This is a genomic window from Citrobacter sp. RHBSTW-00671 (assembly GCF_014103415.1).
Lineage (GTDB): Bacteria > Pseudomonadota > Gammaproteobacteria > Enterobacterales > Enterobacteriaceae > Citrobacter.
Map to the genome: position 1 here is coordinate 3,337,348 of NZ_JABXPR010000001.1, position 56,957 is coordinate 3,394,304.

The window sequence follows — 56,957 nt, forward strand, 5'->3', positions numbered from 1 at the left end:
TGAATTAAACGTTAACGGCTTATGCGTACGGCAGGCACGCGATAACCAGACCCAGATCGCCTTTAGACACGAGGCCTTTTGGACGCAGGTGACGTTTACGCTTAGTAGATTTTTTGGTCAGAATATGACGCAGGTTTGCGTGCTTACGCTTAAATCCACCACCACCGGTTTTTTTGAAACGCTTAGCAGCACCGCGTACGGTCTTAATTTTTGGCATTTTAATAACTTCCACTTCGCATTGTTAATAAACGAAACGTAGGCGAACAACGGCTGTGGAACCCGCAGGCTCCACAGACATTGCTACTTGAAGGCCTTACTGTTTCTTCTTAGGAGCGAGCACCATGATCATCTGACGGCCTTCGATCTTCGTAGGGAAGGATTCGACGACTGCCAGTTCACTCAGATCGTCACGGACGCGGTTAAGCACTTCCATGCCGATCTGTTGGTGCGCCATCTCACGACCGCGGAAACGCAGCGTGATCTTAGCTTTATCACCCTCTTCCAGAAAGCGTACCAGGCTGCGGAGTTTTACCTGGTAATCGCCATCGTCGGTGCCAGGACGGAATTTAATTTCCTTAACCTGGATAACTTTTTGCTTTTTCTTCTGTTCCTTAGAAGATTTACTCTTTTCATAAAGGAACTTGCCGTAGTCCATAATACGACAAACTGGCGGTTCGGCGTTAGGGCTGATTTCAACTAAATCTACTCCAGCTTCTTCAGCCTTTTCGATCGCTTCTCTCAGACTCACAATACCCAAAGCTTCGCCTTCCAGACCTGTTAAGCGAACTTCCAGGGCGCGAATCTCGCCATTGATACGATTCGGACGTGCCGTTTGAACTCGTTTTCCGCCTTTAATACCTTATTCCTCCAGTTGTTGAAGACTGCGGCTGCGAATCTCTTGTTGCAGCTTCTCAATCACTTCATTTACGTCCAGGCTGCCCAAGTCTTTGCCACGACGGGTGCGCACGGCAACTTTGCCTGCTTCTACCTCTTTGTCGCCACAGACCAACATGTAAGGGACACGACGTAAAGTGTGCTCGCGGATTTTAAAGCCAATCTTCTCATTTCTCAAGTCTGCTTTTACACGAATACCCGCATTTTGTAGTTTCTGCGTTAATTCGTTAACGTATTCAGACTGAGAATCGGTGATGTTCATGACCACAACCTGAACCGGCGCAAGCCAGGTCGGGAAGAAGCCAGCGAACTCTTCGGTCAGGATACCGATAAAACGTTCCATCGACCCAAGAATTGCACGGTGAATCATAACCGGCACCTGACGCTCGTTGTTTTCGCCAACATAAGAGGCGCTTAAACGGGACGGCAGGGAGAAGTCCAGCTGTACAGTACCGCACTGCCATGCACGATCGAGGCAGTCATACAGGGTAAATTCAATTTTCGGACCGTAGAACGCGCCCTCACCCAGTTGGAACTCAAACGGGATGTTATTTTCTTCCAGCGCAACGGCCAGGTCAGCTTCAGCACGGTCCCACATTTCATCGCTGCCGATGCGTTTTTCGGGGCGAGTGGACAATTTGACGACGATTTTCTCGAAGCCAAAAGTGCTGTACATATCGTAGACCATACGAATGCAAGCGTTAACTTCATCACGAATCTGCTCTTCAGTACAGAAGATATGTGCATCATCCTGAGTAAAGCCACGTACACGCATCAGACCGTGCAGCGCACCTGACGGCTCGTTACGGTGACAGCTACCAAATTCAGCCATACGCAACGGCAGATCACGATAGGATTTCAGACCCTGGTTAAAGATCTGAACGTGGCCCGGACAGTTCATGGGTTTAATGCAGTATTCACGGTTCTCAGACGAGGTAGTGAACATTGCATCTTTGTAGTTGTCCCAGTGACCTGTTTTTTCCCACAACACACGGTCCATCATGAACGGACCTTTAACTTCCTGATACTGATATTCTTTCAGTTTCGAGCGAACAAAAACTTCCAGCTCGCGGAAGATAGTCCAGCCATCGTTATGCCAGAACACCATACCCGGTGCTTCTTCCTGCATATGATACAGGTCAAGCTGCTTACCGATTTTGCGGTGGTCACGCTTGGCCGCTTCTTCCAGACGTTGCAGGTAGGCATTCAGGGCTTTTTTATCGGCCCATGCAGTACCATAAATCCGCTGCAGCATCTTGTTGTTACTGTCGCCCCGCCAGTATGCCCCTGCGGTCTTCATCAGTTTGAAGTGATGACAGAAACGCATGTTCGGCACGTGCGGGCCACGGCACATATCGACGTATTCTTCATGATGGTACAAGCCAGGCTTGTCATCATGGGCGATGTTTTCATCAAGAATAGAGACTTTATAGGTCTCACCACGCTTCACGAAGGTTTCGCGCGCTTCGTACCAGCTGACTTTCTTCTTAATGACATCGTAGTTTTTCTCAGCGAGCTCGTGCATCCGCTTCTCGAGCGCGTCGACATCTTCCTGGGTTAACGTACGGTCAAGATCGATATCGTAGTAAAAACCGTTGTCAACAACCGGTCCGATCGCCATTTTGGTGTTCGGCCAAAGTTGTTTGATCGCATGCCCTAACAGGTGCGCACAAGAGTGACGAATGATCTCCAGACCTTCTTCATCCTTCGCGGTGATGATGGAGAGTTTCGCATCATGCTCAATCAGATCGGAAGCATCTACCAGCTCACCGTTAACACGGCCAGCAATAGTCGCTTTCGCCAGACCTGGACCGATGTCCAGCGCAACATCCATGGGGCTTACAGCGTGGTCGTAATGGCGTTGGCTGCCATCAGGAAGAGTAATAACAGGCATGTTATATCCTTATTTGCAGTGGTGACCCACACGTAAGATCACATACAAAGATTCAATATTTAAAATTATCAAAAAGGCGTGGGCTGATTCCCGCTTCACTCTGCGAAATATGTCACAGGTCACCTGACTGGCAACACTGGACCTACACCCGCTTTTTGATAACACCGTTTGACAGTGTACACGGCATTACGGGCCGATCAAAGCAACAATCAACGCGTACTCTATGATGTAAATCAATTCACTGACACCCTGACGTCTTTGTTACACTTGCAGAAAGTCATCTAATCTGAGCAGGAAAAGAACAATGCCAACAAATCGCTTTGCAAAGAAACACTGGAAGATGGTGGTGATCCTGCTGGTTATTTGTGCGGCAATGCTAATGCTACGTTGGGCAGCGATGATCTGGGGTTAAATGTCAGAACCACAATGCTCACCGGAGCAGGTATATTTCACAGACCGTTAATGGTGTTTAATTATGATGGTAGTGATGGCATCCCATTTTCGGGGCAGATTATTTATGCACTAAATTGAAAGCGTCTAAAAATGCGGAATGCCAGAAAAGCATCAAAAATAAAGCGCAGTCAGGATAATAAAAATACTAAACGTTAATTTATCAAAGCCGGGCCATTTAACTGGCCCGGCTAACTATTACATACGATAGCCGAGCGAAAGCGTCGTGCGGCGATCGGTATGCTCCGGCGCAGTTGCAGGCGGTTCGGAGTTCCAGGTCACGTTGTACGCGACCTTCAATCCAAAGTGTTCGTTGATAGCAACATTCAAGGCCGTTTCAGAATTCAGCGTTGTATCATCGGCACCAAATACCGACACACCCTGCGTAAACTTGGTGTTGTCCGTCATCTGCCACGCATACGCCCCGGACGCATAACCTAACGGCTGCGTCTCAGTGGTGCCATCAGTGTGCTCGTCATAACGTACACCAGGACCGAATTCAAAGCGGAAACTGTGCACCGGTCCATTGAGAAACTGGCGACCATAACCGGCCGTTAGCACGTCACGCTCACGGTATCCGTTATAACGGTCTGTTAGCCAACTGGCCTGACCAAAGAGATAGTCATAGTCAGTCATGTTGTAACGACTACGACCACCTACAGCATATTTCTCAGATGAACGCTCATCATTTGAGGAGGTGTTGCTGGCATTTCCCCACAGAGACCACGCCGTAGATTGACCATACCAGGTCATGGTGGTGTCGGCGGTTAAAGAAGAACTTTTTGTGTTGCCTGACTGGGCAAGATATCCCGCGTTCAGGTTACCTTCAAAGGGTTTTTTCGCGCTGGAAGGGTCATCCATGACAGTAAAAACGGAATCATCGGCGGCGGCATGCATTGACGCAAACACGCACCCCGTCAGCAATACTGCTGCGGGCACTGTCTTCAAAAGCTTCATTTATAAAGAGTCCGTACAACAAAAAAAGAGACCATAACGGTCTCGGAAACTTTCATGTGGATCAATGACAAAAGACCCTTGAAAGGTAACAAATTATAAAAAGACTCGAATAACATAGCAATAAATTCTTATTTCATTTTTTGAATAAGAGCGTTCTTAATCCTTTATTTTATTTATATATCTTTGGCAGGAGAATTTTAAATAAAGCTGCGAGAAATCATGTTGTTAATTACTTCACTTTCGTGACGTTAAGTGCCAGACTGGGGTCAGCCTAACAGGAGGTAAAGATGATACGTATCTATACGTTAACACTTGCGCCCTCTCTCGATAGCGCAACAATCACGCCACAAATCTACCCTGAAGGTAAACTTCGCTGTACCTCACCGGTTTTTGAACCTGGCGGCGGAGGCATCAACGTTGCCCGCGCCATTGCACATCTTGGCGGAACCGCAACGGCTATCTTCCCGGTCGGTGGTGCGACCGGCGAGCACTTAGTTTCTTTACTTGCCGACGAAAATGTTCCCGTCTCGACTATCGAGGCCAAAGACTGGACCCGACAAAATCTCCATGTCCACGTCGAATCCAGCGGCGAGCAGTATCGTTTTGTCATGCCCGGTGCCGCGCTGACTGATGACGAATTCTACCAACTGCAGGATCAGGTACTGGAAATTGAATCGGGTGCAATACTGGTCATTAGCGGCAGTTTGCCGCCCGGTGTACAAATAGAAAAACTGACCCGACTCATCACCACCGCACAAAAACAGGGCATTCGCTGCATTGTCGATAGCTCCGGCGAGGCGCTGACGGCGGCATTAGCCATCGGCGGTATCGAACTGGTAAAACCCAACCTCAAAGAATTGAGTGCGCTGGTAAAGCGCGAACTCACACAACCCGATGATGTCCGCAAAGCGGCACAGGAGATTGTACAAAGCGGCAAAGCGCTTCGCGTTGTGGTCTCTCTTGGGCCACAAGGGGCATTGGGCGTCAATCAAGAAACGTGCGTCCAGGTCGTTCCTCCGCCGGTGAAAAGCCAAAGTACCGTTGGCGCAGGCGACAGTATGGTCGGCGCGATGACGTTGAAACTGGCAGAAAATGCCCCGTTTGAAGAGATTGTGCGTTTTGGCGTCGCTGCGGGTAGCGCAGCAACGCTGAATCAGGGCACACGGCTGTGCGCGTTGGACGATACGCAAAAAATATATTCGTATCTTACCCGATGATGACACCATCCCCCTTATCAGGCATTAAGGGGGATTTACCGCCAAAACTGTCGGCATGCGTATTATGCGTCTATGATAAAAAATCACGTGATTACAAAGAAGTGAATCATGTTAAACCGAACGTCGCAATTTCTCAGGGAGGTATGGAAGAACGACATACAATAAGTGCCTTTCCAGCGATGACGCGTCTACGGTGTGCGTCAGTTCGTGTTTTTTTACCGCATTCTTGCGCTAACCTTATGATCTGGCAGACAACATGGGGAGAGACATCATGTGGCAGGCTATCAGTCGTCTTTTAAGCGAGCAATTAGGTGAAGGCGAAATCGAACTGCGTAATGAACTGCCCGGCGGAGAGATCCACGCCGCATGGCATTTACGCTATGCGGGGCGCGATTTTTTCGTCAAATGTGATGAAAGAGAGCTGTTGTCTGGCTTTACGGCGGAGGCCGACCAGTTAGAACTGCTTTCCCGAAGTCAAACCGTCTCTGTTCCCAAAGTCTGGGCAGTGGGTGCCGACAGAGATTACAGTTTTCTGGTAATGGACTTTCTCCCTCCCCGCCCGCTTGATGCCCACAACGCGTTTATTCTCGGACAACAACTTGCACATTTGCATGAATGGAGCGATCAGCCACAGTTCGGCCTCGACTTCGATAATGCGCTCTCCACTACGCCGCAACCCAATGCCTGGCAGCGTCGCTGGTCAACCTTCTTCGCCGAACAACGCATCGGCTGGCAACTGGAACTTGCGGCGGAAAAAGGTATCGCGTTTGGCAATATTGACGCCATTGTCGATCATGTTCAGCAACGACTCTCCTCCCATCAGCCACAGCCTTCTCTCCTGCACGGCGATTTGTGGTCGGCAAACTGTGCACTCGGACCGAATGGCCCTTACATCTTTGACCCTGCCTGTTACTGGGGCGACAGAGAGTGCGATCTGGCAATGTTGCCGTTACATACCGATCAGCCACCGCAGATTTATGACGGTTATCAGTCTGTCTCGCCGCTACCGTTAGATTTTCTCGACAGGCAGCCTATCTATCAGCTGTATACGTTGCTTAATCGGGCAATTCTGTTTGGCGGGCAGCACCTGGTGGTGGCGCAAAAAGCAATGGAAAGGTTACTGGCGGCTTAACGTACAGATAGCCCGAAGGCGGCTTTGTTTATCAGGCCTGATGCTTCACGCAGTCCAGGCCTGATAATATCGGACTTACAAAAAGCCCAGTAATGAAAAGAAGAAATAGCCGATCACGATAACGATCACCGGCAAAATATAGAGCGGGAAGATTTGTAAAAAGATCGTATGGTGTGGCACGACAATACGCGACTCAATTTGCTCACGCGATAACCCTTCACTGCCTTTTGCCTGTTCCAGAATCAACTGATCTTCAACGCCCTCGCGTAAAAAACGCGCCTGACGGCTCATTCTGGCGCCAGAGTCCTGCAATGCCAGACCGATGAATATCAGAATAAAAATCAACCAAAAAACAAGATTCAGTCCGGTCTGAAAATCCGGTGTCGGCGAGTTATACCAAAACAGGTTAAGAAACGGCGTATTTACCCGCATCATGTCGATCATCACATGGGCAAAATCGAGCATTACTGCATTAATCCCTTCCTGCTTTTCGCTGTGCGCGTACATAAACTTCAGTACTGAAACCAGTGTTGAAATCAGCGCCGGAATGAAAATCACCCATCCCAGCAACCTTTTCAAGACAGCAATGCGTCCAGCTTGTTGATACGTCATGAGTTCCCCTTGATAAAGACGTGTCATTTTGGCCTAAGTTTACCCGTTGATAACCGTTTTCGCCTGATCTTTAAAGGCGGTATACTGCCAAATTAGCCATAATGAACGCTTAGAGCTCGTTCTGGTGGGCTCTTAATCCCTGTTATCACCCTAAAGGAGAGGTTGTGATGTCAACCCCGCGTCAAATTCTTGCTGCAATTTTCGATATGGATGGATTACTGGTCGATTCAGAACCGCTCTGGGATCAGGCCGAACTGGATGTGATTGCAAGTTTAGGCGTAGATATCACCCGCCGCCATGAACTTCCCGACACGCTTGGTTTACGTATCGATATGGTTGTTGATCTTTGGTTCGCACAGCAACCTTGGAAAGGCCCCTCTCGTCAGGAGGTGACGGAGCGCATCATTACACGGGCCATTGCGCTGGTAGAAGAAACGCGCCCCCTGTTGCCGGGCGTACGTCAAGCTGTGGCACTGTGCAAATCTCAGGGAATCAAAGTTGGACTGGCCTCCGCATCACCGCTGCATATGCTGGAAAAAGTGCTGACCATGTTTGATCTGCGCGATAGCTTTGACGCGCTGGCCTCGGCAGAAAAATTACCTTACAGCAAACCGCACCCGCAGGTTTACCTCGATTGTGCCCAGAAGCTGGGGGTATCCCCGTTATCTTGTGTCGCGCTGGAAGATTCTGTGAACGGGATGATTGCGTCGAAAGCAGCGCGAATGCGCTCAATTGTTGTCCCCGCTCATGAAAATCAGGATGATCCCCGTTTTGTGCTTGCCGACGTTAAACTGGCCTCGTTGACGGAGCTCACTGCCGGGCATCTTCACGGTTAATCTCCCGCCGGGCAATGACCATATTGCCCATTTTTTTGCCCTCTCAATATTTTTAAAACACGGTTTCATTTTAATTGTATTTTTGTTCAACCTCTTCTATTCTTCTCCTATTGCAAGGCATTAACAGTAAAAATAGCTGAGGTGAACATGGTTCTGGACGCGTTTCGTCTTGAGGGTAAAGTCGCAATCGTCACCGGTTGTGATACCGGACTTGGACAAGGTATGGCCCTGGCGCTGGCTGAAGCCGGATGTGACGTGGTTGGCGTAAACCGCAAAATCCCGCATGACACCGAGGAAAAAATCACCGCAGTTGGTCGGCGTTTTATGGCTATCCAGGCCGACCTCAGCCAACAGGAGGCACTGTCCGGTATAGTGACGCAAACTGTGGCGGCATTCGGTCGGGTCGATATTCTGGTCAACAATGCAGGTACGATTCGTCGCCAGGACGCGCTGGATTTTAGTGAAAAAGACTGGGATGACGTAATGAATCTGAATCTTAAGTCTGTTTTCTTTCTGTCGCAGGCGGTGGCGCGTCAGTTCCTGGCGCAGGGTAACGGCGGTAAAATTATCAATATTGCCTCAATGCTCTCTTTTCAGGGAGGAATCCGCGTGCCGTCCTACACCGCATCGAAAAGCGGCGTGCTGGGGATCACCCGCCTGCTGGCCAATGAATGGGCGCCTCAGGGGATCAATGTTAATGCTATCGCTCCCGGCTATATGGCGACCAATAACACACAGCAACTGCGCGAAGACAGTGAGCGTAATCAGCAAATCGTCGATCGCATTCCCGCGGGGCGCTGGGGAACACCGGATGACGTGCAAGGCCCGGTCGTTTTTCTCGCCAGCCCGGCTTCTGACTATATTAATGGTTACACGCTTGCCGTGGACGGCGGTTGGTTGGCGCGTTAATCGTGCATTTGTGACAAAGGGTTACAACGTCACCTCTTCCGCCTACTGTATAAAACCCCTATACTGTATGAATTGACAGTTTATTGGGTTTTATCATGACGGCGGAAGGCCACCTTCTTTTTTCTATTGCCTGTGCGGTATTTGCCAAAAATGCCGAGCTGACCCCCGTTCTCGCTCAGGGTGACTGGTGGCATATTGTGCCTTCGGCCATTCTAACGTGTCTGCTGCCCGATATCGATCACCCGAAATCCCTGCTTGGGCAGCGGCTGAAGTGGATATCAAAGCCTATTGCCCGGGCATTTGGCCATCGCGGGTTTACACACAGCCTGCTGGCGGTCTTTGCCCTGCTGGCCACGTTTTATCTGAAAGTTCCGGATGGCTGGATAATCCCGGCCGATGCGTTACAAGGGATGGTGTTGGGCTATCTCAGTCACATACTGGCCGATATGCTGACCCCGGCAGGCGTTCCCCTGCTTTGGCCCTGTCGCTGGCGCTTCCGTCTGCCCATCCTCGTCCCGCAGAAGGGAAATCAGCTGGAGCGCTTTTTATGTATGGCGCTGTTTGCCTGGGCCATCTGGATGCCTCAGACGATGCCGGAAAACAGCGCAGTGCGCTGGTCATCACAGATGATTAACACGCTGCAGATGCAGTTTAATCGGTTTATAAAGCACCAGGCTGATTAATAAAACAGCCAAAATGTCATTTTAGGTATAAACAATTCCATTTGAATATAAGAGGCAAGTCACAGTTCTGCTAATCTTGCGCCAACAGAATCACCATTGCATGGTGATACGCATAATAAGATCAGGAGAACGGGGATGAACTTTCCATTAATCGCGAACATTATCGTGTTCGTTGTACTGCTGTTCGTGCTGGCGCAAGCCCGCCACAAACAGTGGAGTCTGGCCAAAAAAGTACTGGTCGGTCTGGTCATGGGCGTGGTGTTTGGTCTCGCCCTGCACACCATTTACGGGTCCGACAGCCAGGTACTGAAAGATTCCGTTCAGTGGTTTAACATTGTCGGCAACGGATACGTACAACTGCTGCAAATGATTGTCATGCCGCTGGTTTTTGCCTCTATTCTCAGTGCCGTTGCGCGTCTGCACAACGCCTCTCAGTTGGGCAAAATTAGTTTCCTCACTATCGGAACGCTGCTGTTTACCACGCTGATCGCCGCGCTGGTGGGTGTTCTGGTGACGAACCTGTTTGGTCTGACTGCTGAAGGGCTGGTGCAAGGCGGCGCTGAAACCGCACGCCTGACCGCCATTGAAACCAATTATGTGGGTAAAGTTGCCGACCTCAGCGTGCCGCAGTTGGTGCTGTCGTTTATCCCGAAAAACCCATTTGCCGATCTTACGGGTGCAAACCCGACGTCGATTATCAGCGTCGTTATTTTCGCGGCCTTCCTGGGCGTTGCGGCACTTAAACTGCTGAAAGATGATGCGCCAAAAGGCGAGCGCGTATTAACGGCTATCGATACCCTGCAGAGCTGGGTGATGAAGCTGGTTCGTCTGGTGATGCAACTGACTCCGTACGGTGTTCTGGCGCTGATGACCAAAGTGGTTGCCGGTTCCAATCTGCAGGACATCATCAAGCTGGGTAGCTTCGTCGTTGCTTCGTATCTCGGTCTGGGCATTATGTTCGTCGTACACGGCATCCTGCTGGGTATTAACGGCGTTAGCCCACTGAAATACTTCCGCAAAGTCTGGCCGGTACTGACTTTCGCCTTCACCAGCCGCTCCAGCGCCGCGTCTATTCCACTGAACGTCGAAGCGCAAACCCGTCGTCTGGGCGTCCCTGAGTCCATCGCCAGCTTTGCCGCCTCTTTTGGCGCAACGATTGGTCAAAACGGTTGTGCGGGTCTGTACCCAGCGATGCTCGCCGTGATGGTGGCACCCACTGTCGGTATTAACCCGCTGGACCCAATGTGGATTGCCACGCTGGTGGGTATCGTGACCGTCAGTTCCGCAGGGGTTGCGGGTGTGGGCGGTGGCGCGACCTTCGCGGCACTGATCGTACTGCCTGCCATGGGTCTGCCGGTCACACTGGTTGCTCTGTTGATCTCTGTTGAACCGCTGATCGATATGGGCCGTACTGCATTGAACGTTAGCGGTTCCATGACCGCGGGTACGCTTACCAGCCAATGGCTGAAACAGACCGATAAAACCATTCTGGACAGCGACGATCACGCCGAACTGGCGCATCGCTAACAGCCTGTCTGCGCAAAACAAAAAACCGCCGGTGAGTTATGCCCCGGCGGTTTTTTTATATCCGACTAATCGCTCAGTTCATTTTCCTGGCGAATTTGGTTAGCCCAGCGCTGTGCTGACTCCGGAACCGTAAATGCAGGCGAACGCTGAAACGCCTCCCCCATTAAGACAAAAGCGACATATTTTCCGCGCAGTATCCATACGTCACGAAACGCATCCATTTTCACCGCATGCTCTGGTGGAGCGGGCTCCACGCGAGGAACATAGCTGATAACCGGACGATTTTGTTGGCGAAGAGGTTTCATAATCAGTTGCTTCACTAAAGACAAATTCTAAAAATCTGAAAAACGCTATCTTAGCTGATTTTACCCCCGGACGGTGCAAAAACAGTGAATTCGTGAAGTGGGTGGCGATAACGGGGGGAATGACAGGTTGCAGCAAATATCAATGACGCAGACAAAAAAATGCGGCCCACCAACGCGCCGCCAACTCAGGAATTAAACGTTCAGAAAACTGCCAAGACGATAACCGCGCTCCGCAATAGCGTATTTCAATGACGAAGACGTCAGTACGTCAAGCTCAGTTAAGCGGGGGTAACAGTAGGCACTTTGTCGAATGATGCCATCGATAAACGCCGGATGACACATCACTTCCAGCGAGGACTCTCCCCGGTCTGCGGACGCGTCCAGCGTCTGCAAAAACAGGGCCTCAGAAATCGCGTCGCCATAAAACTCACTGCTAAATCCCTGAGAGGTTCGCAACGTTTCCGGTAAATCAGACGCCTGGAACACCGTCTGCCGATCGATCCGCAACGCAACCCCCCTCTCCGCAGCAAAACTGGCGACAATCGGGAAAATCTGCGGGAACATATGCACGTGGTGATGACTATCCAGATGCGTCGGTTCCCGCCCGAACAGGTCAATAAAACGCTGATACTGTGCTGCCAGCTCCCGAGAAATCTCTTCCAGCGGCAACGTCTCTTCCTCTGCCATCTGCCAGATCCATTTCCCTAACACACCGTCACGCGTCAGACCCGGCATCGCCGTTAACGGTTTGCCGAGCGTCAGGACAAAGTGCATCCCAACGGCAAGCTCCGGTATATCGCGACTAAGCTGTACCGCATGCTCTATCGCCTCGCCATTCACCAGGGCCGTAGTTGAGGTGACAATGCCATTGCGACAGGCTTCAACAATGCCGTAGTTTTGTCCTTTGCTCAGGCCAAAATCATCCGCATTCACAATCAGTACGCGTTCCATAGCCAACCTCAGTTAGTGTTGTTCGCTTTTAAGCTTCTCGATGCATCCGGCGAAATTTGGCAGCCATTTTTCATGCGCCAGGATCAGCTCGCGGGCAAGAATTTCAGCATCAGTGTCTGAATGCACCAGTGGACTCAGGTTTAACGCCAGCAGTACATCATTCAACTCGCCGCTCAGTGCTGCGTTGCTCGCCGCCACTTCAAAACCTTTAATGGTATAGATAAGGCCCAGGACCTTTTCATCGAAATGGGTGATACGTGGGTGCGGCGTTGCACCATTGCGTCCCAGCGTGCAGGTCATCTCAACGGCCCAGTCCGCAGGAATATTATCAACATGGCCATGATGAGGAATGTTGACGTAATGTTCGGTCTGTTTGTCGTTATAGATAGCATTGATGACTTCACACGCGGCATCAGAGTAATAAGCCCCGCCACGCTGTTCCAGCTCTTTCGGCTTAACATTCAGCTCAGGATTTTTATACAGATCAAACAGTTGCTTCTCAACTTTCTGTACTACCTGTGCGCGTGCGCCACCTTTGTAATATTCGCCCATTTCAATCGCCAGCATCTCTTTTGGCTTGAAGTAGTACAGCAAATACGAGCACGGCAGCAGTTTCAGTGAACGAATCAGCCCTTCACTGAACGGCAGATCAAAGATGTTCTTCACGCCAGAGGCTTTCAACTGACCCGACGCTACACCGTCCAGCAATTCATCAAAACGTGACACACCGTTGACCAGAACATCCTTAATGAAGACCATATGGTTCAGACCAAACAGATCGATGGATAAATCATCACTCTGTTTCAGCTCCAGGACGTCGCTGATAAACATCTTCATACCGATTGGAATATTGCACACGCCGATAAACTTCTTGAAGTTAGTATGGCGATAGACCGCTTCAGTTACCATGCCAGCCGGGTTAGTGAAGTTAATCACCCACGCATTCGGGCACAGTTCTTCCACATCCTTCACAATGTCAAAGATCACCGGAATGGTACGTAGTCCTTTAAACAGGCCTCCAGCACCGTTAGTTTCCTGCCCCAGATAGCCATGGCTCAAAGGGATACGTTCATCCTGTTCACGGGCCTTAAGTTGTCCTACGCGCAACTGCGTGGTGACAAAATCAGCATCTTTCAGCGCTTCTCGGCGATCCAGCGTTTTGTACACTTTCATCGGGACGCCAGCTTTATCAATCATGCGCTGGCAGAGGTCAAAAATAATGTCCAGCTTCTCTTTACCACCGTCGACATCCACCAGCCACAATTCAGAGACCGGTAATTCATGATAACGCTTAATAAAGCCTTCAAGTAATTCAGGGGTGTAGCTGCTCCCGCCACCGATAGTGACGACTTTTAATTTCTGGCTCATAATTTCTCCCTTCAGTGTAAAAACACTGACACGTATTATGCTCAACCCATTCGTCAGGTATAGCGTGGTAGTCCCAGCGCTATTTTGGGCAAGCTATAAAAATTGGTTATTGGTAAATAAAATTTACTGATTAAATTCCGTTAATTTCTTACGGTAGCTATTTGGTGTAAACGACGTCAGCTTTTTAAACGTTTTAATAAACAGGCTCGGACTACTGTAACCAGACTCATAGGCAATATCAGTTACAGAATAGTTAGTCATTTCCAGCTGTTTTTTAGCAAAATTAATGCGGATTTCATTAATAATCTGCATTGGCGTTTTACTGTAATAACGCTGGGTTGCACGGGTCAGATACTCCTGGGATTTTGCGGACAGGTGTACCATATTTTCCAGCGCATTTTCGCTGAACTTCCTTTTGTCATGCATGCTTTCCACGGTAGTTTTAAGCCATTGTGGAATATCATCCAGCACCTGTTCTTCCCGATGATGGCGTAACCGATTAATAATATAGAAGGTGACCACTTCTACAAATTCATCCAGTCCGCTTTCACGAAAGTTCAGTGATGCTATAACCGTTTCGATGTAGGTAAGAAACGAGCTGTTCGCCCGATACACCTGCGATGCAACAAAACAAAATGGTAGCAACGGGTGGTAGTGCTGTTCAAAAAAACGTTTACTGATACCAACGTTAAGAATTCGCGTCGCGCCGAAATCATAGAAACTTTGATGATGCGATCCCAACGGGATAAAGACAAAGTCTCCGCGCTCAAGCAGTACACGCTTACCGTTGATCTCCTGATAGTAACGTCCCGTTAAGACCAGGGTAAATTCGTAGTAATCATGCTGATGCAGCCCACTGATGCTCTCAGTTTTGTTATAGATGAACACATGAAAATTTTTGCCATTAAAAAGCTGCTGCTCATAGACGGTTTTGATTTCCGGTGCGTTAATCTGTAGCTGCATTCTGCACTCCTCGCTATTTCAGCTTCTCGTGAAGCTCAATCAGTTCTGTCACCAGTTCACGTGCCAGCATCGACGTCATCAGGTGGTCCTGTGCATGGACCAGCACCAGGCTGACTTTCATTTTACCTTCACCCTGATCGCCTTCAATCAGTTTGGTCTGGACAAGGTGTGCTTCGTTCAGCGCCATGCGAGACTGTTCCATCATGCTCTTCGCTGACTCAAAATCACCCTGTTTGGCCAGTTTGAGCGCGCCGTACGCCAGACTACGTGCCTGACCCGAGTTGATGATGAGCCCCATCACCACTTCTTCAAGCTCTTCAGCCTCTGACTGCGTATCGACGATATTTTCGATATCTAACATACTCTTTTCCTCTGGTTCAGTCCGGCATGGCCGCATAGCCATGCCGGATTAAATTTAGAATTTCAATGCGTTAGCGATATCTTCTTCGCTTTCTTCTTTATCAATGACGTTCTGAGCTTTGTTGGCGACGACCACGAATGGCAGGTACACCAGCGTTGCGATACCAAGGTTAAACAGTGCGACCAGCAGAGCAGCGACGCTACCATTGGTGTTAAAGAATGCGCCCAACCCGGTTGGCATCGTCCACGGTGCAATGTTGGTAATCGGTGGAATAATGCCTGTGTAATAAGCGGCCAGTGTAATCGCTGCCAGAATCGGCTGAACCAGGATGAACGGAATAAACATAACCGGGTTCATGATAATCGGCAGACCGAACAGAATGGGTTCGTTAATCTGGAACAGACCTGATGGCAGTGCCAGTTTCGCTACCTGACGATAATCAGCGCGACGAGAAGCCAGGAAGATAGCAATAATCAGACCCAACGTTGCCCCACTCCCTCCCAGGAAAATATAGGAGTCCAGCATCGGCTTCGCCCAGACGTGGAACGTCTTACCCGCTTCCAGTGCCGCGTCTACGGAACCAAACTGTTGGTAGATAGCGATGTTTTCCAGCGCCCAGGGGGTCATGATACCGCTGTCCAGTGCAGTCAGTGCCAAAGAACCGTGAATACCGAAGAACCACAATAGCGGAACAAAAATCACGTACGCCCAACCCACCACGCTACCCAGTGACGCCAGCGGAGTTGAAATGGAATCCATGATGATCTGGTGGAAGTTCGTTCCCCAGGTGTTCAACGCCCAGGCGATGATCCCCATAATAGAGAGGATAATGAAGCCGGGAATCAGTGCAGAAAACGAGCGAGAAACAGAAGCCGGAACGCTATCAGGTAATTTAATAACCCAATTACGATGCACGACGAAGGTGAACATTTCCGCGACCACCAGGCCGATAATAATACCGGAAATAATGTTCGCACCGCCCAGCCAGTTAGCACCCACGGCATAGGCCTCGCCCACGCTGTAAGGTGTGACTGTCATAAATGCGGCGACAGATAATAATCCAGCAGCCAGTGCATCGACTTTGCGTTCCTCCGCCAGCGCCATACCGATAAAGAATGGCGCCATCAATGACATAATACCCAGCGTACCGTTATAGACGTTCCCACCGATGCCTTTTAAACTATTTAGCGTTTCAATAGTTGAAGCATCAAGTCGAATGCCCATGGAATAAAAAAACGACCCCTCCCCAAAGCTCAGGAAAACGTTATTGATTAATACAAACATTGCCCCTGCGAGGGTTAACGGCATTAAACGAATAAAACCGTTTTTGATTGCATTAACGTGTGGCTGCTTTCCAATTTTTACAGCAAAAGGAAGGAGTACCTTTTCAAGTGAAGCAATAGCGTTACTCATAGAAAAATACCCTTAAATACCGCAATTAACAATTGCGGTGAATGTTAATGAAATAACTCTTTGACGGGAAAATTTAAAATAAAATAATTAATTTGCTGCGGCTTTTTTAATTGCTGCAACTGCAGCCTTAAGCACGCCTAAACCATCGACTTTGCCATACAACAGCGAGTCAATCACTTCTACAGGTTTGTTGGGTAACAAACGCTGAATTTCGGGCAACATATAAGCAATCTGTGGACCTAATAACACAACATCGGCTACCGGGCCTTTTTCTCCGGCCAGCGTTTCGGGAAACGCTTCAATGATAACCGGCACTTCGTATTTTTCAGCCTGAGCACGCATCTTCGAGACTAACAAAGAAGTCGACATGCCCGCAGAACAAAACAGATAAATGTGTTTCTTTTCCATTAAAACGATCCTCATGTGCGATTATCTGTGTACCAGACACTCCGCAAGCCATAACCTGCATCCATGCTCTGGGTAACTTGCGTCAGCTAAATTACTTTTTTAGGTGGCTGAAATGAGTATACGGGATTGCACCCGCGGATGGTATTTCATTGACCAACTAAATTGTCTCTCCTTGACCTGTGGTTATGACACCCCTCACACTTCGGGCAAATAATTCGCGACAATAAATAAGATCGTGTGGCACAAAAAAACCGGCACAGCGGCCGGTTCGTCAGAGTGCTCAGGCAATAAACAGATACAACTACTTCGCAGACTGCGGGTCGGTGTCGTACTCCGCACAGGTCTGATAGCCGGAATTAATCACGTGCCCAGTATCATCTAATGCAACAAAATAGGTCTCTGCTTTACCATCTCGTTGACCCAGGATGTAGGTCTGACATGTACCACGCGCATGGATCATGCTGACTTCAGATGACGGTTTGCCGGCAATCTGCGCCACTTGCGCCCGGCTCATCCCTTTCTTCACATCTTTCACCACGGGCTGCACAAATTGGTCTTTGGTACGATCGTAAGCCGTACACCCTGCCAGCATAGTCAATACCGCCGCTGCGCTCAGAATTCCTGTTAGATTCTTGTTCATATTCCGTCCTCTTGTTTTTCAGCGTGTTATATAAGCCTGGAGCACAACAACGCATTTTTCAAGCTGTCAGTGGATACTCGGGTCATTTCAGAAAATTCTATCAAAACAAAATGATGTTATATCCGGCTGCATCCCTTGTCGTTTGGGCGTCAACGCGTTAGCTTTAACACATCGTTATTTTTGATCATTTCATTTTTTGGAGGGGGTTAAATGACTCTGCAGCAAGAGATAATCCGGGCACTTGGCGCCAAACCACACATTAATGCAGAAGAGGAAATTCGCCGCAGCGTGGATTTTCTGAAATCGTACCTCAAAACCTACCCTTTCCTTAAATCACTGGTGTTAGGGATTAGCGGTGGGCAGGACTCCACCCTGGCCGGAAAGTTATGCCAAATGGCGATTTCCGAGTTACGTGAAGAAACAGGTAACGATGCTTTGCAGTTTATTGCCGTGCGCCTGCCTTATGGTGTGCAGGCCGATGAACAGGACTGTCAGGACGCGATCGCGTTCATACAACCTGACCGTGTACTCACCGTCAACATCAAAGGCGCGGTATTGGCCAGCGAGCAGGCATTGCGGGAAGCAGGTATTGAACTGAGCGATTTTGTGCGCGGGAACGAAAAAGCCCGCGAGCGTATGAAGGCACAATACAGTATCGCCGGAATGACCAGCGGTGTTGTCGTAGGTACCGATCACGCCGCAGAAGCCATTACCGGATTCTTTACTAAGTATGGCGATGGCGGTACGGACATTAACCCAATATTCCGCCTCAACAAGCGCCAGGGTAAGCAGCTTCTTGCGGCATTAGGTTGCCCTGAGCATTTATACAAGAAAGCGCCAACCGCTGACCTCGAAGACGATCGTCCCTCTCTGCCCGATGAAGCCGCATTAGGCGTTACCTACGACAACATTGACGATTATCTGGAAGGAAAAACGTTGGATGCCGACGTTGCGAAGAAAATTGAAGGCTGGTACGTGAAGACAGAACACAAACGCCGCCCACCGATTACGGTGTTTGACGACTTCTGGAAAAAAGCGTAATTCGCTGATTTACCCGGCCGGATAACCACAAAAGGGTTTATCCGGCCCAAACGACGTCATTGCACCGAATCAGGCGAAAAACCAGGCTTCCAGTTAATCTCACTAAACAGCAACTTCCCCTCGCGCTCCAACAGTCGCAACGTATGCTTACCGTCATGCCAGCACGCCCCCTGGTCAGCCGTCAGCAACTTATCCCCCAGTTGCCAGGCTCCGCTAATCACAAATACCACGCCGCCACGCGAACCAAAGGTCGTAAACGTCCGGTCAGCCACACGAACTTTCGCCTGGCAAACATCCCGACGAGTCATGATATTAAAATCCATCGACATCTGCCCTTCCGTCAGCTTCGCTTTTACCACGCGGTCGCCGGCGAAAGTAAAAGGCTGATGCTGTTTTAGCGTATGCGGTAGCGTGTTAGCGCCTTCCAGCGTGACTTCTCCCCCTTCGAGCAGCGTAATAACGCGCTCAACGCCGGGGAAGAGTGAAAACTCGCCGTTCGCAGCAATGGAGGCAATACTCGCCCGCCAGTGAAAGTCGCGCGTTGCTGGCGGAAAACAACATATTTCACGCGTTTCTCCCGCACCATTACGCCAGAGATTAACCGGCATTTTGCGGATATCAAAGTACTCCATCATCCCTCCAGAAAGGCACTGTGCGCCGACATGCCGTCATCAGGCAGCCAAATCATCATTGTTATCATTCACCCTGCTCGTTGTTATCGGCAGCAGAGTTGATTTGCCTTAGCGATGACCATGGCGTTTTGCAAGAAAGTTTAACGCGCTGATCCAGGTAGCATTTTCGCGGGCTTCAGGAGCATAACGTGTCCGAAGCGCTGTGCAAGAGGTCGGAAAGAAAAAACCGCCGATCCTGCCCACATCGTTAAACGTGTTGTGGACAAGGCCGGCGGTCTTAAGTTTTTTTTCACGCTGTCCGGGGCAATCTGCTCCGACACAGCGTGAATGATTGAGTATAGACGCCTACCGATTATTCGGCAGCCTGTGGCATTTTACCTTTCTGCGCTGCACGTTCTGTCAGACGCTTCTCAAAATTGGCATTAAACTGTTTTTTCTGTTCCGGGGTCAGAATGTTATAAATTTTGTTCTGCGTTTCCATATGCGCCAGCATGTTAGCTTTGCGCTGCTCTTCCATCTTCGCAATCTGCGCTTCAGCTTTCGCTTTATCGAAGCTATCGCTGGCGATGATATCGTGCATTGCACGGCGTTCTTCCAGCGGAGGACGTTTCATCTGATCGCGCTGACCTTTCATGATGTCGCGGATCTGCTGTTTCTGTGCATCGGTCAGGTTCAGGTCTTTAAACATCATGTCATGATGCGGGGCAAACTTACCGTTGTGGTGCATCATCGGTTTGGCATCTGCCGGAGCGGCTGTGGTAGCGTCAGCGGCATGAGCCAGGTTTGCAGCGCCCAGCGCCAGGGTAGAGGCAACAAACAGAGCAGTCAATTTACGCATAATTTCTATCCTTCCTTTCAGTTATTCTTACGACATTCATGCGATGCTTATGCAATGTGATGTCGTGTTGACGGGATTAACTTTACCGGCTTAAGCGTCAATTAATCAGAGCAACGGTAAAACAATGAAAGTGTAAAAAACAAACTTTCATCAATTATGAAGAAAAAAAGAATAAATTGCGGAGAGTTGAAATAAAAAATTACAACAGGATGATTTTGAAAGGATTATGAAGAACTATACCTGAACTCTGGTTATTAAGAAAGCAACTTACCAGGAATAATCCGTAATAAATATAAACAGCACGCAAAAATAAGCCCTCAGAGATTAACCCAAGGGCGGATATATCTTTTACACCCTTTCCAGCATCAGTCCCGCGCGTAAACCACAGGCCACATTTGGATTAGGAAAGAGAACATATTCAACGCTATGGGTGACGATAAAACGTTCATCACCATCCTGAGCCAGCACGGTTCCCTCTTTAAACGCGGTAAAGTTCAGCGTCTGGTTGTCCATGTAGAGAATGAAATCGTCGCTGCGCCGTGTAATTTGCGCCACCACGCGATAGCGTAGCGGCGGCGTCTCAGCTGCCGCTACGGGGCTGCCTGCCAACAACATTGCCAGCGCCTGCGCAGTGTGAGCAAACTGTGACAGGTTGTTTTGCCCAAACGGCAGCGCCTTGCCCAGCTCCAGCGTGCAGGCCAGCGCGCCAAAATGCTCCCCACTAAAATGGGTAAACGTTCCGCCTGGCGCCTGGTGGAAAACCAGAGCCTCAAGCCCCGCATCCCCCAGCCAGTGAAGAAACGCCTCATCCCATGCCACATCACGCTGCGGTAGCACGCCAAAACGCAAATGATGTGACCCGCGAATAGCCGTGTGGAGATCGAGATGCCAGCGAACAGGTGCCTGTGCCCGCGCGTAAAAATCTTCCAGACACCGTTCAAGCTCGCGGGCACGCCGTGTTTCACCGCTCTCATCGAAGAGCTGCCAGCGACCGCCAAACATACGATTCAGGTCGCTATGACAATAGCGTTTGCCCGCAGCTAACGCCTGCGGATTGCCCAGGATCACCAATAGCCGCCATGTCAGCGGCAGCGTGCCGCTAAACAACCCGGACAGCAAGGTGTCCAGTATTTCTACTGGTGCGGTTTCATTACCATGAATCCCCGCAGACAAAACCAGCGAACGCTCAACCGGAACAACCGGCGTCAGCTCCAGCATGCCATGCCCAATCCATTGCCAGTCAAAACCGTGAACTTTCCCCCGGGAGGCATCTGGCGAGTCCCCCGCAAGCGTCAGCGCAAGGAAATTATCCATGACGTGTACGCTCCTGCTGGAAGGGATACACCGAACCGAGTTTGAGTAATTGTGTCAACGTATCCAATGCTTCACGCCCTTCGCGCAGCAACTGCGGATCAGCAAGATCGGCTGCGGTAAGGCGATCGCGATAGTAACGATCAACCCAGTTATTCAGCGTGTTAAACAGCACATCATTCATGAGAACCGCCGGGTTCACCGCCTGTTGCTCCTGTGGGGTTAACACGACCCGAAGGCGCAGACACGCCGGTCCACCACCGTTAGACATGCTTTCGCGCAGATCGAATACCCGTAGATCGTCAATCGGGTTGTCATCTTCAAGCAGACGGTTTAAATAATGCCATACCCCTGCATGCTCCCGGCATTCCTGCGGCAAGACCAACATCATTGAACCGTCATCACGACTGAGTAGCTGGCTGTTAAACAGATACGTTGCCACAGCATCCTGCACTGACACTTCCGCCAGGGGAACTTCCAGCGCCGTAAATCCCGCCACCTGGCTACGCAACTGCTGTAACAACGCCTGCTGGTTGGCAAACGCCAATTCATGACAAAACAGCACCTGACGATTTGATACCGCAATAACATCGTTATGAAACACCCCAAGATCGATAACATCCGGGTTTTGCTGAGCAAAGATAATCTGCTTAGGGTTCACCTGATTCAGGCGTGCAACAGCTTCGCTGGCCTCACGTGATTGCCTCGCCGGATAACGCTTCGGCTGCGCGCCGTTGCCCTCTTGCCGACCATAGACAAACACCTGCACGCCGGGATCACCATAATCACCGCCGAGGCGGTTATGGTTAGCCGCACCTTCATCACCCAGTAATGCAACCTGTGGCAATGCGCTATGGACCGAAAAGCGGCTCTCATCGCGGAAGATTGCGCTTAGCAACGCTTCCGTGGTCGGAGCCTCCAGCGAACGGTGAAACTTGTTATTCAGGTTGGCGACGGTCAGATGCACTTTCCCGTCCAGCGAATCTGCCGAAGGACAGACCGTTGCCGCATTCGCCACCCACATCGGCGAAGCGGAACTGGCACTGGAGAGCCAGTGAGGTGCCTGCTGGGCCACCTTTTCCAGCACCTGTTCGTCACTGCCGCTAAACCCCAGTTGGCGCAGCACGGGAATATAGGGACGCTCGTGAGGCGGGATCACCGCCTGCGGGAATCCGGCATCGGCCAACGCCTTCATCTTCAACAGGCCCTGTTTCGCTGCCAGACGGGGATTCGACACCTGGAAACGGTGCCGGGTTGAGGCCTCATTACCAAATGACAGCCCCGCATAATGGTGAGTCAGTCCCACCAGGCCGTCGAAATTTACTTCACGCGCTTTCATGGCTTATCCTCGCGTGAAAAATCGAGTCCTGGGCTAAGCGCTGTCGGCAGCGTCAGGGTCGGAGATTCCAGGCTCGCCATCGGCCAGGCGCAATAATCTGCGGCATACCACGCACTGGCGCGATGGTTGCCTGAAGCACCAATCCCACCGAACGGCGCGGTGCTTGCCGCCCCGGTTAGCGGCTTATTCCAGTTGACGATGCCCGCACGAGCTTCCAGTAGCAATTGGTCAAACTGATTGCGATCCGGTGAAACCAGCCCGCACGACAAACCAAAGCGGGTATTGTTGGCCATGCGAATCGCATCATCAAAGCTGTCATAACGCCAGACACCGAGCAGCGGGCCGAAGACCTCTTCATCCGCGACATTCGCCACGCCGGTCAGTTCAATAATGCCGGGGGTCAACAGTGAAGTTCCCGCTTGTACCTGGCGTGGTGCCAACAGGGTTCGCCCTCCCTGCGCTGCAAGGCGTTGCCAGGCGTCACAAACATGTTGCGCGGCCTGTTCAGAAATAAGCCCGCCAATAAACGGCTGCGGTTGTGCATCCCAGTTGCCCGGCATTAAACGCTGGCTGACGTCCACCAGCCGCGCCAGAAACGCATCGCCCTGCGCCCCTTTTTTAACCAGCAGACGACGGGCGCAGGTACACCGTTGCCCGGCTGTAACAAATGCTGACTGAATAGTCAGATGTACCGCCGCATCAATATCTTCGGGGTTCTCGATAATCAGCGGGTTGTTCCCGCCCATCTCCAGCGCGAGGATCTTTTCCGGCTGGCCAGATAGCTGACGATGCAGCTGATAACCCGTATTGGCGCTACCGGTAAACAACAGACCATCAAGGTCCTCCAGCGCACTCAGTGCCTGTCCTGTTTCACGCCCGCCCTGTACCAGGTTCAATACGCCCGGCGGTAATCCCGCCTGTTCCCACAGTTTGATCACCGCCTCACCGGTCCACGGCGTCAGCTCGCTGGGCTTGAAAATCAGCGTATTGCCAGCCAACAGCGCCGGAACGATATGACCATTAGGTAAATGACCGGGGAAGTTATACGGGCCAAACACGGCCAGCACACCGTGTGGGCGATGGCGTAACGTCGCTGCGCCATCTGGCAGCGCGTTATGCTGTTCACCGGTACGGGTGTGATACGCCTTCACGGAGATGGCAATTTTATTGATCATTGCCGTCAGTTCGGTTGCAGCTTCCCAACGCGGCTTGCCGGTTTCCCGTGCAATGATCGCCGTCAGTTCTGCTTTATTACTCTCCAGCAGCGTCGCGAATTTCTCGACAATGTCCTGGCGGGCGGCAAAAGCCTGTTTCGCCCAGCCCGGAAAAGCGGCCCGCGCCGCCTGGCATGCCAGTGCTACCTGAGTCGCATCGGCATCATTGCCTTGCCACAGCACATCCCCGCTCACCGGGTTCGTTTTCACCCGTCGTGCGCCCAGCCCGGTCACCCAGTCACCGTTTATCCATAATGTCATGCTGCTTTCTCCTCTGCACAAAGACGCACAAAACGTACATGGTCACCCGCGTGGCATTTCAGGGCGTCCAGTTGCGCTGCCGTCAGCACCAGTCGTTGGGTATTCGGGTCGGCACGCACTAACATGACGCGGAAGTTTTGGTAATTTTCATTAGCCACCAGGCAGGCAGGATATTCGCCCGGTGCAGGTTGACCTTCAGCCACCTCCACCAGTCGACTTTTGCGGATAGCGCGTACCCGGTCGATATCGCATTCCAGCGTCGGCCCACCGTCGAAAATATCGATATAGTTGCGGTAGCGAAATCCTTCTTTCTCCAGCACCGCACGGGCTGGCGCCGTTTGCGGATGCACTTCGCCAATCACACTTTGCGCTTCTTCCGACAGGAAGTGGGTGTATATAGGATGTTTAGGCATCAGCTCTGCAATAAACGCTTTTTGTCCGGTGCCACAGAGAAAATCTGCGCGGCTGAATTCCATCGAGAAAAAACGCTTGCCAAGGCTTTGCCAGAATGGCGAATAGCCGTGTTCATCAATGACACCCCGCATTTCTGCGACGACTTTTTCGTTAAAACGGTCACGAAACGCCGCCATAAACATAAAGCGCGACTTCGACAGCAAATAGCCGTTACCTTCTTTACGCCAGTCCGGATCGAGAAACAGGGTGCAAAGCTCGCTGCTTCCGGTGTGATCGTTACTGAGAAACAGCGTCGGCAATGCGTTATAGACATTCAACTCTTTCGAAGCATGAACCAACGTGCCAACACGGTAGTTGTACCAGGGATCGTTAAGCCCTACCGCCACTTCAATCGCACAAATCCCCGCCACGGTTCCGGTGGTACTGTCTTCCAATACAAAAACGTAGCCCTGCTCGCTTTTAGGCAACTCGCCTTGCCAGGTTTTCAACGAACGATCAATACGCGCCGCCAGCGTGGCTTCATTTGCAGGCAATGATGTCAACCCACCACCGGTCTTACTGGCTAGCTGCATTAACGCAGCGATATCCGCGTGTTCAATGGGACGGATCACCATCATGATGAACCTCCTGCTTTAATGCGTTCGCATGCCAGCGCAAAACGGTCGAGCCCGGTTGCCACCTCTTCCTGGCTGACGTTTAGCGCTGGCGCAAAACGCACCACGTTAGCGCCAGCAATCAGTACCATCACGCCTGCATTGGCCGCTTCTTGCGAGATCTGTTTCGCTTTTCCGGCAAATTCCGCATTCAGTACACAGCCGATCAGCAGCCCAAGACCACGGATTTCACTAAACAAACCAAAACGTTCGTTAATGGCGTTAATACGCTCCACAAACCAGTCATGACGTTGTTTCACACCATTGAGGACTTCCGGCGTGTTAACAATTTCCAGCAGCTTACCCGCCACGGCAGTAGCTAATGGGTTTCCGCCGTAAGTTGTGCCGTGAGTGCCCACGGTCATCACGCTGCTGCAACGTTCGGTGGTCAATAACGCGCCAATAGGGAACCCACCGCCAAGCGCTTTGGCCGTCGTCAGCAGGTCTGGCGTCACACCGTAGTGCATATAGGCATACAGTTCGCCGGTACGCCCAACGCCGGTCTGTACCTCATCAAAGATCAGCAGCGCATTATGCCGATCGCATAATTCACGCAGCCCTTGTAAAAATGCGGTGGTTGCCGGCACGACGCCGCCTTCCCCCTGCACTGGCTCCACAATAACCGCACAGGTGGTGTCATCAATCAATTGGCTGGCGGAGTCGAGATCGTTATACGCCGCGTGACGGATATCCGGCGGCAGTGGTGCGAAATCCTGTGAATAGGCTGGCTGCCCCCCGGCACTGACGGTAAACAGTGTGCGACCGTGGAAGGCGTTTTTAAATGCCACAATGCCGCTTTTTTGGCTGCCAAATCGATCGTGGGCAAATTTACGCGCCAGTTTTAGTGCAGCTTCGTTAGCCTCCGCGCCGGAGTTGCAGAAGAAAACCCGCTCAGCAAACGTCGCGTCGATAAGCGTCTTCGCCAGACGCAATACCGGTTCGTTGGTGTAACCGTTGCCGGTATGCCAGAATTTGCTGGCCTGGTCATTTAATGCCTCACGCAATGCCGGATGTGCATGCCCCAGTGCGTTAACCGCAATGCCTCCCGCGAAATCGATGTACTCTTTACCCTGTTGATCCCACAGACGTGAACCTTCACCGCGCACCGGAATAAAAGGCGCTGGAGCATAGACAGGCATCATCCATTCATCAAAATTTTCACGCGTAACTGACAGAGACATAGCGACCTCAACGGTAAATAAAAGGTTATTTATATGTTAATAAATATAGTGTTTGCGGTGTAAATGTAGATTGCAGGGTTCGTGCCAGCCAGCGGAAAAAGTGCATAAACGGGGTCAGAGAACGGAATATCAACAAGTTACAGCACGGCGATATTCACCATATGTGCATATAAAGTGAATATGTTTGCGCACCAGCGGACTAAATAGAGGAAAAACCGCAATTTTATTCAGTCGCCAAATATAATTCTGGAATTGTGATCGTATACGAAATTTATCGGAAATTATTGCCCCATAGCGACGCGCTTCGCGCCAAAACGGTGCAGTTTTTGCTCCATCGTTAACACCATTAGCAATCATTGTTGGAATCAGGTGACAAGAAGCAGTCAGTTCGTCGAAATTCTGCTACCATCCTTGCACTATTCATCTTACAAAGTGGCAGCGACTATGAAATTTGTCTCTTTTAATATCAACGGCCTGCGTGCCCGTCCTCATCAACTGGCAGCCATTGTCGAAAAACACCAACCGGATGTTATTGGCTTACAGGAGACAAAAGTTCACGACGATATGTTCCCGCTCGAAGAGGTAGCAAAACTGGGCTACAACGTTTTCTATCACGGACAGAAAGGCCATTACGGCGTGGCACTGTTGACCAAAGAGACACCGATTGCAGTGCGCCGTGGTTTCCCGAATGATGACGAAGAGGCTCAGCGCCGTATCATTATGGCGGAGATCCCGTCTCCGCTTGGCAACATCACCGTCATCAACGGCTACTTCCCACAGGGCGAAAGCCGCGACCATGAAACCAAATTCCCGGCGAAAGCGGCGTTCTATCAGAACTTACAAAACTATCTTGAGACGGAGCTGAAACGCGATAATCCGGTGCTGATCATGGGTGATATGAATATCAGCCCAACCGACCTGGATATCGGCATCGGCGAAGAGAATCGCAAACGCTGGCTGCGTACCGGAAAATGTTCCTTCCTGCCGGAAGAACGTGAGTGGATGGAACGTCTATTAGGTTGGGGGCTGGTGGACACCTATCGTCACGCGCATCCTGATAAAAACGACCAGTTCTCGTGGTTTGATTACCGCTCGAAAGGCTTCGACGATAACCGTGGTCTGCGTATTGACCTACTGCTGGCAAGCAATCCGCTGGCGGAACGCTGCGAAGAAACGGGTATCGACTATGAGATCCGCAGCATGGAAAAACCGTCCGACCACGCGCCAGTGTGGGCAAAATTCCGCGTCTAATCATCTGCATTTTTTCGCTCTCCGGGCCTCGCCTGGAGAGTCAGTATATTCTGTGCAAAATCAATAAAGCGACGGTAATACATTGTTGCGAGCGGGATTTTAATATATCTTCGCGCGCACTTTTCGCTGGTGAAAACGCATCATTACCCACGGATTTACAGGAGACCCCGCATGAAAAAGAAGTTCGCATAAGGCAGAATACCGACTGCTGATTGTGGCAGTGCTATTCTGCGCCCTGGCTGGGGTTTTCCACTATTTTGGTCTGTCTGACCTGATAACCAATCTCCATCATTTACAAGATGTCATCCGCCAAAGCGGGCTGTTCGGCTACGCGCTTTATATTCTGCTCTTTATCGTCGCGGCGCTGTGCCTGATACCCGGCAGCATTCTGGTGATTGTCGGCGGTATCCTTTTCGGCCCACTGGTTGGCACGCTCATCTCTTTACTGGCAGCAACCGTTGCCTCGGCATTGTCATTTTTACTGGCACGCTGGCTTGGGCGGGAACTATTACTGAAACACGTCGGGCATACGGCGACGTTTCAGGCGATCGAAAAAGGCATTGTCCATAGCGGTATCGACTTTCTGATCCTGACCCGCCTCGTACCCCTGTTTCCTTATAATATTCAGAATTATGCTTACGGACTGACGGCCATTCCGTTCTGGTCATTTACACTGATTTCAGCTATCACCACGTTACCCGGTATCTTTATCTATACGCTGATGTCACACGAACTCGCCAGTGGAGGCATCACCTGGGCGTTTATCGTTAAACTCAGTGTTGCAGGCTTTGCATTGTTTGCCCTCGTGCAGGCGGCAAAAGCCTGGGCCCGATATAAACATGTCGACCCCTCTGCAAATCGAGAGCTTGCCGGTAAATGAGAACGCTGAATAAGACACAGTTCAGAAAGTGTTGCCGGGCTGGGTTCATTGCCCTGTTGGTCGTCGCGTTAATGGCGTGGGCATGGCTGCCCGACGTGAGAGACTTTCTCACGCAGAGCCTGACTGCGTTTACCTCGCTTGATCAGCATGCGCTTGAAAATTTCATTCGCTCCTGGGGACCTCAGGCCGCGGTCGTATCATTCTTCCTGATGATTTTACAGGCGATCATCGCCCCGCTTCCTGCCTTCCTGATCACCTTTGCGAATGCCTCATTGTTTGGCGCATTCTGGGGCGGTGTTCTCTCCTGGACCAGTGCGATGGCGGGTGCAGCACTCTGCTTTTTTATCGCCCGGGTGTTCGGTCGCAGCGCGGTAGAAAGATTAACCGGTAAAACGGTGCTGGAAAATATGGACGCCTTTTTTGAGCGCTACGGTAAACATGCCATTCTGGTTTGCCGCCTGTTGCCTTTCGTTCCCTTCGATCCGGTCAGTTACGCCGCTGGCCTGACGTCCATCCGCTTTCGTCATTTTTTCATCGCCACCGGTATTGGCCAGTTGCCTGCCACTATCGTTTACTCATGGGCTGGTAGCCTGCTGACCGGCGGCACATATTGGTTTGTGACCGGGCTGTTTATTCTGTTTGCCCTGAGTGTCGTGATTTCAGTGGCAAGAGGCCTTTATCTTGAGCGGCACAGGAAGCGTTCCTGAAGCCTCCATAAACGACTGGAGATACTATGCGTTACTGTTTATTGTGCCTGGGTTTGCTGCTCTCTCCGCTGGCGACCTTTGCGCAGAGTGATAACTGGCAGCAAATCAAAAACGACGCCCGGGGTCAGACGGTGTGGTTTAACGCCTGGGGCGGCGATAACGCCGTTAATCAGTATCTCGACTGGGTTAGCGGTGAGATGAAAACACACTACGCCATTAACCTGAAAATTGTCCGTCTGGCGGATGCCGCCGATGCTGTAAAACGCATCCAGACCGAAGCAGCTTCAGGGCGTAAAACAGGCGGTTCGGTTGATCTTCTGTGGGTCAATGGCGAGAATTTTCGCACCCTGAAAGACGCTGGCCTGCTGCAAACGCAGTGGGCGCAAATGCTGCCCAACTGGCGTTACGTGGATACCCAACAACCGGTGACTGAAGACTTCGCCATTCCAACAGAGGGTGCCGAATCTCCGTGGGGTGGCGCGCAGTTAACCTTTATCGCCAATCGGGATATCACCGAACATCCCCCTCGTTCTGCGCAGGCACTGCTGGAATTTGCGCGAGCGCATCCCGGCACGGTGACTTATCCGCGCCCACCCGACTTTACCGGTACCGCTTTTCTCGAACAGTTGCTGATTACGCTCACCGCAAAACCACAAGCACTGAAAAGCGCGCCCGAACCAGCTACGTTCGCCGAGGTTACCGCCCCCTTGTGGCAGTATCTTGATGCCTTACATCCCGCACTGTGGCGCGAAGGGAAAGACTTTCCCCCTACGCCTGCCCGCATGGATGCCCTGCTGAATAGCGGCACGCTGCGGATATCGTTAACCTTTAACCCTGCGCATGCACAGCAAAAAATCGCTCGCGGCGAGTTACCGAAAAATAGCTATAGTTTTGGCTTCTCTCAGGGCATGCTGGGTAATGTGCATTTTGTCACCATTCCCGCGAATGCGCGTGCCAGTGCCGGGGCGAAAGTGGTGGCTAACTTCCTGCTCTCGCCTGAAGCGCAGCTCCGCAAAGCTGACCCAACCTTTTGGGGCGATCCTTCAGTGCTTGCCCCCCAAAAGTTACCAGCCGAACAGCGGGAAGCGCTACTGGCTCGAATCCCGCAAGGACTCCCCGCAGTCCTGCCTGAGCCACATGCAGCCTGGGTAAATGCACTGGAACAAGAATGGCTACGCCGTTACGGTACGCATTAATTCTGCTGCTCTGGGCCTTCATGGCGGCAATCTACTTGCCGCTGGTCCCTGCGGCTTTTACGCTAATTGCGCCAGCGCTTTCCCTTGCACACTGGCTGGCGCTGTTTGCCGATCCCCAACTCCTGCAAGCGTTACTGGCGACACTGGTTTCTGTCACGCTGGCAGCCACTGGCGCGCTCAGTATCGCTCTGCTGACCGTCCTTGCATTCTGGCCCGGCGCTGGATGGGCGCGGCTTTGTACTCGCCTCCCCTGGCTGCTGGCGGTTCCGCACGTTGCTTTTGCCACCAGCATGCTGTTACTTTTCGCCGAAGGCGGCATGCTCTACCGTATATTGCCGTTTCTCAGCCCACTGTTGGACCGCTACGGTGTGGGTCTGGGCATCACATTGGCGGTGAAAGAAAGCGCTTTTTTGCTCTGGGTCCTTTCCGCTTTATTGAGTGAAAAGCAATTGTCGCAACAGGTCATCGTGATGGACTCACTGGGTTACAGCCGGTTGCAGTGTCTGAACTGGCTGGTACTGCCCTCTATCGCGCCAGCGCTAGGGAAAGTTATGCTGGCGATTGTCGCGTGGTCGCTCTCCGTCGTGGATGTCGCGATCGTCCTTGGGCCCGGCAACCCGCCAACACTCGCGGTGTTGAGCTGGCAATGGTTAAGCCAGGGCGACGCCGACCAGCAGACAAAAGGTGCGCTCGCCAGCTTACTGCTGGTGCTGTTACTGGTCATTTTTGCGCTGGTGGGCTATCTGCTCTGGCGCGGCTGGCGGCGCACAATTCCGGCAATCAGCGGTATTCGCCTGCATTTTTCATCCTGTACAGCCGGACGTTCGCTGATACAACTTCTGCCCATCAGCGGCGTTGTGTGCGCAGTCGTTCTGCTCCTGATGGCAGAATACTCATCGCTGAACCGAGATGCGCTGATCAACAGCCTGCAAATGGGGGTTCTGGCCAGTACGCTTGCGCTGGTCACACTGTTGATATGGCTGGAATGGGGGCCACAAACCGGACACCGTTGGGTCTGGTTGCCCATTATCTTACCCGCGTTACCGCTGGTCACCGGGCAATACACACTGGCGCTATATGCTGAACAGGATGGTCAGTTCATCACGGTGGTCTGGGGGCATTTATTGTGGGTAACACCGTGGATGCTGTTTGTGCTTAAACCTGCATGGCAGCGTATTGACTCGCGCCTTATTGTGATTGCGCAAACGCTGGGCTGGACACAAAACCGCATCTTCTGGCAGGTAAAATGCCCGTTGATTCTGCGCCCGGCACTGATTGCTTTCGCCGTAGGATTTTCGGTTAGTATTGCCCAGTACATGCCAACATTATGGTTAGGCGCAGGTCGTTATCCCACACTCACGACCGAAGCCGTAGCATTAAGCAGCGGTGGTAGCACCGCTATTCTGGCGGCACAGGCGCTATGGCAATTGCTGTTACCGTTGGTTGTTTTCGCACTCGCAGCCTCGCTTTCCGCCCTGGCTGGCCGCTTTCGACAAGGACTCCGCTAATGCTCATAGTGCAAGATGTTTCCCTGTACCTGGGTTCAACACCCCTGCTGACTGGCGTCAACCTTCAGGTCAATAAAGGTGACATTGTCACTATTATGGGTCCTTCAGGAAGCGGCAAGTCTTCACTATTTTCGTGGATGATTGGTGCGCTCCCCGATCAATTTCGTGCCTCCGGTCAACTATGGCTCAATGAACGGCGCGTTGACACATTACCTACCGCGCAGCGCCAGATTGGTATTCTGTTCCAGGATGCCCTGCTGTTTGATCATTTCAGTGTTGGACAAAATTTATCACTGGCGCTTCCCGCTGACCTGAAAGGCACGGCGAGACGCGATGAAGTGGAGCATGCCCTTGAGCGTGCGGACCTGGCAGGCTTTTATCATCGCGACCCGGCATCGCTGTCCGGGGGGCAACGTTCACGCATCGCCCTGCTTCGCGCCCTGCTGGCGCAACCGCAGGCTTTGCTGCTGGATGAACCCTTCAGTCGCCTGGATGCGTCACTGCGGGATACGTTTCGCCAGTGGGTGTTCACCGAAGTGCGGACGCTGGGGATCCCTGTGGTGCAAGTCACCCACGATACGCAAGACGTCCCCCCGGCAGGCCGGGTAGTACAAATGGGTTCCTGGGCGTGAATGTGGCGTTATGCTGCGTTAACGCAAGGATTTTACTTAACCGGCGGCACAGAATGTCGTCCTCTTTTTTCAACGTCGGGCTATTCGATGAAACGTGTTTCTCAAATGACCGCGCTGGCACTGGCTTTAGGGCTCGCTTGCGCTTCATCCTGGGCTGCTGAAACAGCGCAGACGCTTACCCTCAACCAGTTACAGCAAAAACAAGGCGCGGCAATCGATACCCGTCTGAGCGCTTTTTATAACGGCTGGCCTCAGTCGCTCAATGGTCCTTCCGGGCACGAACCCTCCGCACTGAATCTGTCCGCCGCCTGGCTCGATAAGATGAACGATGAACAACTTACCGCCTGGGTTCAGGCACATCAGTTAAAAACCGATGCGCCAGTGGCACTGTATGGCAACGACAGCGATGTAAAAGCCGTCAAAGCCCGCCTGCAAAAAGTGGGTTTTAGCCATATTTCGACCCTTAGCGATGCGCTACAGGACCCTGCACGGTTGCAACGTCTGCCGCACTTCGAACAGTTGGTCTACCCACAATGGTTACACGATCTTCAGCAAGGCAAAGACGTTACCGCAAAACCGACTGGTGACTGGAAAGTCATTGAAGCGGCCTGGGGTGCGCCAAAATTTTATCTGCTGAGCCATATTCCGGGTGCGGGATACATTGACACTAACGAAGTGGAAAGCGAACCGCTGTGGAATAAAGTCTCCGACGAACAGCTAAAAGCGATGCTGGCTAAACACGGTATCCGCCACGACACCACGGTCATTTTGTATGGCCGCGATGTGTACGCCGCCGCACGCGTGGCGCAAATCATGCTGTATGCGGGTGTAAAAGATGTGCGCCTGCTCGACGGTGGATGGCAAACCTGGTCCGACGCAGGTTTACCCGTCGAACGCGGCACCCCGCCGACGGTCAAACCTGAACCGGATTTTGGCGTCACGATCCCCGCCCAACCACAATTGATGCTGGATATGGCGCAGGCTCGCGGCTTGCTGCATCGCCAGGATGCGTCACTGGTCAGCATCCGTTCGTGGCCAGAGTTTATCGGCACCACCAGTGGATATAGCTACATCAAGCCAAAAGGTGAAATCGCTGGCGCTCGTTGGGGTCATGCAGGAAGTGACTCCACCCACATGGAAGATTTCCATAATCCGGATGGCACGATGCGCAGTGCAGACGACATCGCCGCAATGTGGAAGCAATGGAACATTCTGCCGGATCAGCAGGTTTCTTTCTATTGCGGTACCGGTTGGCGCGCCTCAGAAACCTTTATGTACGCCCGCGCAATGGGCTGGCAAAACGTGTCGGTCTATGATGGCGGTTGGTATGAGTGGAGCAGCGATCCGAAGAACCCGGTAGCCAGCGGTGAACGTGGTCCGGACAGCAGCAAGTAAGATTGGTATGATTGCCGGATAAGCGTATCCGGCAACGCAATACGTTACGCCTGACGCTGAGCCGCTTTCAGCGTCAAATATCCACTCCAGATCCGGGTGAGTGTTGTCATCCAGCACAGCGCGCCAAATATCCATGCCATCAGGGCAAAATAGCCTGGGAACAGGCAGCCCAGCACAAACAGCAAAATGGTCTCGGTTCCTTCGGTCAGCCCGCCCAGATAATAAAACGACTTATGCGCATAACCCGGATTATCAATCTGGTGTTTCGCCGCCAACGCGGCAAAGGCGAGAAAACTGCTCCCCGTTCCGATAAAGGCAAACAACAGCCAGCTGCCAGCCAGCGCATTCAGCTCCGGTGCGGCCAGAATAAAACCAAACGGCACTAAGGCGTAAAAAAGAAAGTCGAGCGAGATATCGAGAAACCCGCCGGCATCAGTAAGCCCCCTGCGCCGCGCCAGCGCACCGTCCAGCCCATCAAACAGACGATTTAGCACGATGGCCACCAACGCCGCCTGATACCAGCCTAAAGCCAGAAACGGCAGCGCCAGCACACCAATGGCAAAACCAACCAGTGTCAGGCCATCCGGCGTAATTGCGGGCTTATCGATAACCCGCACACACCGATGCAAAAGCGGTTTTAAGCGCGGATGAAGATGGCAGTCAAGCATGTGGGCGTCCTTTGAAGGTGTCGCACAGTCCCTGCGAAGGAATATCAAGGGCGGCATTAAAGCGCGCCGAGAGATTCTGGAACGCAATCAGCGCGGTCATTTCAGTAATGGCATCCTCGGTAAAATACAGCTTCATTTGCGCCTTTAATGCCTCATCAACCCGAGGCGGCGTGGCGGTAACGGCATCCGCATAAGCCAGTGCGACACGTTCTTCTTCACTGAACAGCGTCGATTCCTGCCAATTAGCCACCTGCAATACTTTATCCAGTGCGCCGCAACGTTCAGCCAGACGTAAACTGTTAGCATCCACACAAAAGGCACAATGGCACACCTGAGAAACACGTGTCATCAACAATGCTCGCATCACCGGCGTTAAGCGCGCCCGCTTACGCTCAAGGAAGCCAACAAACAGCGCCACCAGCCAGAACAGAAATGGCATTCGCCCCCACCAGCGCGTGGGATGTAGCACATCGCCATAGTGTTTTTTCTGTGTTGCTACAAGCGGTTTCAAACTGGAAGGGATACGCGTCAACGGTTTTACCCATGACTGAGGTTCATTCAACGGTTGCTCCTGAATACTTTTGGTCAAACCCATGGTTAACTATATTATGTCATTTTCTGCTGTTAGATCTTGATGAATATGATGAAAACCCTCGACGTGGTCGCTGCGATTATTGAACGTGATGGCAAAATTTTACTGGCTCAACGCCCGCAGCATGCAGATCAATCCGGTATGTGGGAATTTGCTGGTGGTAAGGTTGAACCTGGAGAGAGCCAGCCACAGGCGCTGGTCCGTGAATTACGTGAGGAACTGGGTATCGAGGCTATCGTTGGGAATTACATCGCCAGCCATCAGCGTGAAGTGTCAGGCCGATTGATACACCTGCATGCCTGGCACGTGCCGGCTTATCAGGGTGAGCTTTACGCCCATGAGCATCAGGATTTAGTCTGGTGCTCCCCCAAAGAGGCGCTGCGTTATCCACTCGCGCCTGCCGATATCCCGCTATTAGAAGCGTTTATTCTTTTACACGCCGCCAGACCAGCGGGTTCGTGCTGATGGTTTTCTCATCGCGCTGGCACTGTAGCAGCACGCCATCGGCTTTCACCACCGCCCCTTCTGAATAGTTTTGATCCTGATAAATGCAGCACTGATTACAGGGCTGCGCGCGCTGACCGCTGGAACTGAACACTTCCGGCGGCACATTCACTTGCACATCCGGACGATAAAGCTGATTTGCCAGTACCCCGTTGGATAACATCACCAACGCACCTGCCATGATTAAACGGCACATATTCTTTCCTTTTTAACTGACATTTATGCTCAGTATAACGGTATAAACCGGCAGAAACTTTAGTTCCTCGATCATCGTTTTTGGTTATGAGCAACGCCGCGATATTAATTTACTTAGCGGGATTAATTTTTTCTTGCGTCTCGTCACACTGCTGATGGTATAGTCAAAAACTGCAAAACACTTAACACAAATATCAAAAATATAACCATATCAATACATAAGAGGTTCTTATATCTATGGATCAGACATGTTCTCTGGAGTCGTTTCTCAACCATGTACAAAAGCGCGACCCGAATCAGACCGAGTTCGCGCAAGCCGTTCGTGAGGTAATGACGACACTGTGGCCGTTCCTTGAGCAAAACCCGCGCTATCGTCAAATGTCCTTGCTGGAGCGTCTGGTTGAACCGGAGCGAGTGATTCAGTTCCGCGTGGTCTGGCTCGACGATCGCAATCAGGTACAGGTTAACCGTGCGTGGCGTGTACAGTTCAGCTCCGCGATTGGCCCGTACAAAGGCGGCATGCGTTTCCATCCTTCGGTGAACCTGTCGATCCTGAAGTTCCTCGGCTTCGAGCAGACCTTTAAAAACGCACTCACCACGCTGCCAATGGGCGGTGGTAAAGGCGGCAGCGACTTTGACCCGAAAGGTAAAAGTGAAGGCGAAATCATGCGTTTTTGTCAGGCGCTGATGACCGAACTGTTCCGCCATTTAGGGCCTGATACCGACGTCCCTGCGGGTGATATCGGCGTGGGCGGTCGTGAGGTCGGCTTTATGGCCGGGATGATGAAAAAGCTGTCCAATAACAGCGCCTGCGTCTTCACCGGAAAAGGCCTTTCTTTCGGTGGCAGTCTGATTCGCCCGGAAGCAACGGGCTACGGTCTGGTGTACTTCACCGAAGCGATGCTCAAACGTCATGGTCTGGGCTTTGAAGGGATGCGTGTGGCTGTTTCCGGCTCCGGTAACGTTGCACAATTCGCCATTGAGAAGGCGATGGAGTTTGGTGCGCGTGTGGTTACCGCCTCCGATTCCAGCGGTACCGTGGTTGATGAAAGTGGATTTACAACAGAAAAACTGGCGCGTCTGTGCGCAATTAAAGACAGCCGTGACGGTCGCGTGGCGGATTACGCCCGTGAGTTTGGTCTGACCTATCTGGAAGGTAAACAACCCTGGTCTGTTCCGGTTGATATCGCCCTGCCATGCGCAACCCAGAACGAACTGGATGTCGATGCCGCACGCGTACTGATCGCCAATGGCGTGAAAGCCGTCGCCGAAGGCGCAAATATGCCAACGACCATCGAGGCCACCGATCTGTTCCTGGAAGCAGGCGTTTTGTTCGCGCCGGGTAAAGCCGCCAACGCCGGTGGTGTCGCCACATCCGGTCTGGAAATGGCGCAGAATGCCGCGCGTCTGGGCTGGAAGGCGGAGAAAGTCGATGCCCGCCTGCACCACATCATGCTGGATATTCACCATGCCTGCGTTGAATACGGCGGCGAAAGCAAGCAGACCAACTATGTGCGCGGCGCCAACATCGCAGGCTTTGTGAAAGTTGCCGACGCGATGCTGGGCCAGGGTGTGATTTAATTCAGAACGGTAGCTCCCGTAGGCCTGATAAGCGTCGCGCCATCAGGCATTGCCGGATGCGGCACACGTGCCTTATCCGGCCTACGAATACACTACACGCCTGCCTCTTCCGATGGCGGGCTTTTTTTTGCCGGACGTTTACGCGACACACTCTTTTTCTTCTCACTGCCGCCAGGGGCAGCAATCCCACGGAACCGGCGAACAGGTGTACTACGAGCCTGGTCGATTAACTGATACAGCGTTCCGACTAACGGTTGCATAAAGTCCTGATAACGACACTGTTTTTCACTAATTTGGGTCAGAATCGACTCCCAGTGCGCGGTCATATCCGGGCGCGTCGCCATTTCAGGCAGCGAGTGGAACAACGCTTTTCCGGCATCGGTCGAATGGATATAGCGCCCTTTTTTCACCAGGAATCCGCGTTTAAACAGTAATTCGATAATCCCGGCTCGAGTTGCTTCTGTTCCCAGTCCGTCCGTCGCGCGGAGGATCTTTTTCAGATCTTTATCCTGCACAAAGCGCGCGATCCCGGTCATTGCCGACAACAACGTCGCATCGGTAAAGTGGCGCGGCGGCTGGGTCTGGCGTTCAACCACTTCGCCTTTTTCACACAGCAACGCATCGTCTTTTGCCACCACTGGCAGCGGCGTCCCGTCGTTATCTTCATCGCGCTCTTTGTTACCAAGGAGCGTGCGCCATCCGGCCTCGGCCAGGAAACGCGCTTTGGCGACAAACTTACCTTTGGCGATATCCAGCTCAATAACGCACTTCCTGAATACCGCATCCGCGCAAAACTGCATCAGATACTGACGCGCAATCAGGTTGTAAATTTTCGCTTCGTTGTCATTCAGGTTGATGGATGAGCTGCGCGCTGTCGGAATAATAGCGTGGTGCGCATCCACCTTTTTATCGTCCCAACAACGATTTCGCGTATCGGGATTCACAGCAGGCTGCGGCAATAGATCCGGGGCATGAACGCTAATCGCGTTCAACACCGCGTGACGTCCGGCAAAGTGCTCCTCCGGCAGATAGCGACTGTCCGAACGCGGATAGGTAATCAGCTTGTAGGTTTCGTACAGTTTTTGGCAGATATCCAGAACATTTTGCGCACTTAAACCGAAGCGTTTCGCGGCTTCAATCTGCAACGCTGACAGCGAAAACGGCAGCGGCGCGGATTCTGATTCCCGTTTATCATTATAACTGGTGACTATCGCCGGCTGACCGTTGATGCGCTTCACCACATGCTCAGCCAGCGTACGATTCAGCAAGCGCCCTTCTTCATCCTGATACGGCTCACACGCTTCGCTCGGCTGCCAGATAGCGGTAAATCGCTCATCGGCGGGTGTCACGATATGCGCTTTTACCTCGAAGAAGTCTTTGGCGACGAAGTTCTCAATCTCTTCATCGCGACGTACAACCAGCCCAAGCACGGGTGTCTGTACGCGGCCAACAGAGAGAACGCCCTGGTATCCTGCGTTGCGCCCGAGAATAGTGTAGGCGCGCGTCATATTGATACCGTACAGCCAGTCCGCCCGCGCCCGCGCCAGTGCCGACACGCACAGTGGGATGAACTCGCTGTTTGCACGTAGGCGCTCTATCGCCCGCTCCACGGCCTGTGGGTTGAGGTCGTTAATCAGGCAACGTTGCACCTGCTGGCGCTTTTCAGGCGCCAGTTGCAGGTAATCCAGCACTTCATCCACCAGCAGTTGTCCTTCGCGATCGGGGTCTCCGGCGTGAATAACTTCGCTGGCTTCATGTAAAAAGCGTTTAATGACGTTGAGTTGTTTGGTCACAGAAGGACGCGGCTGTAGTTGCCACTTTTCCGGAACAATCGGCAGATCGGCCAGGCTCCAGCGAGCATAACGACTGTCGTAGGCGTCCGGCTGCGCCTGTTCAAGCAGGTGACCGATACACCAGGTCACCACTTGCCCATTTCCGCATTCAATAAAACCATCGCCTTTGCGATGCGGTTTCGGCAGCACATCGGCGATAGCACGCGCCAGGCTTGGTTTTTCGGCAATAAACAACCGCATCGGGTTAACGAATCTCAACCATGGCGCGACCGCCGCGGGCTTCCACTAGCTCACCGATAGCTGTGAGATCGATACCAAACTGCGCCGCTGCGGCTTTGACCTCAGCTTCAGATTCCGGTGTTACAGCCAGCAGCAAGCCACCGGACGTTTGCGGATCGCACAGCAGATCGCGTACCGATTGCGGCATTTCACCCATCAGGTGTCCGTAGCTGGCAAAGTTACGTTGGGTACCCCCGGGTACCGCACCCTGCGCGATGTATTCTTCAACGCCAGGCAGCTTAGGAATATCCTGGTAGACGATCTGCGCCTGAACGCCGGCCCCCTGGCACATCTCGCTCAGATGACCCAGCAGACCAAAACCGGTTACATCGGTCATGGCTTTCACACCCTCGATGTCGGCAAATGCCGCACCGGCAATGTTCATCCGGCACATCACTTCCGTCGCCAGTCCGACGTGTTCCGGTTTCAGCAGCGATTTTTTCTCTGCAGTGGTCAGTACACCAATACCCAGCGGTTTGGTGAGGAACAGCTTACATCCAGCCTCTGCGGTGCTGTTTTTCTTCACACGTTCGGTCGGCACAACGCCGGTTACCGCAAGGCCAAAGATAGGCTCTGGGGCATCGATAGAGTGGCCACCCGCCAGTGCAATCCCCGCCTGACGACAGGCAAAGCGCCCACCTTCGGTCACTTCGCGGGCTATTTCCGGCGCCAGTTTATCAAGAGGCCAGCCCAGAATAGCGATTGCCATAATCGGTTTGCCGCCCATCGCAAAAATGTCGCTGATAGCGTTGGTCGCAGCAATGCGGCCAAAATCAAACGGATTATCGACAATCGGCATAAAGAAATCGGTGGTACTGATAACGCTGGTGCCGTTACCCAGATCGTACACCGCCGCGTCATCGCGGGTTTCATTACCCACGAGTAAATTCGGATCAACAAACTTCGCCTGCTCGCTGTGCAGGATGGTTTCCAACACTTTCGGGGAAATTTTACAACCGCAACCGGCTCCGTGGCTGTATTGTGTTAAACGAATAGCGTGCTCGCTCATGGACATCTCCTGTCATTGCAATGCGGATATGGTAGCGCTCATTCCATGATGTGGTAAGAGTGACTGTCTGAATTAGGGTGTCTTTGCTCATAATCCAGACAGTTTTGCCGTTGGTATCAGAAATAACGGACGAATGAGGTCGGATCGGCAAGATTAATCGAGGTGGAGGCTTTTAGCTGCGGCGTTCCCAGATAGAGAAAACCGACAATTTTATCCTGTGGACGACAATCAAACGCTTCACGGACTACCGTACTTTCCGTTAAGGCTCCGCTGCGCCAGATCCCGCCGAACCCTTGCGCAATCGCCGCCATTTGCATCGCCATTACCGCGCAGCCTGCAGACATTTCTTGTTCCCACATCGGCACCTTGTCGCTTTCTTCACATTTCGCCACCACAGCGATAATCAGCGGCGCGCGAAACGGTGCTGTACGGGCTTTTTCCTGTGCTTTTTCATCACTTCCGGCAGCAATCGCGCCTTTTTCAAGCACGGCGCTAAAACGCTCGCGCCCTTCACCTTCAATCACAAAAAATTGCCACGGTTGTAGCGATTTGTGGTCTGGCGCACGCATACCAGCGCGCAGGATATTTTGCAGCTGCTCTCCCGCCGGGGCCGGTTCGACAAGACGAGAAGCGCTACGACGGGTCATAAGTAATTCGAGTGCATCCATTTGCTTAACTCCAACAATGATATTTGTTCACAAAATTAACACGTGGGCGGATTTTGTTACAGCACAGGTAGTGATTCCTGCTGACAAGTGCCTGCCGGGTCATTACGATAGCCACATCTTAACGCCTTTCTCGTGGCTCACGGGGGCGTGTTGTTAATCGGTAGGGAGAATACATGCGAACCCTGTGGCGATTTATTGCCGGATTTTTTAAATGGACATGGCGATTACTCAATTTCGTCCGTGAATTTGTGCTTAACCTGTTCTTTATCTTTTTAGTACTGGTGGGTGTTGGGATCTGGATGCAGGTCAGTAGCAGCAACACCAGCGAACATGCTGAACGTGGCGCACTGCTGCTGGATATCTCGGGGGTTATTGTTGATAAACCTTCAAGCACAAGTCGGTTAAGTGTCATCGGTCGTCAGCTGTTTGGCGCAAGTTCCGATCGTCTACAGGAAAACTCCCTGTTCGATATCGTGAATACCATCCGACAGGCCAAAGATGACCGCAACATTACCGGCATCGTGATGGACTTGAAAAACTTCGCCGGCGCCGACCAACCGTCGATGCAATATATCGGTAAAGCGCTACGCGAATTCCGCGACAGCGGTAAGCCTGTCTTTGCTGTAGGCGATAACTTCAGCCAGGGGCAGTATTACCTGGCAAGTTTTGCCAACAAAATTTGGCTATCTCCGCAGGGTTCCGTTGATCTGCACGGCTTTGCCACCAACGGTCTGTACTACAAATCCCTGCTGGATAAGCTGAAGGTCTCAACGCATGTATTCCGCGTGGGCACCTATAAATCCGCCGTCGAGCCGTTTATCCGTGATGATATGTCACCTGCCGCACGTGAAGCTGACAGCCGCTGGATTGGCGAGCTGTGGCAGAACTATCTCGATACGGTCGCCGCTAACCGGCAGATCCCGGCGCAACAGGTATTCCCTGGCGCGCAAGCGATGCTGGACGGCCTGACGAAAGTCGACGGTGATACCGCGAAATATGCTCTCGATAACAAATTGGTGGATGCTCTCGCCTCCAGCGCTGAAATCGAAAAGCTGCTGACCAAACAGTTTGGCTGGAGCAAAGCGGATAAAAACTACCGCTCTGTCAGCTACTACGATTACACGCTGAAAACACCTGCTGATACCGGGGACAGCATCGGCGTCGTCTTCGCCAACGGCGCCATTATGGACGGAGAGGAAACGCCGGGGAATGTAGGTGGCGATACGACCGCTGCACAGATCCGTGAAGCACGCCTCGATCCGAAGGTGAAAGCCATTGTCCTGCGCGTGAATAGCCCAGGCGGCAGCGTCAGCGCCTCGGAAGTGATCCGTTCTGAGCTGGCAGCGGCAAAAGCGGCGGGCAAACCGGTTGTCGTTTCCATGGGCGGCATGGCGGCATCCGGGGGGTACTGGATCTCCACGCCTGCAAGCTACATCGTGGCAAACCCCAGCACCCTGACCGGTTCCATCGGCATCTTTGGTGTTATCAATACGGTGGAAAACAGCCTGGATTCAATTGGCGTGCATACTGACGGTGTTGCAACATCCCCACTGGCGGATATCTCTATCACCAAAGCGTTACCGTCGGAAGTACAGCAAATGATGCAGTTAAGCATCGAGAACGGCTATAAGCGTTTTATCACGCTGGTTGCGGATGCACGTAAGACGACACCAGAACAGATTGATAAAATCGCGCAGGGTCACGTCTGGACCGGTCAGGATGCGAAAGCAAACGGACTGGTAGACAGCCTGGGCGATTTCGATGATGCCGTCGCGAAAGCTGCAGAGCTGGCAAAACTGAAACAATGGCACATTGAGTATTATCAGGACGAACCCACCTTCGTGGATATGGTCATGGACAGTATGTCAGGTTCGGTGCGCGCCATGCTGCCAGAAGCCCTTCAGGCAATGCTCCCGGCACCACTGGCTTCTGCTGCCAGCGTGGTAAAAGCTGAAGGAGATAAACTGGCTGCGTTTAACGATCCGCAAAACCGTTATGCGTTTTGCCTGACCTGCGCCAACGTCCGTTAAATCGCTATTGCCGGACAGGACGCTAATGCGTCTTATCCGGCCTGCGAATATCGCGCAATTTTTAGGCCGGATGAGGCATAGCAGCCATCCGGCTATATTAATATCCTGACTCCTTAAGAAAATCGTCATGCAAAAGAAATCGATTTATGTTGCCTACACCGGCGGTACCATTGGTATGCAGCGCTCTGAACAGGGTTATATTCCGGTTTCGGGCCACCTGCAGCGCCAACTGGCATTGATGCCTGAATTCCACCGCCCTGAGATGCCAGACTTCACCATCCATGAATACGTCCCACTGATGGATTCCTCCGATATGACGCCGGAAGACTGGCAACATATTGCTGAAGACATCAAAGCGCACTATGACGATTATGATGGTTTTGTCATTCTGCACGGCACAGACACCATGGCGTTTACCGCCTCGGCGCTCTCTTTTATGCTGGAAAACTTGGGCAAACCGGTCATTGTGACAGGGTCACAAATCCCGCTGGCAGAGCTACGCTCGGACGGACAAATCAATTTGCTGAATGCATTGTACGTTGCGGCAAATTACCCGATTAATGAAGTCACCCTGTTTTTCAACAATCGCCTGTTTCGTGGCAACCGTACAACCAAAGCACATGCTGACGGTTTTGACGCTTTCGCCTCACCGAACCTTGCTCCACTACTGGAAGCGGGGATCCACATCCGCCGACTGGGGACGCCGCCCGCACCGCATGGTGTGGGCTCACTGATTGTGCATCCTATCACCCCGCAGCCGATCGGCGTGGTCACGATTTACCCAGGGATATCTGCTGACGTGGTGCGAAATTTCCTGCGCCAGCCCGTGAAAGCATTAATTCTTCGCTCCTACGGTGTCGGTAATGCACCACAAAACAAAGAGTTTTTGAAAGAGCTTGAAGATGCCAGTTCGCGTGGCATTGTGGTGGTGAATCTCACCCAATGCATGTCCGGCAAGGTCAATATGGGCGGTTACGCGACGGGGAATGCGCTGGCGCACGCGGGAGTTATTGGTGGCGCGGACATGACCGTCGAAGCTACGCTTACCAAGCTGCATTATTTGCTGAGCCAGAACCTGGATACCCAGGCTATTCGCGAAGCGATGACGCAAAATCTGCGTGGCGAGCTCACACCAGACGAGTAAAGGAGTCTATGACGATGGCCCGAGCCTTATTGTTGGTCGATTTACAGAATGACTTTTGCGCCGGTGGCGCTCTCGCCGTCCCGCAAGGTGACAGCACAATCGATATTGCCAACCGTCTGATTGACTGGTGCGCCGTACGCGGTGACACCGTCGTTGCCAGTCTGGACTGGCACCCGGCTAATCACGGTAGTTTTGCCAGCCAGCATCAGGTCGAGCCCTACAGCCAGGGACAACTCGATGGACTGCCGCAGACGTTCTGGCCCGATCACTGTGTGCAAAATAGCGAAGGTGCTGCCCTGCATCCGCTGTTGAACCAGCGTGCGATTTCTCAAACCTTCACCAAGGGTGAAAATCCACTGGTCGACAGTTACAGCGCCTTTTTTGATAACGGCCGTCGTCAGGCAACTGCGCTTAATGCATGGCTGCTGGAAAACCGCATGGTTGAACTGATCATCATGGGTCTGGCAACCGACTATTGCGTTAAATTCACCGTACTGGATGCGCTCGATCTTGGCTATACCGTCAGCGTTATTACTGATGGTTGCCGTGGGGTTAATATTCAGCCAGAAGACAGCGCGCACGCCTTTATGGAAATGGCTGCCGCCGGAGCAACGCTGTACACGCTGGCTGACTGGGAAGAAACGCAGCGCTAACGTTTTGCCTGATGGCGTACTGTCAGGCAAAACTCACCCCAGGCTCGATATCTGCTCCAGCGAAACCCTGCGGGTTTCAATACCAAAACAAAACAGGATCAGTGAGCACACCACCAGCATAGCGCCGAGCACAATAAACACGGTGACCGCGCCATACTGAGTGAGTAATACAGCAACCCCGTACGGTGTAAATACAGCGACAATTCTCCCCACGGCATTCACAAAACCGGAACCTCGCAATCGAAGATGGGTTGGCCAAAGTTCCGGGACATACACCGCAGAAGCAAAACAGACATACATATACAAAAAAAAGATCATCACCAGGCCATAGCTTAAAATCGCCCATTCCTGTGTTTGAATCGAATAAAAATATCCCAGGATAGCAATAATAATCAGCAGCGTTGAGCCAAATAACCGTCGTGGGAAGCGGTCAATAATTAATGCGGCAATATAAATGCCTACCGGTGCCCCAATCATAATAATCGAGGTCATGAAAATAGATTTCGTCACATCAAAACCGGTGTTAACGAAAATTGTCGGGATCCAGACGGTAATAGTATACAGCGAGATGTTCATCGCGATCAGTACTGTGATCGCCACCAGCGTCCGGCGTAACATTTGCCCCTTGAATAACAACCAAAACGAATCATTTACCGTGCTTAACCCCGTTTTTTCTCGAGGATTTGGACATGGCGGCAAGATGATCTTTTTTTCTTTCTCGACCTGTTGTTCTACATCCAGGATATGCTTTTCCGCCTTTTCTTGCAGACCTTTGCCTGCCAGCCACCGGGGAGACTCAATAAGGTATTTTCCTGACAGATACCAGGCCAACAGCATTCCCACACCACCAAGAAAAAACATCACTCGCCAGCTGAAACAGGCGATGACGACAACACCGACAGCCGCAGACAGCATGGGTGACCAGTTGCCGACAAAAGACAAACGAGCAGACCATTTACCGCGTACCACCGGGGGAATAAACTCAGTAAAGGAGGCATAGCCCACCATAATCAGCGCCCCCATTCCTACCCCCATAAGCCCACGGAAGAAGATTAACCAATACATATTGGGAACAAAAGAGGCGGCAGTTGCAGAAATACCGACTATCAGCAAATTCATCCGAAACGCTTGCCGCCGCCCAAGATAATCGCCGATAAACCCACCGCTCAATGAGCCAATAAAATAACCAAACATTAGCGCTGAAGTAAATGCCGCATTAAGGTAGTTATTCGACCAGCCATTACTAACCAGTTTAGCTAATACCACATTACCGGAATAACTCAGAAAGCCCGTCAGCAACAAACCAAAGCTGATAATACCAAAAATACGAAAGTGAAACTTTGAAAAAGGTAAGCGATCCAGCCTTGCGCCGATATGTTCATATTGTTCCATCTGGGTGCCTCAAATGCAGCAAAATATAATAAACTTGTTATGGCAATAGGCGACAGTGTAAATCTGTCGCATTTACCATCATCATTTTTATTTGGCATTAACCGGATGCAATCTAAAAAATATCGACTACTTAGCCCTGCATTAGTACACAAGCTGGATATTATTTTTCTTGCAAAATTCAACCCACTCAGCACCCGGTGCTTTATCTGTTATAATGTAATTAATATGGCTAAGATCCACTAACTGGACAAATGCTTTACGATCAAACTTTGAGTGATCGACTAACAGAGCGACCTCTGCCGCCTGACGAATCATTGTTTTTTTGATCTCAGCTTCTGCTTCGTTTGAATCAAGCGCACCGCTTGTAATGTCCAGCCCTTTGCAGCTCATCACCATGATATCAACGTGATAGCGGCTGATAATCTCTTTGGTGATACGGCCCTGAAGTGACAGTGTATTCTTATTTAACTCTCCCCCAGTCGAAACCACATTAATCTCAGATTGCGCTAATTCATGAAACGCTTCCGCTGAGTTCGTCAGCAACGTCAGATCGTTTCTTTCCTTCAATAGCTTTAATAATTCCATCGCAGTACTGCTGGAGTCGGCAGCCATCGTGGTCTTATTTTTAATAAACGGTAACGCATTACGGGCAATGATCTGCTTCTCTTCGAAGAAAGATTTTGCACGCTTATAAAAATGAATATTGTCGGACAACGCGGTAGTATTGAGCACTGCACCGCCATATGTTCGGGTCAGAAAACCTTCATCTTCCAGTTTTTCAAGATCGCGGCGAATCGTTTCCTCAGTTACCTGAAAGATTGAACTTAAATTAGATACCGCCACTTTCTTATCATTAGCCACCATTTGCTTAATGGCCTGAATCCTGTCTTTTGCCGCCACGATGACACCTCTGTTTCCTGCAAAGTAATAATAAGACCCTAGTATCTCACAGGCTATGTTTATTTTCAAAAGAACATGTCTGAATCACAGATTTCAATACTATTTTACACAGAAACAGAGGTCAATCCTATCTGCTGGCTTATTTGCTATCCAACGCCTCTGCCATTTGCCTCATCAATAATGAATCATCATCTGTCAGAGGAATAGTCAACGCCTCGACATTCTCGCGAACCTGTTCAGGCGCGGTTGCGCCGCTCAGTAAGGTAATTAAATCGCTTTGCTTTAAAATCCATGCCAAGGCCAGCGCGGGGATTGTGCAGCGGTATTTCTCGCACAGTGGCTGCCATTGCTCAAGCATGTCAATCACCCGCAGCATATTATCCCGTTGGAACCAGACTTTGTTGGCCCGCGCACCGCCAGGGACATAATCTCGATCAATAGTCCCGGTCAGGAGTCCCTGCTCGAGTGGGGAATAAACCTGCACAACAATGCCATTCTGCTGGCATAACGGCAGCAGTTCAGTTTCCAGCGCGCGATCAAGAATGCTGTACTTGGCCTGCACGATATCCAGCTCGCCATACTTGAGGTACTCCCTGACATGCCCGGCATCCACGTTGGCGGCGCCGATAGACCGAATTTTCCCTTCTTTCTTTAGGGCGTTTAGCGTATTAACGGTTTCCGCTATCGGCGTAAAACAGGGTTCAACCGACTGCCAGTGGGTCATATAGATATCAATACTGTCGATACCCAATCTTTGCAGGCTGGCATCAACCTCTTCGCGAATAGACTCAGGCGAGAGGTTTTTATACAGCTGGCGATCACCTACTTTGTTAAACAGGCTGCCTGTTCGCTCCCATACGATGCCGCATTTGGTTTCAACCACGATCTCGCTGCGCGGCAGCTTTTTCAGCGCCTGCCCGACAATCACTTCGCTATTACCGAAGTTGTACCCCGGAGCGGTATCAATCAGATTAATGCCGCAACGGTGTGCTTCAAGAATGGTGTCGATACAAACCTGCAAATCAAGATCGCCATTCCATGCCGGACCGCCGCCGATGGCCCAGGTGCCCAGCCCCATACGGGAGAGCGTAATATCCGTAATGCCTAAAGGAATCATTTTCATCTGCCGCTATTACCCTTCATATTCGTCGAGAAGTTGTTCAACCAGCTTTCTGTTCTTCACGCCCGTCGTGGCGCCCACGCTGAGGACCGATATTGCTGCCGTTGCATTAGCAAATAACGCACACTCGCGCAGCGGTTTGCCTTCAAGCAGCGCGGAGATAAACCCCGAGGCGAAATTGTCTCCCGCGCCGATGGTGTCGATGGCGGTAATTCCCGACACCGCCGGGACCTCCATTTTCATATCAGCACGCTTGATAAAGCAGCCTCTCTTGCCGGTCTTAATGACTACCGTTTTCACACCACAGCTCAGGAAGCTATCGGCTATTTCATCCAGCGTCTCTTTCCCGGTGAGCAGTTTTGCCTCTTCAAAATTGGGAAACAGATAATCCACATAGCTCAGCGCCTCACGGATGTCGTCCAGCGTTTCATTCAGTCGCGGTTTAATCATATCGGCGCAGATAATGAGCTTATGCGCTTTCGCCTGAGTGAAAATAGCCGTTAACGCTTTGCCGTCCAGCAAGGGACTATTAAAGATGCTTGCCAACGACAGCAGATTCGCCTGCGAGAAACGGTCAAAATCAACATCGTTAATATTCAGTTTCCACAGGCTGCCGTTGCGATTGGTGACAAAGGTGCGTTCACCATCGGCTGTGACCAAACCCACGTTAATGGAAGTATCAATATCCGCATCCTGTTTCAGGCTCTGAATATCAATATTCTCCCGACGACAATGGCTGACAATAAAATGACCAGCGGCATCATCTCCTACACGACTCATTAACGCCGTGCGATGGCCGAGACGAGAAATAATCGTCGCTTCATTAATCGCATCGCCTCCCGTGGTCATGGCTATTCTTTCTAAAGGATAAGAATCAACATCAAAGATATTTTTACTCACTGGCTGTAAGGGAATATCAACAATTGCCGCCCCTATACAAATAACCTCGATATTATCCATATTGTCATTCCGCTTTACCGTCAGAGCCAAACAGTTTAATTTTTTCCAATGCTCGCTCTTTTACTGCTTTACGAACTTCACGTTCAACGTGGAGGAACGGCTGATTCTGATTCGCTTGTACAGCCGCCATGGCGGCCTGGCATAGTTCAGTATGAATGTTGATTTTAGAGATGCCTAATGAAATGGCTTTTTTGATATCCGCATCGCTGATACCCGACGCACCATGCAGTACCAGCGGAACAGAAACCGCCCGGCGTACGCGCGCAACAACCTCGAAATTAAGTTTCGGTTCAGAGCTATAAACCCCGTGCTGATTGCCAATCGCCACCGCCAGAGAATCACAGCCGGTACGCTCGACAAATTCCGCCGCCTGGCTTGGGTCGGTATAGTGGTAGCCCGCCAGCGCCTCTTCATAAACCGTTTCATTCCCCACATGGCCCAGTTCAGCTTCAACCGGCACGCCCAGCGGATGGAAAAAATCCACAGCCTCTTTTGTCAGACGAATATTCTCTTCAAAATCAAAGGCAGAGGCATCACGCATCAGCGAATTCATACCATGGGTCCAGGCGTTATGAATAATTTCCATGCTGCGCCCGTGATCCCAGTGCGTAATAACCGGAACCGAGGCCTTTTTCGCCATAGAAACCATCATGTGCGAGAAATCTTCAAAGGAGGTGTTGCCGACAAAACCGGTGCCGAAGGAGATAATCACCGGCGATTTAGATTCTTCCGCCGCATCCATCACCCCCATTAGCATTTCTGCATTCCACACGTTAAAGTGGGCTATCGCATAATGTTTATTATGGGCATCATTTTCCCAATATTTAATATCTGCCAGCATGGTTATTTCTCCCGTTTCAATAAATTAATGATTTACTTTAATAACGCCTTTGATAATTTCACGTTTGTTATTAACGGATTCATCAAATGCGCGCTGAACATCTGCATAATCGTAAATATGCGTCACCATCGACTTCACATCGAAACGCCCAGAGGAGATGGCTTCAATCGTGACCGGGTAGCGATTGGCATAACGGAAAACGGTCTGAATTGACACTTCACGGTTAATTTTGAGGAAATTGATCGCTGAATCTCCAGGTACTGTACCCACGATCATGATTTTTCCACCGCGCATCACCAGATAGGGAGCCTGTTTAATGGTGATAGCTGAACCGGCGGTTTCGAAAACAATGTCCGCACCCATGTCGCCAGAGAACTGTTGGCAACGGGCAACGGTGTCCTCTTCTGCGCCGTTGATAACGGTCGATGCACCAAGTTGCTTCGCCATCGCCAGGCGTTTTTCCAGCACATCAACCACCGCAATGTCGGTTGCGCCCAAACATTTGCAAGCCTGCAGGGTCATTAAACCAATACAGCCAGCCCCCAGAATGACGATTTTCTTACCCGGCTTAACGTCCGCCAGCATTGCAGCATGCATACCGACCGCCGCAGGCTCCACCAGCGCGCCTTCCAGCGTGTCCATGTTATCGGGCAACTTGTAAGTGAAGCTCTCCGGATGACACAGATAGTGGGTTAGCGCGCCGCGATAATTGGGCTGAGTGGCCATAAAATCGACGTCCGGACAGATGTTGTATTTCCCTTCCAGACAGTAGCGACAGTGACCACACGGCACGCCCGGCTCAATATTGACCCGGTCGCCAGGTTTAAATTTGGATACCCTACTCCCTACCGCCACCACCGTACCCGCGCATTCGTGCCCGAGGCCAATTTCCTGGTTGGGGTCTTTTGGCGGAATAAAAGGACCCGATTCGAAACCATGAACATCTGAGCCGCAAATACCGACGTATTCAATTTTAATCAGCACTTCATGCTCTTTCGGTACCGGCATATCGGCGGTGATAATCTTCATCGTGCCGGGCGTTTTTAATATTGCTTTTGAATTTTGCATTTTCTTTCCCATCAATATTATTTGCTGGTGGCTGCATCAATACCGAGACTTTCGACAGAGACACCTTTGGTTTCAATTCCGATAGTAGCGATGGCAATGGCGACAATAATGGAGACCGCCCCGAGCAGTACAAACACTCCCGTCACGCCGTAACTATTAAGCAATACTGCGACCGCGTAAGGCGCAGCGATGCCGCTGATACGCCCCACCGCATTTGCCAGTCCGGAGCCACGCAGTTTCGCTTCGGTTGGCCATATTTCCGGTACATATACCGCTGAGGCGTAGCAAACGTACATATACACAAAGGTAATCAGGAAGAAGCCTATTAACGTAATCAGCAGCATGCTGGTTTGCAGCGAGTAGATATATCCCAGCACGGCGATTAATACTAATAAGCCCACCCCCATGGTCTTTCTGGGAATTTTATCCATCACCAGCATGGCGATAAATATTCCAAACGGCGCACCAAACATACTCATGGTATTTAAGACAATGGAATCTTTCAGGTTAATGCCCTGGGTCATAAATATCGTCGGCAGCCAGTTAATTAAGGTGTACTGCACGACGTTCATGGCAATCAGAACAAAGGAACCTAAAATAACGCGCTTGAGTAATACGCCGGTTAATAAAGCCGAATACGGAACAGAGCGCGGTGCCTTGCCGTCATCTTCTATCACCACTGGCGGCAGTGGCTTACCGGTCTGCTGAACCACGCCCTCTTCTATTGCCCGCATCACTTTTTCGGCTTCCGCGTAGCGTCCACGAGACTCCAGCCAGCGAGGCGACTCGGGGAACCAGCGCCAGGCAATGGCGGTGGCAATCAGCGATAGCACCGCCGGGATCAGCAGTTGCACGCGCCAGTTCCATTCAGCACTGATTAACGGCGTCAGTCCCATCGCAATCAGCGAGCACAGCGGATAAGACCAGTTACCGATAAACGAGACCCTACTGGACCAGGTACCGCGATTTCTGCCAGGCATATATTCGGTGAACCCGGCAAACAGAGTCACCAGCAGCGCACCTAATCCCACCCCCATCACAAAACGGCAGGCAATGAGGAAGGTCATATTTGGCGAAAACGCACCAACGATCATAGAAATAATATGAATCGCTTCATACAGGATAAAGGCATTTTTGCGCCCGGTTTTATCCCCGATAATTCCCCCGGCAAGCGCACCAAGAAACATTCCCGCCGTCGTAATGGCAGAAAACGTGGCGGTAGTGGAATTATCGGTCCAGCCGAGTTCTTTTAACTGCGCAAGAATTAATCCGCCAACGGCATTACTCCAACAAACCAGTAATCCAAAGGCAACCATCGCAAACATCGACGTGTGCCAACGGCAGTCAGGCAGCCTGTCCAACCTCGCGCCGCAGTACGGTTTTGCTATCTGTTCCATCCGGGAACCTTCCTTTAATAAATGAGGTTATTCATCAAAGTCGTAGGTCATGATGACCTTAATCGCGGTTTTATCGACCATGGCGTCAAACCCTTCGCGCCATTGCGACAAGCCGATACGGTGAGTAATCATCGGTTTAACTTTCAGCGCACCGCTGGCCAGCAGGCGGATGGCATTGCGCCAGGACGTAGAATCGTATGCCATATGGCCAATGATGCTTTTATTCCACGCGGTGATATCGTTAATGGAAAAGTCGAGAGGCTTGAAGCCCATGCCCACGCGGACGACTTCACCGTTTGGACGCAGCATTTCAATAGATTGTTTCAGGGCAATATTGGCGCCGGAGCATTCGATGACCAGCCCCAGATTGTCTTTCCCGCAGATTTCCTGACAACGTGCGACCACATCTTCGGTCGAACCGTTGACGACCGCTGTCGCCCCCATTTCTTTGGCAATGGGGAAACGCACAGTGACATCCTCTTCCAGCCCGACCATCACGATATTCACGGCCCCCATAATGCGCGCCATCTGGACCGAAAAGAGGCCCAATGGACCGGTACCAAAGACCACCACATCCTGGCCTGGAAGGAATTTAGATTGCTGGGCGATAGATTTGTAGGCGTTGCAGATGGGGTCCAGTACTGCCGCTTCTTCATAATCAACGCCCTGCGGGATTTCCCACAGCGCGTGACGGTGAATCTTGAGGATTTCCCCAGGGACCAGGCAATATTTCGAAAATCCACCGCCCCAGGTATTGTTGTCCAGACCTAAATTCACTTTTTCTGTACAACAAAGAAAATCACCCTGTTCGCAAGCCGGACATACGCCGCAAACGTGCCCGCTGTTGTCAGACACCACTCGCTGCCCCACCTTCCAGTCCTTAACCTTGTCGCCAACCTGTACAACTTGCCCAGCGAATTCATGACCACGAATCGAATTAAAATGGTCGGACCCACTGTCGACATTGTAGTGTTTCATGTCTGCGCCACAGATAGCAGCCGCCTTGATTTCAATCACAACGTCATCCGGGCCGCATACCGGTTCCGGCACGTCAATCATCTTATAACCGCCAAAGGCCTTACCAAATCTTGCCAGTGCTTTCATTGCGTCTTCCTTTGTGTTTAGTTTTGCATCAGTGGTCATCATACTTATCCATATAATTTTTGAGGTCAACAGCAAATCTTTACAACGAAGATAAAGATCTGTATTTCACAACTCAGCTCACAAATAAGTGCAACGATGAACTGAAAAACAAAGGAACATGGCAGCCGCTTCGCTAAAGTGACGTGAACCCCTTCGCATTTTTCCTCTTTTGAAACTGCTAGTCTGCGAGAGCTGTTTTTTTCGCCACGCCATTTCCGTGGCGTGTTTGCTTTTTTAATTGTCAAAGAGGAACTCCGATGAAACTTTTGCCTTTGTTGGCAGCATTACCCCTGCTCTGTGCCAGCGTTGTTTCCGCTAACTCACTGATGTCTGTCGGCTACTTCAACGGCGGCGGCGACGTCACTGCCGGTCCTGGCGGCGATATCGACAAACTGGATGTTCGCCAGATAACCCACCTGAACTACTCATTTGGCCTGATCTATAACAACGAGAAGGACGAAACCAATGACGCGCTAAAAGATGCCAGTAAGCTGCATCAAATTTGGCTTTCAGAAAAAGTGCAGTCTGATCTGCAAAAGATCCCGGAATTGCGTAAACAGAACCCAAATCTAAAGGTTCTGCTCTCCGTTGGTGGTTGGGGGGCGCGTGGATTCTCAGGCGCTGCGGCCACAAAAGAATCCCGGGCGGTATTTATTCAGTCGGTGCAGGACGTCATTGCGAAATATGGCCTGGATGGTATCGACCTCGACTGGGAGTATCCGGTAAACGGTGCATGGGGGTTAGTTGAAAGTAAACCGGCCGATCGTGCGAACTTTACTACGCTGCTGAAGGAGTTACGTGCCGCAGTGGGGCATAAAAAACTGGTGACCATCGCGGTCGGTGCAAACGCAGAAAGCCCGAAAAGCTGGGTAGACGTCAAAGCCATTGCGCCATTGCTCGACTACATCAATCTGATGACCTACGATATGGCTTACGGTACTCAGTACTTCAACTCAAACCTGTACGATTCGACAACGTGGCCAACGGTCGCCGAAGCGGATAAGTACAGTGCCGATTTTGTCGTCAACAACTACCTCGCAGCAGGGCTAAAGCCCGCTCAGATGAACCTGGGTATTGGGTTTTATGGTCGCGTGCCTAAACGCGCCGTTGAGCCAGGCATTGACTGGAGCAAACCTGACGCACAGAAAAATCCAGCCACTCAGCCCTATTTTGAGCCACAGCAAATAGCGTTGTTCAAATCACTGGGCGTTGATCTGAGCAAAGATACCTATGTGAAGTACAACGACATTGTGGCGAAGCTCATCAACGATCCACAAAAGCGCTTTACCCAACACTGGGACGATGAAGCAAAAGTGCCGTGGTTGTCGGTGCAATCTGCCGACGGAAAAGCACTTTTCGCCCTCTCTTACGAGAATCCGCGCTCTGTTGCCATCAAAGCGGACTACATCAAAAGCAAGGGACTGGGAGGCGCGATGTTCTGGGAGTATGGTGCGGATGATAAAAACCAGTTAGCGAAGCAGTTGGCCGATTCGTTGGGTATCAAACACTGATCCCAACGCTTGCCACAATAGGTTATGATTATCGCAATCCGCTGCGCCATTCTCTGGCGCAGCATTTCATCTTCTACTGGAGGCATGAGCTGGTATGGCTTTCATCCCTAAAAATTACGCCCGTCTGGAAGTCGGTTATCGGGAAAAGGCACTTAAGCTCTTTCCCTGGGTCTGTGGACGTTGTTCCCGCGAGTTCGTGTACTCAAATCTGCGCGAATTGACCGTACACCATATCGATCACGACCACTCTAACAACCCGGAAGATGGTAGCAACTGGGAGATGTTGTGCCTGTACTGCCACGATCATGAGCACTCCAAATATACGGAAGCGGACCAGTATGGTTCAACAGTGGTTGCCGGAGAAGACGCGCAGAAGGCCGTCGGTGAAGCGAAATATAATCCGTTTGCCGACCTTAAAGCGATGATGAACAAAAAGTAGTCTACTGCATATGCCCGGCATAAACGCTCACCGGGCATCTACCATCAGGATTTAAACGTCGCAATCGGCTCAGGCGTAATGCCAAATTCCACTTTTAGTTGCTGCTTACTCTTCATCACCATCTCACCGTTGGTATCGATAGTCATGTGTTGCGCATTCGTGTTGTTACGTGCCTGCCATAACATCACCAGTTGTAAACTGTTCTCTTTTTGTTCTGCAGTCAGCGCGACGCCATCCGGCCATTTTCCCAGTTCAACGGCTGTCGATAAGCGCTGATAAACTTCCGGCGTCATGCTGTTGATCATCTCATCAAGATTCATGTTAAATCCACTCTCCGTAGAATAATTAGCTGAATCGTTTCTTCAACCTTTCGTTTGCTCACCGTTTTCGCCATCTGTGAAGTTCAATGACGCTGAATTAACGCAATAACGCTCACCTGTGGGCTGAGGCCCATCCGGAAAGACATGCCCCAGATGCGCATCACAGTTTCCACAGCGGATTTCAATGCGCTGCATGCCATGAGACGTGTCTTTTATGTAACGGATTGCCTCTTCGCTCACCGGCTCGTAAAAGCTAGGCCAGCCGCAGCCAGAATCGTATTTTGTCTCTGAACGAAACAAGGGATTATCGCAGATCAGACAGTGGTAGATGCCATCACGCTTATTGTGCAGCAAACGCCCGGTAAATGGCGGTTCTGTCCCATGATTTTGTGTCACGTAAAACTGCATTTCGGACAAATTTTTTTTCAGTTCTTCTGGGGAAGGTTGCTTAGCCATTTGCTCACATCTCGCTTTATCTAAACTCACATCGCGAGACAGATTCTAACAAAACATTAACACCGTAGTGCGAACTTTTGTTCTAAACTTGATCCGTGCGAAATGGCAGCCCATAAATCGTGATCAACATCACGTTTTTATCTTGATTGCCCTTTAAAATTCGGGCCGCCGCCCCCATGTGGTTTCAAGCCCAAAGGAAGAGTGAGGCGAGTCAGTTGCGCAAAGCTTAAGCAGCAGTTTGATTTGTCGCAATGATTGACACGATTCCGCTTGACGCTGCGTAAGGTTTTTGTAATTTTACAGGCAACCTTTTATTCACTA

The 56,957-nt window shown here is 51.4% G+C and carries 58 protein-coding genes; 22 read left to right on the forward strand and 36 right to left on the reverse strand.

What is annotated here, in order from left to right; genetic code table 11:
• Window positions 1–19: 19 nt before the first annotated feature.
• The 3 genes from rpmI to thrS all read right to left on the reverse strand — a co-directional run bounded on the left by rpmI (window position 20) and on the right by thrS (window position 2,788).
• Window positions 20–217, reverse strand: coding sequence for a 50S ribosomal protein L35 (gene rpmI / locus HV261_RS16020; RefSeq protein ID WP_003030583.1), 198 nt, complete (start codon window positions 215–217; stop codon window positions 20–22).
• A 96-nt stretch (window positions 218–313) separates the two neighbouring features.
• A complete protein-coding gene (gene infC, locus HV261_RS16025) occupies window positions 314–856 on the reverse strand; it encodes a translation initiation factor IF-3 (protein WP_202039708.1) in 543 nt (180 codons plus the stop codon).
• Between the two features lie 3 nt (window positions 857–859).
• A complete protein-coding gene (gene thrS, locus HV261_RS16030) occupies window positions 860–2,788 on the reverse strand; it encodes a threonine--tRNA ligase (RefSeq protein ID WP_040233697.1) in 1,929 nt (642 codons plus the stop codon).
• Window positions 2,789–3,092: 304 nt separating this feature from the next.
• On the opposite strand from thrS, the gene yniD reads away from it, so the two are divergent.
• Window positions 3,093–3,200: a small membrane protein YniD gene (yniD, locus tag HV261_RS16035; RefSeq protein ID WP_003030590.1), complete on the forward strand. Its 108-nt coding sequence runs from the start codon at window positions 3,093–3,095 to the stop codon at window positions 3,198–3,200.
• A 236-nt stretch (window positions 3,201–3,436) separates the two neighbouring features.
• Here yniD and HV261_RS16040 read toward each other — a convergent pair whose 3' ends face one another.
• Window positions 3,437–4,195, reverse strand: a complete 759-nt coding sequence (locus tag HV261_RS16040; RefSeq protein WP_048211874.1) for a DUF481 domain-containing protein — start codon at window positions 4,193–4,195, stop codon at window positions 3,437–3,439.
• 287 nt (window positions 4,196–4,482) lie between these two features.
• On the opposite strand from HV261_RS16040, the gene pfkB reads away from it, so the two are divergent.
• Both pfkB and HV261_RS16050 read left to right on the forward strand, forming a co-directional pair.
• The gene (pfkB, locus tag HV261_RS16045; protein ID WP_202038814.1) at window positions 4,483–5,412 is read left to right on the forward strand and encodes a 6-phosphofructokinase II; all 930 of its coding nucleotides are present in this window, start codon (window positions 4,483–4,485) and stop codon (window positions 5,410–5,412) included.
• A gap of 271 nt (window positions 5,413–5,683) precedes the next feature.
• Complete coding sequence (locus tag HV261_RS16050; RefSeq protein ID WP_101741711.1) at window positions 5,684–6,544, forward strand: fructosamine kinase family protein; 861 nt, start codon at window positions 5,684–5,686, stop codon at window positions 6,542–6,544.
• A 75-nt stretch (window positions 6,545–6,619) separates the two neighbouring features.
• On the opposite strand, the gene HV261_RS16055 is transcribed toward HV261_RS16050, so the two are convergent.
• A complete protein-coding gene (locus HV261_RS16055; RefSeq protein WP_048211877.1) occupies window positions 6,620–7,156 on the reverse strand; it encodes a YniB family protein in 537 nt (178 codons plus the stop codon).
• Between the two features lie 167 nt (window positions 7,157–7,323).
• On the opposite strand from HV261_RS16055, the gene hxpB reads away from it, so the two are divergent.
• From hxpB to tcyP, 4 genes are all read left to right on the forward strand, one after another.
• Window positions 7,324–7,992: a hexitol phosphatase HxpB gene (gene hxpB / locus HV261_RS16060; RefSeq protein ID WP_202038815.1), complete on the forward strand. Its 669-nt coding sequence runs from the start codon at window positions 7,324–7,326 to the stop codon at window positions 7,990–7,992.
• A 147-nt stretch (window positions 7,993–8,139) separates the two neighbouring features.
• Window positions 8,140–8,901, forward strand: a complete 762-nt coding sequence (gene kduD / locus HV261_RS16065) for a 2-dehydro-3-deoxy-D-gluconate 5-dehydrogenase KduD (RefSeq protein ID WP_202038816.1) — start codon at window positions 8,140–8,142, stop codon at window positions 8,899–8,901.
• Between the two features lie 95 nt (window positions 8,902–8,996).
• Complete coding sequence (locus HV261_RS16070; RefSeq protein ID WP_202038817.1) at window positions 8,997–9,584, forward strand: metal-dependent hydrolase; 588 nt, start codon at window positions 8,997–8,999, stop codon at window positions 9,582–9,584.
• Window positions 9,585–9,719: 135 nt separating this feature from the next.
• Window positions 9,720–11,111, forward strand: a complete 1,392-nt coding sequence (gene tcyP, locus HV261_RS16075; protein WP_137383368.1) for a cystine/sulfocysteine:cation symporter — start codon at window positions 9,720–9,722, stop codon at window positions 11,109–11,111.
• Between the two features lie 65 nt (window positions 11,112–11,176).
• On the opposite strand, the gene cedA is transcribed toward tcyP, so the two are convergent.
• The 8 genes from cedA to osmE all read right to left on the reverse strand — a co-directional run bounded on the left by cedA (window position 11,177) and on the right by osmE (window position 17,520).
• The gene (gene cedA, locus HV261_RS16080; RefSeq protein WP_071887334.1) at window positions 11,177–11,440 is read right to left on the reverse strand and encodes a cell division activator CedA; all 264 of its coding nucleotides are present in this window, start codon (window positions 11,438–11,440) and stop codon (window positions 11,177–11,179) included.
• Between the two features lie 168 nt (window positions 11,441–11,608).
• Complete coding sequence (gene chbG / locus HV261_RS16085; RefSeq protein WP_202038818.1) at window positions 11,609–12,367, reverse strand: chitin disaccharide deacetylase; 759 nt, start codon at window positions 12,365–12,367, stop codon at window positions 11,609–11,611.
• Window positions 12,368–12,379: 12 nt separating this feature from the next.
• The gene (locus HV261_RS16090; RefSeq protein WP_202038819.1) at window positions 12,380–13,735 is read right to left on the reverse strand and encodes a 6-phospho-beta-glucosidase; all 1,356 of its coding nucleotides are present in this window, start codon (window positions 13,733–13,735) and stop codon (window positions 12,380–12,382) included.
• 123 nt (window positions 13,736–13,858) lie between these two features.
• On the reverse strand, window positions 13,859–14,698 hold the full coding sequence (gene chbR / locus HV261_RS16095) for a transcriptional regulator ChbR (RefSeq protein WP_137383372.1): 840 nt from the start codon (window positions 14,696–14,698) through the stop codon (window positions 13,859–13,861).
• Window positions 14,699–14,711: 13 nt separating this feature from the next.
• Window positions 14,712–15,059: a PTS N,N'-diacetylchitobiose transporter subunit IIA gene (gene chbA / locus HV261_RS16100; RefSeq protein ID WP_202038820.1), complete on the reverse strand. Its 348-nt coding sequence runs from the start codon at window positions 15,057–15,059 to the stop codon at window positions 14,712–14,714.
• A 54-nt stretch (window positions 15,060–15,113) separates the two neighbouring features.
• Window positions 15,114–16,472 carry a PTS N,N'-diacetylchitobiose transporter subunit IIC gene (gene chbC, locus HV261_RS16105; protein ID WP_202038821.1) on the reverse strand — a complete coding sequence of 453 codons (1,359 nt, stop codon included), beginning with the start codon at window positions 16,470–16,472 and terminating at the stop codon, window positions 15,114–15,116.
• Window positions 16,473–16,559: 87 nt separating this feature from the next.
• Window positions 16,560–16,880 (reverse strand): PTS N,N'-diacetylchitobiose transporter subunit IIB, encoded by a 321-nt coding sequence (chbB, locus tag HV261_RS16110; RefSeq protein WP_003832547.1) that lies wholly within the window; start codon window positions 16,878–16,880, stop codon window positions 16,560–16,562.
• 301 nt (window positions 16,881–17,181) lie between these two features.
• Window positions 17,182–17,520, reverse strand: a complete 339-nt coding sequence (osmE, locus tag HV261_RS16115) for an osmotically-inducible lipoprotein OsmE (protein WP_202038822.1) — start codon at window positions 17,518–17,520, stop codon at window positions 17,182–17,184.
• Window positions 17,521–17,730: 210 nt separating this feature from the next.
• Here osmE and nadE point away from each other — a divergent pair, with 210 nt between their 5' ends.
• The gene (nadE, locus tag HV261_RS16120; RefSeq protein ID WP_202038823.1) at window positions 17,731–18,561 is read left to right on the forward strand and encodes an NAD(+) synthase; all 831 of its coding nucleotides are present in this window, start codon (window positions 17,731–17,733) and stop codon (window positions 18,559–18,561) included.
• 56 nt (window positions 18,562–18,617) lie between these two features.
• Here the strand turns inward: nadE and ves are convergent, their stop codons facing one another.
• The 7 genes from ves to astC form a co-directional block, all read right to left on the reverse strand.
• Entirely contained in the window at window positions 18,618–19,193 is a 576-nt protein-coding gene (gene ves, locus HV261_RS16125) for an environmental stress-induced protein Ves (RefSeq protein WP_048211887.1), read from the reverse strand.
• Between the two features lie 352 nt (window positions 19,194–19,545).
• On the reverse strand, window positions 19,546–20,031 hold the full coding sequence (gene spy / locus HV261_RS16130) for an ATP-independent periplasmic protein-refolding chaperone Spy (RefSeq protein WP_048211888.1): 486 nt from the start codon (window positions 20,029–20,031) through the stop codon (window positions 19,546–19,548).
• Window positions 20,032–20,379: 348 nt separating this feature from the next.
• Window positions 20,380–21,345 carry a succinylglutamate desuccinylase gene (astE, locus tag HV261_RS16135; RefSeq protein ID WP_202038824.1) on the reverse strand — a complete coding sequence of 322 codons (966 nt, stop codon included), beginning with the start codon at window positions 21,343–21,345 and terminating at the stop codon, window positions 20,380–20,382.
• Window positions 21,338–22,681 (reverse strand): N-succinylarginine dihydrolase, encoded by a 1,344-nt coding sequence (gene astB / locus HV261_RS16140; RefSeq protein ID WP_202038825.1) that lies wholly within the window; start codon window positions 22,679–22,681, stop codon window positions 21,338–21,340. The genes astE and astB overlap by 8 nt, the downstream gene beginning before the upstream one ends.
• On the reverse strand, window positions 22,678–24,156 hold the full coding sequence (gene astD / locus HV261_RS16145; protein ID WP_202038826.1) for a succinylglutamate-semialdehyde dehydrogenase: 1,479 nt from the start codon (window positions 24,154–24,156) through the stop codon (window positions 22,678–22,680). Before astD ends, astB begins: the two co-directional genes overlap by 4 nt.
• A complete protein-coding gene (gene astA, locus HV261_RS16150) occupies window positions 24,153–25,187 on the reverse strand; it encodes an arginine N-succinyltransferase (RefSeq protein ID WP_202038827.1) in 1,035 nt (344 codons plus the stop codon). Before astA ends, astD begins: the two co-directional genes overlap by 4 nt.
• On the reverse strand, window positions 25,184–26,404 hold the full coding sequence (gene astC, locus HV261_RS16155; RefSeq protein ID WP_202038828.1) for a succinylornithine/acetylornithine transaminase: 1,221 nt from the start codon (window positions 26,402–26,404) through the stop codon (window positions 25,184–25,186). Before astC ends, astA begins: the two co-directional genes overlap by 4 nt.
• Before the next feature lie 444 nt (window positions 26,405–26,848).
• Here astC and xthA point away from each other — a divergent pair, with 444 nt between their 5' ends.
• The 7 genes from xthA to HV261_RS16190 all read left to right on the forward strand — a co-directional run bounded on the left by xthA (window position 26,849) and on the right by HV261_RS16190 (window position 33,973).
• Window positions 26,849–27,655, forward strand: a complete 807-nt coding sequence (gene xthA, locus HV261_RS16160) for an exodeoxyribonuclease III (RefSeq protein WP_116360166.1) — start codon at window positions 26,849–26,851, stop codon at window positions 27,653–27,655.
• A 220-nt stretch (window positions 27,656–27,875) separates the two neighbouring features.
• Entirely contained in the window at window positions 27,876–28,535 is a 660-nt protein-coding gene (locus HV261_RS16165; RefSeq protein WP_202038829.1) for a TVP38/TMEM64 family protein, read from the forward strand.
• A 5-nt stretch (window positions 28,536–28,540) separates the two neighbouring features.
• Window positions 28,541–29,242: a TVP38/TMEM64 family protein gene (locus HV261_RS16170; RefSeq protein ID WP_442781068.1), complete on the forward strand. Its 702-nt coding sequence runs from the start codon at window positions 28,541–28,543 to the stop codon at window positions 29,240–29,242.
• 26 nt (window positions 29,243–29,268) lie between these two features.
• A complete protein-coding gene (locus tag HV261_RS16175; RefSeq protein WP_202038831.1) occupies window positions 29,269–30,438 on the forward strand; it encodes an ABC transporter substrate-binding protein in 1,170 nt (389 codons plus the stop codon).
• Window positions 30,411–31,946: an ABC transporter permease family protein gene (locus tag HV261_RS16180; RefSeq protein ID WP_202038832.1), complete on the forward strand. Its 1,536-nt coding sequence runs from the start codon at window positions 30,411–30,413 to the stop codon at window positions 31,944–31,946. Before HV261_RS16175 ends, HV261_RS16180 begins: the two co-directional genes overlap by 28 nt.
• Window positions 31,946–32,578 (forward strand): ABC transporter ATP-binding protein, encoded by a 633-nt coding sequence (locus HV261_RS16185; protein WP_202038833.1) that lies wholly within the window; start codon window positions 31,946–31,948, stop codon window positions 32,576–32,578. The genes HV261_RS16180 and HV261_RS16185 overlap by 1 nt, the downstream gene beginning before the upstream one ends.
• 87 nt (window positions 32,579–32,665) lie before the next feature.
• Window positions 32,666–33,973 (forward strand): sulfurtransferase, encoded by a 1,308-nt coding sequence (locus HV261_RS16190; RefSeq protein WP_202038834.1) that lies wholly within the window; start codon window positions 32,666–32,668, stop codon window positions 33,971–33,973.
• A 44-nt stretch (window positions 33,974–34,017) separates the two neighbouring features.
• On the opposite strand, the gene HV261_RS16195 is transcribed toward HV261_RS16190, so the two are convergent.
• Window positions 34,018–34,641 (reverse strand): CDP-alcohol phosphatidyltransferase family protein, encoded by a 624-nt coding sequence (locus HV261_RS16195; protein WP_202038835.1) that lies wholly within the window; start codon window positions 34,639–34,641, stop codon window positions 34,018–34,020.
• Window positions 34,634–35,203: a carboxymuconolactone decarboxylase family protein gene (locus HV261_RS16200; protein ID WP_202038836.1), complete on the reverse strand. Its 570-nt coding sequence runs from the start codon at window positions 35,201–35,203 to the stop codon at window positions 34,634–34,636. The genes HV261_RS16195 and HV261_RS16200 overlap by 8 nt, the downstream gene beginning before the upstream one ends.
• Before the next feature lie 81 nt (window positions 35,204–35,284).
• Between HV261_RS16200 and HV261_RS16205 the strand changes: the two genes are divergently transcribed.
• A complete protein-coding gene (locus HV261_RS16205) occupies window positions 35,285–35,698 on the forward strand; it encodes a pyrimidine (deoxy)nucleoside triphosphate diphosphatase (protein ID WP_202039709.1) in 414 nt (137 codons plus the stop codon).
• Here HV261_RS16205 and HV261_RS16210 read toward each other — a convergent pair.
• Entirely contained in the window at window positions 35,658–35,918 is a 261-nt protein-coding gene (locus HV261_RS16210) for a YnjH family protein (RefSeq protein WP_442781069.1), read from the reverse strand. The two genes, HV261_RS16205 and HV261_RS16210, sit on opposite strands and share 41 nt — an antisense overlap.
• 251 nt (window positions 35,919–36,169) lie before the next feature.
• Between HV261_RS16210 and gdhA the strand changes: the two genes are divergently transcribed.
• Window positions 36,170–37,513, forward strand: coding sequence for an NADP-specific glutamate dehydrogenase (gdhA, locus tag HV261_RS16215; RefSeq protein WP_137383421.1), 1,344 nt, complete (start codon window positions 36,170–36,172; stop codon window positions 37,511–37,513).
• Window positions 37,514–37,605: 92 nt separating this feature from the next.
• Here the strand turns inward: gdhA and topB are convergent, their stop codons facing one another.
• The 3 genes from topB to HV261_RS16230 all read right to left on the reverse strand — a co-directional run bounded on the left by topB (window position 37,606) and on the right by HV261_RS16230 (window position 41,262).
• Entirely contained in the window at window positions 37,606–39,546 is a 1,941-nt protein-coding gene (topB, locus tag HV261_RS16220) for a DNA topoisomerase III (protein ID WP_202039710.1), read from the reverse strand.
• A gap of 4 nt (window positions 39,547–39,550) precedes the next feature.
• Window positions 39,551–40,594, reverse strand: a complete 1,044-nt coding sequence (gene selD, locus HV261_RS16225; RefSeq protein ID WP_202038838.1) for a selenide, water dikinase SelD — start codon at window positions 40,592–40,594, stop codon at window positions 39,551–39,553.
• Between the two features lie 116 nt (window positions 40,595–40,710).
• Window positions 40,711–41,262 carry an NAD(P)H nitroreductase gene (locus HV261_RS16230; RefSeq protein WP_202038839.1) on the reverse strand — a complete coding sequence of 184 codons (552 nt, stop codon included), beginning with the start codon at window positions 41,260–41,262 and terminating at the stop codon, window positions 40,711–40,713.
• Window positions 41,263–41,435: 173 nt separating this feature from the next.
• On the opposite strand from HV261_RS16230, the gene sppA reads away from it, so the two are divergent.
• From sppA to pncA, 3 genes are all read left to right on the forward strand, one after another.
• The gene (gene sppA / locus HV261_RS16235; protein WP_202038840.1) at window positions 41,436–43,292 is read left to right on the forward strand and encodes a signal peptide peptidase SppA; all 1,857 of its coding nucleotides are present in this window, start codon (window positions 41,436–41,438) and stop codon (window positions 43,290–43,292) included.
• A 127-nt stretch (window positions 43,293–43,419) separates the two neighbouring features.
• The gene (gene ansA / locus HV261_RS16240) at window positions 43,420–44,436 is read left to right on the forward strand and encodes an asparaginase (protein WP_202038841.1); all 1,017 of its coding nucleotides are present in this window, start codon (window positions 43,420–43,422) and stop codon (window positions 44,434–44,436) included.
• 14 nt (window positions 44,437–44,450) lie between these two features.
• On the forward strand, window positions 44,451–45,089 hold the full coding sequence (gene pncA / locus HV261_RS16245; RefSeq protein WP_202039711.1) for a bifunctional nicotinamidase/pyrazinamidase: 639 nt from the start codon (window positions 44,451–44,453) through the stop codon (window positions 45,087–45,089).
• A gap of 33 nt (window positions 45,090–45,122) precedes the next feature.
• Here pncA and HV261_RS16250 read toward each other — a convergent pair whose 3' ends face one another.
• The 8 genes from HV261_RS16250 to HV261_RS16285 all read right to left on the reverse strand — a co-directional run bounded on the left by HV261_RS16250 (window position 45,123) and on the right by HV261_RS16285 (window position 53,871).
• Window positions 45,123–46,481, reverse strand: coding sequence for an MFS transporter (locus HV261_RS16250; protein ID WP_137383428.1), 1,359 nt, complete (start codon window positions 46,479–46,481; stop codon window positions 45,123–45,125).
• Between the two features lie 141 nt (window positions 46,482–46,622).
• Window positions 46,623–47,381, reverse strand: a complete 759-nt coding sequence (locus HV261_RS16255; RefSeq protein WP_137383429.1) for a DeoR/GlpR family DNA-binding transcription regulator — start codon at window positions 47,379–47,381, stop codon at window positions 46,623–46,625.
• A gap of 139 nt (window positions 47,382–47,520) precedes the next feature.
• Window positions 47,521–48,504: an NADH-dependent methylglyoxal reductase gene (gene ydjG, locus HV261_RS16260; RefSeq protein WP_202038842.1), complete on the reverse strand. Its 984-nt coding sequence runs from the start codon at window positions 48,502–48,504 to the stop codon at window positions 47,521–47,523.
• A 9-nt stretch (window positions 48,505–48,513) separates the two neighbouring features.
• Complete coding sequence (locus HV261_RS16265; protein WP_202038843.1) at window positions 48,514–49,461, reverse strand: carbohydrate kinase family protein; 948 nt, start codon at window positions 49,459–49,461, stop codon at window positions 48,514–48,516.
• Window positions 49,462–49,465: 4 nt separating this feature from the next.
• Window positions 49,466–50,302 (reverse strand): ketose-bisphosphate aldolase, encoded by an 837-nt coding sequence (locus HV261_RS16270; protein ID WP_202038844.1) that lies wholly within the window; start codon window positions 50,300–50,302, stop codon window positions 49,466–49,468.
• A gap of 24 nt (window positions 50,303–50,326) precedes the next feature.
• Window positions 50,327–51,370, reverse strand: coding sequence for an NAD(P)-dependent alcohol dehydrogenase (locus HV261_RS16275; RefSeq protein ID WP_202038845.1), 1,044 nt, complete (start codon window positions 51,368–51,370; stop codon window positions 50,327–50,329).
• 17 nt (window positions 51,371–51,387) lie between these two features.
• Window positions 51,388–52,767, reverse strand: a complete 1,380-nt coding sequence (locus HV261_RS16280; RefSeq protein ID WP_202038846.1) for an MFS transporter — start codon at window positions 52,765–52,767, stop codon at window positions 51,388–51,390.
• 27 nt (window positions 52,768–52,794) lie between these two features.
• Window positions 52,795–53,871 carry a zinc-binding dehydrogenase gene (locus HV261_RS16285; protein WP_202038847.1) on the reverse strand — a complete coding sequence of 359 codons (1,077 nt, stop codon included), beginning with the start codon at window positions 53,869–53,871 and terminating at the stop codon, window positions 52,795–52,797.
• A gap of 296 nt (window positions 53,872–54,167) precedes the next feature.
• On the opposite strand from HV261_RS16285, the gene chiD reads away from it, so the two are divergent.
• Both chiD and yajD read left to right on the forward strand, forming a co-directional pair.
• Window positions 54,168–55,421: a chitinase ChiD gene (gene chiD, locus HV261_RS16290; protein WP_202038848.1), complete on the forward strand. Its 1,254-nt coding sequence runs from the start codon at window positions 54,168–54,170 to the stop codon at window positions 55,419–55,421.
• A gap of 94 nt (window positions 55,422–55,515) precedes the next feature.
• On the forward strand, window positions 55,516–55,860 hold the full coding sequence (yajD, locus tag HV261_RS16295) for an HNH nuclease YajD (protein WP_003832478.1): 345 nt from the start codon (window positions 55,516–55,518) through the stop codon (window positions 55,858–55,860).
• Window positions 55,861–55,904: 44 nt separating this feature from the next.
• Here the strand turns inward: yajD and HV261_RS16300 are convergent, their stop codons facing one another.
• Together HV261_RS16300 and msrB are read right to left on the reverse strand one after the other, a co-directional pair.
• On the reverse strand, window positions 55,905–56,180 hold the full coding sequence (locus HV261_RS16300) for a YeaC family protein (RefSeq protein ID WP_005121124.1): 276 nt from the start codon (window positions 56,178–56,180) through the stop codon (window positions 55,905–55,907).
• A gap of 42 nt (window positions 56,181–56,222) precedes the next feature.
• Window positions 56,223–56,636, reverse strand: a complete 414-nt coding sequence (gene msrB / locus HV261_RS16305; protein WP_040233651.1) for a peptide-methionine (R)-S-oxide reductase MsrB — start codon at window positions 56,634–56,636, stop codon at window positions 56,223–56,225.
• Between the last annotated feature and the right edge of the window lie 321 nt (window positions 56,637–56,957).

Excerpts from the sequence above, each read along its gene's own strand:
- rpmI (WP_003030583.1), bottom strand. The coding sequence starts at position 217 with ATGCCAAAAATTAAGACCGTACGCGGTGCTGCTAAGCGTTTCAAAAAA.
- thrS (WP_040233697.1), bottom strand. The coding sequence starts at position 2,788 with ATGCCTGTTATTACTCTTCCTGATGGCAGCCAACGCCATTACGACCAC.
- yniD (WP_003030590.1), top strand. The coding sequence starts at position 3,093 with ATGCCAACAAATCGCTTTGCAAAGAAACACTGGAAGATGGTGGTGATC.
- HV261_RS16040 (WP_048211874.1), bottom strand. The coding sequence starts at position 4,195 with ATGAAGCTTTTGAAGACAGTGCCCGCAGCAGTATTGCTGACGGGGTGC.
- pfkB (WP_202038814.1), top strand. The coding sequence starts at position 4,483 with ATGATACGTATCTATACGTTAACACTTGCGCCCTCTCTCGATAGCGCA.
- HV261_RS16050 (WP_101741711.1), top strand. The coding sequence starts at position 5,684 with ATGTGGCAGGCTATCAGTCGTCTTTTAAGCGAGCAATTAGGTGAAGGC.
- HV261_RS16055 (WP_048211877.1), bottom strand. The coding sequence starts at position 7,156 with ATGACGTATCAACAAGCTGGACGCATTGCTGTCTTGAAAAGGTTGCTG.
- hxpB (WP_202038815.1), top strand. The coding sequence starts at position 7,324 with ATGTCAACCCCGCGTCAAATTCTTGCTGCAATTTTCGATATGGATGGA.
- kduD (WP_202038816.1), top strand. The coding sequence starts at position 8,140 with ATGGTTCTGGACGCGTTTCGTCTTGAGGGTAAAGTCGCAATCGTCACC.
- HV261_RS16070 (WP_202038817.1), top strand. The coding sequence starts at position 8,997 with ATGACGGCGGAAGGCCACCTTCTTTTTTCTATTGCCTGTGCGGTATTT.
- tcyP (WP_137383368.1), top strand. The coding sequence starts at position 9,720 with ATGAACTTTCCATTAATCGCGAACATTATCGTGTTCGTTGTACTGCTG.
- chbG (WP_202038818.1), bottom strand. The coding sequence starts at position 12,367 with ATGGAACGCGTACTGATTGTGAATGCGGATGATTTTGGCCTGAGCAAA.
- HV261_RS16090 (WP_202038819.1), bottom strand. The coding sequence starts at position 13,735 with ATGAGCCAGAAATTAAAAGTCGTCACTATCGGTGGCGGGAGCAGCTAC.
- chbR (WP_137383372.1), bottom strand. The coding sequence starts at position 14,698 with ATGCAGCTACAGATTAACGCACCGGAAATCAAAACCGTCTATGAGCAG.
- chbA (WP_202038820.1), bottom strand. The coding sequence starts at position 15,059 with ATGTTAGATATCGAAAATATCGTCGATACGCAGTCAGAGGCTGAAGAG.
- chbC (WP_202038821.1), bottom strand. The coding sequence starts at position 16,472 with ATGAGTAACGCTATTGCTTCACTTGAAAAGGTACTCCTTCCTTTTGCT.
- chbB (WP_003832547.1), bottom strand. The coding sequence starts at position 16,880 with ATGGAAAAGAAACACATTTATCTGTTTTGTTCTGCGGGCATGTCGACT.
- osmE (WP_202038822.1), bottom strand. The coding sequence starts at position 17,520 with ATGAACAAGAATCTAACAGGAATTCTGAGCGCAGCGGCGGTATTGACT.
- nadE (WP_202038823.1), top strand. The coding sequence starts at position 17,731 with ATGACTCTGCAGCAAGAGATAATCCGGGCACTTGGCGCCAAACCACAC.
- ves (WP_048211887.1), bottom strand. The coding sequence starts at position 19,193 with ATGGAGTACTTTGATATCCGCAAAATGCCGGTTAATCTCTGGCGTAAT.
- spy (WP_048211888.1), bottom strand. The coding sequence starts at position 20,031 with ATGCGTAAATTGACTGCTCTGTTTGTTGCCTCTACCCTGGCGCTGGGC.
- astE (WP_202038824.1), bottom strand. The coding sequence starts at position 21,345 with ATGGATAATTTCCTTGCGCTGACGCTTGCGGGGGACTCGCCAGATGCC.
- astB (WP_202038825.1), bottom strand. The coding sequence starts at position 22,681 with ATGAAAGCGCGTGAAGTAAATTTCGACGGCCTGGTGGGACTGACTCAC.
- astD (WP_202038826.1), bottom strand. The coding sequence starts at position 24,156 with ATGACATTATGGATAAACGGTGACTGGGTGACCGGGCTGGGCGCACGA.
- astA (WP_202038827.1), bottom strand. The coding sequence starts at position 25,187 with ATGATGGTGATCCGTCCCATTGAACACGCGGATATCGCTGCGTTAATG.
- astC (WP_202038828.1), bottom strand. The coding sequence starts at position 26,404 with ATGTCTCTGTCAGTTACGCGTGAAAATTTTGATGAATGGATGATGCCT.
- xthA (WP_116360166.1), top strand. The coding sequence starts at position 26,849 with ATGAAATTTGTCTCTTTTAATATCAACGGCCTGCGTGCCCGTCCTCAT.
- HV261_RS16175 (WP_202038831.1), top strand. The coding sequence starts at position 29,269 with ATGCGTTACTGTTTATTGTGCCTGGGTTTGCTGCTCTCTCCGCTGGCG.
- HV261_RS16180 (WP_202038832.1), top strand. The coding sequence starts at position 30,411 with ATGGCTACGCCGTTACGGTACGCATTAATTCTGCTGCTCTGGGCCTTC.
- HV261_RS16185 (WP_202038833.1), top strand. The coding sequence starts at position 31,946 with ATGCTCATAGTGCAAGATGTTTCCCTGTACCTGGGTTCAACACCCCTG.
- HV261_RS16190 (WP_202038834.1), top strand. The coding sequence starts at position 32,666 with ATGAAACGTGTTTCTCAAATGACCGCGCTGGCACTGGCTTTAGGGCTC.
- HV261_RS16195 (WP_202038835.1), bottom strand. The coding sequence starts at position 34,641 with ATGCTTGACTGCCATCTTCATCCGCGCTTAAAACCGCTTTTGCATCGG.
- HV261_RS16205 (WP_202039709.1), top strand. The coding sequence starts at position 35,285 with ATGAAAACCCTCGACGTGGTCGCTGCGATTATTGAACGTGATGGCAAA.
- HV261_RS16210 (WP_442781069.1), bottom strand. The coding sequence starts at position 35,918 with ATGGCAGGTGCGTTGGTGATGTTATCCAACGGGGTACTGGCAAATCAG.
- gdhA (WP_137383421.1), top strand. The coding sequence starts at position 36,170 with ATGGATCAGACATGTTCTCTGGAGTCGTTTCTCAACCATGTACAAAAG.
- topB (WP_202039710.1), bottom strand. The coding sequence starts at position 39,546 with ATGCGGTTGTTTATTGCCGAAAAACCAAGCCTGGCGCGTGCTATCGCC.
- selD (WP_202038838.1), bottom strand. The coding sequence starts at position 40,594 with ATGAGCGAGCACGCTATTCGTTTAACACAATACAGCCACGGAGCCGGT.
- HV261_RS16230 (WP_202038839.1), bottom strand. The coding sequence starts at position 41,262 with ATGGATGCACTCGAATTACTTATGACCCGTCGTAGCGCTTCTCGTCTT.
- sppA (WP_202038840.1), top strand. The coding sequence starts at position 41,436 with ATGCGAACCCTGTGGCGATTTATTGCCGGATTTTTTAAATGGACATGG.
- ansA (WP_202038841.1), top strand. The coding sequence starts at position 43,420 with ATGCAAAAGAAATCGATTTATGTTGCCTACACCGGCGGTACCATTGGT.
- pncA (WP_202039711.1), top strand. The coding sequence starts at position 44,451 with ATGGCCCGAGCCTTATTGTTGGTCGATTTACAGAATGACTTTTGCGCC.
- HV261_RS16250 (WP_137383428.1), bottom strand. The coding sequence starts at position 46,481 with ATGGAACAATATGAACATATCGGCGCAAGGCTGGATCGCTTACCTTTT.
- ydjG (WP_202038842.1), bottom strand. The coding sequence starts at position 48,504 with ATGAAAATGATTCCTTTAGGCATTACGGATATTACGCTCTCCCGTATG.
- HV261_RS16265 (WP_202038843.1), bottom strand. The coding sequence starts at position 49,461 with ATGGATAATATCGAGGTTATTTGTATAGGGGCGGCAATTGTTGATATT.
- HV261_RS16270 (WP_202038844.1), bottom strand. The coding sequence starts at position 50,302 with ATGCTGGCAGATATTAAATATTGGGAAAATGATGCCCATAATAAACAT.
- HV261_RS16275 (WP_202038845.1), bottom strand. The coding sequence starts at position 51,370 with ATGCAAAATTCAAAAGCAATATTAAAAACGCCCGGCACGATGAAGATT.
- HV261_RS16280 (WP_202038846.1), bottom strand. The coding sequence starts at position 52,767 with ATGGAACAGATAGCAAAACCGTACTGCGGCGCGAGGTTGGACAGGCTG.
- HV261_RS16285 (WP_202038847.1), bottom strand. The coding sequence starts at position 53,871 with ATGAAAGCACTGGCAAGATTTGGTAAGGCCTTTGGCGGTTATAAGATG.
- chiD (WP_202038848.1), top strand. The coding sequence starts at position 54,168 with ATGAAACTTTTGCCTTTGTTGGCAGCATTACCCCTGCTCTGTGCCAGC.
- yajD (WP_003832478.1), top strand. The coding sequence starts at position 55,516 with ATGGCTTTCATCCCTAAAAATTACGCCCGTCTGGAAGTCGGTTATCGG.
- HV261_RS16300 (WP_005121124.1), bottom strand. The coding sequence starts at position 56,180 with ATGAATCTTGATGAGATGATCAACAGCATGACGCCGGAAGTTTATCAG.
- msrB (WP_040233651.1), bottom strand. The coding sequence starts at position 56,636 with ATGGCTAAGCAACCTTCCCCAGAAGAACTGAAAAAAAATTTGTCCGAA.